This window comes from Nevskia sp. (assembly GCF_051860985.1).
Lineage (GTDB): Bacteria > Pseudomonadota > Gammaproteobacteria > Nevskiales > Nevskiaceae > Nevskia.
Genome location: NZ_JBIMKV010000005.1, coordinates 165504 through 219503 on the forward strand (window position 1 = coordinate 165504; position 54000 = coordinate 219503).

Annotated in this window: 56 protein-coding genes (2 of these 56 running past the window's edge); 29 read left to right on the top strand and 27 right to left on the bottom strand. The window is 68.1% G+C overall.

Annotated elements, in window-relative coordinates; translation table 11 throughout:
* Positions 1-1074 carry the 3' portion of a biosynthetic arginine decarboxylase gene (gene speA, locus ACTIGJ_RS07060; protein WP_439639584.1) on the top strand. It extends 816 nt beyond the left edge of the window, so only the last 1074 of its 1890 coding nucleotides appear in the window; its start codon lies off the left edge, out of view; it ends in the stop codon at positions 1072-1074.
* Positions 1075-1091: 17 nt separating this feature from the next.
* The gene (locus tag ACTIGJ_RS07065) at positions 1092-1592 is read left to right on the top strand and encodes a DinB family protein (RefSeq protein WP_439639585.1); all 501 of its coding nucleotides are present in this window, start codon (positions 1092-1094) and stop codon (positions 1590-1592) included.
* A 17-nt stretch (positions 1593-1609) separates the two neighbouring features.
* Here ACTIGJ_RS07065 and ACTIGJ_RS07070 read toward each other — a convergent pair whose 3' ends face one another.
* From ACTIGJ_RS07070 to argH, 3 genes are all read right to left on the bottom strand, one after another.
* Positions 1610-2512 (bottom strand): alpha/beta fold hydrolase, encoded by a 903-nt coding sequence (locus ACTIGJ_RS07070; RefSeq protein WP_439639586.1) that lies wholly within the window; start codon positions 2510-2512, stop codon positions 1610-1612.
* Between the two features lie 7 nt (positions 2513-2519).
* Positions 2520-4469, bottom strand: coding sequence for a CocE/NonD family hydrolase (locus ACTIGJ_RS07075; protein ID WP_439639587.1), 1950 nt, complete (start codon positions 4467-4469; stop codon positions 2520-2522).
* A 137-nt stretch (positions 4470-4606) separates the two neighbouring features.
* Positions 4607-6043: an argininosuccinate lyase gene (argH, locus tag ACTIGJ_RS07080; RefSeq protein ID WP_439639588.1), complete on the bottom strand. Its 1437-nt coding sequence runs from the start codon at positions 6041-6043 to the stop codon at positions 4607-4609.
* Positions 6044-6164: 121 nt separating this feature from the next.
* Here argH and ACTIGJ_RS07085 point away from each other — a divergent pair, with 121 nt between their 5' ends.
* From ACTIGJ_RS07085 to mscL, 9 genes are all read left to right on the top strand, one after another.
* Entirely contained in the window at positions 6165-7268 is a 1104-nt protein-coding gene (locus tag ACTIGJ_RS07085) for a sensor histidine kinase (protein WP_439639589.1), read from the top strand.
* 4 nt (positions 7269-7272) lie between these two features.
* Positions 7273-8031 carry a LytR/AlgR family response regulator transcription factor gene (locus ACTIGJ_RS07090; protein WP_439639590.1) on the top strand — a complete coding sequence of 253 codons (759 nt, stop codon included), beginning with the start codon at positions 7273-7275 and terminating at the stop codon, positions 8029-8031.
* 25 nt (positions 8032-8056) lie between these two features.
* The gene (gene hemC, locus ACTIGJ_RS07095) at positions 8057-8980 is read left to right on the top strand and encodes a hydroxymethylbilane synthase (RefSeq protein ID WP_439639591.1); all 924 of its coding nucleotides are present in this window, start codon (positions 8057-8059) and stop codon (positions 8978-8980) included.
* On the top strand, positions 8973-9758 hold the full coding sequence (locus ACTIGJ_RS07100) for a uroporphyrinogen-III synthase (protein WP_439639592.1): 786 nt from the start codon (positions 8973-8975) through the stop codon (positions 9756-9758). The genes hemC and ACTIGJ_RS07100 overlap by 8 nt, the downstream gene beginning before the upstream one ends.
* Entirely contained in the window at positions 9755-10819 is a 1065-nt protein-coding gene (locus ACTIGJ_RS07105; protein WP_439639593.1) for a uroporphyrinogen-III C-methyltransferase, read from the top strand. Before ACTIGJ_RS07100 ends, ACTIGJ_RS07105 begins: the two co-directional genes overlap by 4 nt.
* A gap of 27 nt (positions 10820-10846) precedes the next feature.
* Entirely contained in the window at positions 10847-12034 is a 1188-nt protein-coding gene (locus ACTIGJ_RS07110; RefSeq protein ID WP_439639594.1) for a heme biosynthesis HemY N-terminal domain-containing protein, read from the top strand.
* A 100-nt stretch (positions 12035-12134) separates the two neighbouring features.
* A complete protein-coding gene (locus tag ACTIGJ_RS07115) occupies positions 12135-12791 on the top strand; it encodes a pyridoxamine 5'-phosphate oxidase family protein (RefSeq protein WP_439639595.1) in 657 nt (218 codons plus the stop codon).
* Positions 12791-13681, top strand: a complete 891-nt coding sequence (locus ACTIGJ_RS07120; RefSeq protein ID WP_439639596.1) for an SDR family oxidoreductase — start codon at positions 12791-12793, stop codon at positions 13679-13681. The genes ACTIGJ_RS07115 and ACTIGJ_RS07120 overlap by 1 nt, the downstream gene beginning before the upstream one ends.
* A 52-nt stretch (positions 13682-13733) precedes the next feature.
* The gene (gene mscL, locus ACTIGJ_RS07125) at positions 13734-14144 is read left to right on the top strand and encodes a large-conductance mechanosensitive channel protein MscL (protein WP_439639597.1); all 411 of its coding nucleotides are present in this window, start codon (positions 13734-13736) and stop codon (positions 14142-14144) included.
* Positions 14145-14219: 75 nt separating this feature from the next.
* Here mscL and ACTIGJ_RS07130 read toward each other — a convergent pair whose 3' ends face one another.
* Both ACTIGJ_RS07130 and ACTIGJ_RS07135 read right to left on the bottom strand, forming a co-directional pair.
* Positions 14220-15353 carry a fatty acid desaturase family protein gene (locus tag ACTIGJ_RS07130; protein WP_439639598.1) on the bottom strand — a complete coding sequence of 378 codons (1134 nt, stop codon included), beginning with the start codon at positions 15351-15353 and terminating at the stop codon, positions 14220-14222.
* Positions 15354-15406: 53 nt separating this feature from the next.
* Positions 15407-16528 carry a ferredoxin reductase gene (locus ACTIGJ_RS07135; RefSeq protein WP_439639599.1) on the bottom strand — a complete coding sequence of 374 codons (1122 nt, stop codon included), beginning with the start codon at positions 16526-16528 and terminating at the stop codon, positions 15407-15409.
* A gap of 158 nt (positions 16529-16686) precedes the next feature.
* On the opposite strand from ACTIGJ_RS07135, the gene fabR reads away from it, so the two are divergent.
* Positions 16687-17376 (top strand): HTH-type transcriptional repressor FabR, encoded by a 690-nt coding sequence (gene fabR, locus ACTIGJ_RS07140; protein WP_439639600.1) that lies wholly within the window; start codon positions 16687-16689, stop codon positions 17374-17376.
* A 14-nt stretch (positions 17377-17390) separates the two neighbouring features.
* Here the strand turns inward: fabR and ACTIGJ_RS07145 are convergent, their stop codons facing one another.
* Both ACTIGJ_RS07145 and ACTIGJ_RS07150 read right to left on the bottom strand, forming a co-directional pair.
* Positions 17391-18911 (bottom strand): Ppx/GppA phosphatase family protein, encoded by a 1521-nt coding sequence (locus ACTIGJ_RS07145; protein WP_439639601.1) that lies wholly within the window; start codon positions 18909-18911, stop codon positions 17391-17393.
* A gap of 5 nt (positions 18912-18916) precedes the next feature.
* Positions 18917-19309: an MAPEG family protein gene (locus tag ACTIGJ_RS07150; RefSeq protein WP_439639602.1), complete on the bottom strand. Its 393-nt coding sequence runs from the start codon at positions 19307-19309 to the stop codon at positions 18917-18919.
* 205 nt (positions 19310-19514) lie between these two features.
* Here ACTIGJ_RS07150 and ACTIGJ_RS07155 point away from each other — a divergent pair, with 205 nt between their 5' ends.
* The gene (locus ACTIGJ_RS07155) at positions 19515-19841 is read left to right on the top strand and encodes a c-type cytochrome (protein WP_439639603.1); all 327 of its coding nucleotides are present in this window, start codon (positions 19515-19517) and stop codon (positions 19839-19841) included.
* Positions 19842-19849: 8 nt separating this feature from the next.
* Positions 19850-20221, top strand: coding sequence for a c-type cytochrome (locus ACTIGJ_RS07160; RefSeq protein WP_439639604.1), 372 nt, complete (start codon positions 19850-19852; stop codon positions 20219-20221).
* A 31-nt stretch (positions 20222-20252) separates the two neighbouring features.
* On the opposite strand, the gene rpoD is transcribed toward ACTIGJ_RS07160, so the two are convergent.
* The 4 genes from rpoD to rpsU form a co-directional block, all read right to left on the bottom strand.
* The gene (gene rpoD / locus ACTIGJ_RS07165) at positions 20253-22208 is read right to left on the bottom strand and encodes an RNA polymerase sigma factor RpoD (protein ID WP_439639605.1); all 1956 of its coding nucleotides are present in this window, start codon (positions 22206-22208) and stop codon (positions 20253-20255) included.
* Between the two features lie 152 nt (positions 22209-22360).
* Positions 22361-24115, bottom strand: coding sequence for a DNA primase (gene dnaG / locus ACTIGJ_RS07170; protein ID WP_439639606.1), 1755 nt, complete (start codon positions 24113-24115; stop codon positions 22361-22363).
* A 26-nt stretch (positions 24116-24141) separates the two neighbouring features.
* On the bottom strand, positions 24142-24588 hold the full coding sequence (locus ACTIGJ_RS07175) for a GatB/YqeY domain-containing protein (RefSeq protein ID WP_439639607.1): 447 nt from the start codon (positions 24586-24588) through the stop codon (positions 24142-24144).
* Between the two features lie 131 nt (positions 24589-24719).
* On the bottom strand, positions 24720-24935 hold the full coding sequence (gene rpsU, locus ACTIGJ_RS07180) for a 30S ribosomal protein S21 (protein ID WP_022976229.1): 216 nt from the start codon (positions 24933-24935) through the stop codon (positions 24720-24722).
* Positions 24936-25073: 138 nt separating this feature from the next.
* Here rpsU and tsaD point away from each other — a divergent pair, with 138 nt between their 5' ends.
* From tsaD to ACTIGJ_RS07195, 3 genes are all read left to right on the top strand, one after another.
* Complete coding sequence (gene tsaD, locus ACTIGJ_RS07185; protein ID WP_439639608.1) at positions 25074-26096, top strand: tRNA (adenosine(37)-N6)-threonylcarbamoyltransferase complex transferase subunit TsaD; 1023 nt, start codon at positions 25074-25076, stop codon at positions 26094-26096.
* A 4-nt stretch (positions 26097-26100) separates the two neighbouring features.
* Positions 26101-26484 (top strand): dihydroneopterin aldolase, encoded by a 384-nt coding sequence (gene folB / locus ACTIGJ_RS07190; RefSeq protein ID WP_439639609.1) that lies wholly within the window; start codon positions 26101-26103, stop codon positions 26482-26484.
* A 67-nt stretch (positions 26485-26551) separates the two neighbouring features.
* Entirely contained in the window at positions 26552-26980 is a 429-nt protein-coding gene (locus ACTIGJ_RS07195; RefSeq protein ID WP_439639610.1) for a hypothetical protein, read from the top strand.
* Positions 26981-26999: 19 nt separating this feature from the next.
* On the opposite strand, the gene ACTIGJ_RS07200 is transcribed toward ACTIGJ_RS07195, so the two are convergent.
* Both ACTIGJ_RS07200 and pmbA read right to left on the bottom strand, forming a co-directional pair.
* Positions 27000-27344, bottom strand: a complete 345-nt coding sequence (locus ACTIGJ_RS07200; protein ID WP_439639611.1) for a hypothetical protein — start codon at positions 27342-27344, stop codon at positions 27000-27002.
* 41 nt (positions 27345-27385) lie between these two features.
* Positions 27386-28753, bottom strand: coding sequence for a metalloprotease PmbA (pmbA, locus tag ACTIGJ_RS07205; protein ID WP_439639612.1), 1368 nt, complete (start codon positions 28751-28753; stop codon positions 27386-27388).
* 77 nt (positions 28754-28830) lie between these two features.
* On the opposite strand from pmbA, the gene ACTIGJ_RS07210 reads away from it, so the two are divergent.
* A complete protein-coding gene (locus tag ACTIGJ_RS07210; RefSeq protein WP_439639613.1) occupies positions 28831-29646 on the top strand; it encodes a crotonase/enoyl-CoA hydratase family protein in 816 nt (271 codons plus the stop codon).
* A gap of 62 nt (positions 29647-29708) precedes the next feature.
* Positions 29709-30647, top strand: coding sequence for a DUF2167 domain-containing protein (locus ACTIGJ_RS07215; protein WP_439639614.1), 939 nt, complete (start codon positions 29709-29711; stop codon positions 30645-30647).
* A 90-nt stretch (positions 30648-30737) separates the two neighbouring features.
* Here the strand turns inward: ACTIGJ_RS07215 and ACTIGJ_RS07220 are convergent, their stop codons facing one another.
* From ACTIGJ_RS07220 to ACTIGJ_RS07230, 3 genes are all read right to left on the bottom strand, one after another.
* Positions 30738-33206 (bottom strand): DUF4394 domain-containing protein, encoded by a 2469-nt coding sequence (locus tag ACTIGJ_RS07220; protein ID WP_439639615.1) that lies wholly within the window; start codon positions 33204-33206, stop codon positions 30738-30740.
* 206 nt (positions 33207-33412) lie between these two features.
* Entirely contained in the window at positions 33413-34771 is a 1359-nt protein-coding gene (gene mpl / locus ACTIGJ_RS07225) for a UDP-N-acetylmuramate:L-alanyl-gamma-D-glutamyl-meso-diaminopimelate ligase (protein ID WP_439639616.1), read from the bottom strand.
* 7 nt (positions 34772-34778) lie between these two features.
* Positions 34779-35393, bottom strand: a complete 615-nt coding sequence (locus ACTIGJ_RS07230) for a hypothetical protein (RefSeq protein ID WP_439639617.1) — start codon at positions 35391-35393, stop codon at positions 34779-34781.
* A 109-nt stretch (positions 35394-35502) separates the two neighbouring features.
* Between ACTIGJ_RS07230 and rnd the strand changes: the two genes are divergently transcribed.
* Positions 35503-36603 carry a ribonuclease D gene (gene rnd, locus ACTIGJ_RS07235; protein ID WP_439639618.1) on the top strand — a complete coding sequence of 367 codons (1101 nt, stop codon included), beginning with the start codon at positions 35503-35505 and terminating at the stop codon, positions 36601-36603.
* 62 nt (positions 36604-36665) lie between these two features.
* Here rnd and ACTIGJ_RS07240 read toward each other — a convergent pair whose 3' ends face one another.
* Positions 36666-37226, bottom strand: a complete 561-nt coding sequence (locus ACTIGJ_RS07240; protein ID WP_439639619.1) for an adenylate kinase — start codon at positions 37224-37226, stop codon at positions 36666-36668.
* Between the two features lie 393 nt (positions 37227-37619).
* Between ACTIGJ_RS07240 and ppa the strand changes: the two genes are divergently transcribed.
* The 3 genes from ppa to ACTIGJ_RS07255 all read left to right on the top strand — a co-directional run bounded on the left by ppa (position 37620) and on the right by ACTIGJ_RS07255 (position 40247).
* Positions 37620-38150, top strand: a complete 531-nt coding sequence (ppa, locus tag ACTIGJ_RS07245) for an inorganic diphosphatase (protein WP_439639620.1) — start codon at positions 37620-37622, stop codon at positions 38148-38150.
* 100 nt (positions 38151-38250) lie between these two features.
* Positions 38251-39549: a phosphoribosylamine--glycine ligase gene (purD, locus tag ACTIGJ_RS07250; RefSeq protein ID WP_439639621.1), complete on the top strand. Its 1299-nt coding sequence runs from the start codon at positions 38251-38253 to the stop codon at positions 39547-39549.
* A complete protein-coding gene (locus tag ACTIGJ_RS07255) occupies positions 39546-40247 on the top strand; it encodes a retropepsin-like aspartic endopeptidase (protein ID WP_439639622.1) in 702 nt (233 codons plus the stop codon). The genes purD and ACTIGJ_RS07255 overlap by 4 nt, the downstream gene beginning before the upstream one ends.
* A gap of 65 nt (positions 40248-40312) precedes the next feature.
* Here the strand turns inward: ACTIGJ_RS07255 and rho are convergent, their stop codons facing one another.
* Positions 40313-42253, bottom strand: coding sequence for a transcription termination factor Rho (rho, locus tag ACTIGJ_RS07260; RefSeq protein ID WP_439639623.1), 1941 nt, complete (start codon positions 42251-42253; stop codon positions 40313-40315).
* Between the two features lie 16 nt (positions 42254-42269).
* Entirely contained in the window at positions 42270-42605 is a 336-nt protein-coding gene (gene trxA / locus ACTIGJ_RS07265) for a thioredoxin TrxA (RefSeq protein WP_439639624.1), read from the bottom strand.
* Between the two features lie 254 nt (positions 42606-42859).
* Here trxA and ACTIGJ_RS07270 point away from each other — a divergent pair, with 254 nt between their 5' ends.
* Positions 42860-44185: a DEAD/DEAH box helicase gene (locus ACTIGJ_RS07270; RefSeq protein ID WP_439639625.1), complete on the top strand. Its 1326-nt coding sequence runs from the start codon at positions 42860-42862 to the stop codon at positions 44183-44185.
* Between the two features lie 10 nt (positions 44186-44195).
* Here ACTIGJ_RS07270 and yrfG read toward each other — a convergent pair whose 3' ends face one another.
* The gene (yrfG, locus tag ACTIGJ_RS07275) at positions 44196-44876 is read right to left on the bottom strand and encodes a GMP/IMP nucleotidase (RefSeq protein WP_439639626.1); all 681 of its coding nucleotides are present in this window, start codon (positions 44874-44876) and stop codon (positions 44196-44198) included.
* Between the two features lie 37 nt (positions 44877-44913).
* On the opposite strand from yrfG, the gene cysQ reads away from it, so the two are divergent.
* Both cysQ and ACTIGJ_RS07285 read left to right on the top strand, forming a co-directional pair.
* On the top strand, positions 44914-45720 hold the full coding sequence (cysQ, locus tag ACTIGJ_RS07280; protein ID WP_439639627.1) for a 3'(2'),5'-bisphosphate nucleotidase CysQ: 807 nt from the start codon (positions 44914-44916) through the stop codon (positions 45718-45720).
* Positions 45720-46349: a M15 family metallopeptidase gene (locus tag ACTIGJ_RS07285; RefSeq protein ID WP_439639628.1), complete on the top strand. Its 630-nt coding sequence runs from the start codon at positions 45720-45722 to the stop codon at positions 46347-46349. Before cysQ ends, ACTIGJ_RS07285 begins: the two co-directional genes overlap by 1 nt.
* Here the strand turns inward: ACTIGJ_RS07285 and mtnC are convergent.
* The 7 genes from mtnC to radC all read right to left on the bottom strand — a co-directional run bounded on the left by mtnC (position 46313) and on the right by radC (position 51275).
* Positions 46313-46996: an acireductone synthase gene (gene mtnC / locus ACTIGJ_RS07290; RefSeq protein WP_439639629.1), complete on the bottom strand. Its 684-nt coding sequence runs from the start codon at positions 46994-46996 to the stop codon at positions 46313-46315. The genes ACTIGJ_RS07285 and mtnC overlap by 37 nt on opposite strands.
* A 165-nt stretch (positions 46997-47161) precedes the next feature.
* Positions 47162-47722 (bottom strand): 1,2-dihydroxy-3-keto-5-methylthiopentene dioxygenase, encoded by a 561-nt coding sequence (locus ACTIGJ_RS07295; protein WP_439639630.1) that lies wholly within the window; start codon positions 47720-47722, stop codon positions 47162-47164.
* Entirely contained in the window at positions 47719-48381 is a 663-nt protein-coding gene (locus ACTIGJ_RS07300; RefSeq protein WP_439639631.1) for a methylthioribulose 1-phosphate dehydratase, read from the bottom strand. Before ACTIGJ_RS07300 ends, ACTIGJ_RS07295 begins: the two co-directional genes overlap by 4 nt.
* Positions 48382-48437: 56 nt before the next feature.
* Positions 48438-49904, bottom strand: a complete 1467-nt coding sequence (mgtE, locus tag ACTIGJ_RS07305; protein ID WP_439639632.1) for a magnesium transporter — start codon at positions 49902-49904, stop codon at positions 48438-48440.
* Between the two features lie 173 nt (positions 49905-50077).
* Complete coding sequence (gene rpmG / locus ACTIGJ_RS07310) at positions 50078-50251, bottom strand: 50S ribosomal protein L33 (protein ID WP_439639633.1); 174 nt, start codon at positions 50249-50251, stop codon at positions 50078-50080.
* Between the two features lie 3 nt (positions 50252-50254).
* Entirely contained in the window at positions 50255-50491 is a 237-nt protein-coding gene (gene rpmB / locus ACTIGJ_RS07315; protein ID WP_293001153.1) for a 50S ribosomal protein L28, read from the bottom strand.
* Between the two features lie 109 nt (positions 50492-50600).
* Positions 50601-51275, bottom strand: coding sequence for a RadC family protein (radC, locus tag ACTIGJ_RS07320; protein ID WP_439639634.1), 675 nt, complete (start codon positions 51273-51275; stop codon positions 50601-50603).
* 109 nt (positions 51276-51384) lie between these two features.
* On the opposite strand from radC, the gene coaBC reads away from it, so the two are divergent.
* The 3 genes in view from coaBC to argB are tightly spaced (at most 23 nt apart) and all read left to right on the top strand, a layout consistent with a single transcriptional unit that may run on beyond the window.
* A complete protein-coding gene (gene coaBC, locus ACTIGJ_RS07325; RefSeq protein ID WP_439639635.1) occupies positions 51385-52656 on the top strand; it encodes a bifunctional phosphopantothenoylcysteine decarboxylase/phosphopantothenate--cysteine ligase CoaBC in 1272 nt (423 codons plus the stop codon).
* Positions 52653-53120 (top strand): dUTP diphosphatase, encoded by a 468-nt coding sequence (gene dut, locus ACTIGJ_RS07330; RefSeq protein ID WP_439639636.1) that lies wholly within the window; start codon positions 52653-52655, stop codon positions 53118-53120. Before coaBC ends, dut begins: the two co-directional genes overlap by 4 nt.
* 23 nt (positions 53121-53143) lie before the next feature.
* Positions 53144-54000, top strand: partial view of an acetylglutamate kinase gene (argB, locus tag ACTIGJ_RS07335; RefSeq protein WP_439639637.1) — the 5' portion only. It continues 7 nt past the right edge of the window; 857 of the gene's 864 nt are visible here — the first part of the coding sequence; its start codon is at positions 53144-53146; its stop codon lies beyond the right edge, outside the window.

Below are 54000 nucleotides of genomic sequence, written 5' to 3' on the forward strand. Positions count from 1 at the left end.
CTGCGCAAGCTCGGCGCGCCGGTCGACACCGTCGATGTCGGCGGCGGTCTGGGTGTCGACTACGAGGGCACCCGTTCGCGCTCCTACTGCTCGATGAACTACTCGGTGCGCGAGTACGCCCGCAACATCATCCGCACGCTGGCGGAAGTCTGCGAAGCGGCCGGCGAGCCGCAGCCGAACCTGATCTCGGAATCCGGCCGCGCGCTGACCGCCCACCATGCGGTGCTGATCACCTCGGTGGTCGATTCCGAAGTCGCGCCCAGCGGCAGCCTCGAAGCGCCGCATGCCGATGCGCCGGCCGCGCTGCGCGCGCTGCACGAATTGCCCGGCCATATCGACGCCGACGGCCCGATCGAATGCCTGCACGATGCCGCCAACTACCTCGCTGACGCCCAGACCCAGTACACGCTGGGCCTGATTCCACTGCGTGACCGCGCCTATGCCGAGCGCGCTTACTACGCCGTGGCCCGCGCGGTGCTGCCGAAGCTGGACCCGACCATCCGCGCCGAGCGCGATGCGCTCGAGGAGCTGCGCGAAAAGCTGTCGGCCAAGTACTTCTGCAACTTCTCGGTATTCCAGTCGGTGCCCGATGCCTGGGCGATCGAGCAGGTGTTTCCGATCATGCCGATTCACCGGCTCGCCGAACGCCCGGACATCCGGGGCCGGCTCTGCGATCTGACCTGCGACTCCGACGGCCGCCTCGATCTGTACGTCGATCGCGAAGGCGTGATGTCGACGATGGCGCTGCACGAACTGCGTCATGACGAGCCCTACCTGCTGGCGATCTTCATGGTCGGCGCCTACCAGGAAATCCTCGGCGACATGCACAACCTGTTCGGCGACACCAACGCCGTGAACGTCGTCGTCAATGCTGATGGCAAGGGCTGGTCGCTGGAAGGCGCCGAACACGGCGACCGCACCGATGAACTGCTGCGCTACGTGCATCTGGCGCCGGAAGAACTGGCCCAGAGCTATCGCCGCAAGTTCGCCGCCACGGCGCTGCCGCCGGCGGTCAGGAGCGCGCTGCTGGCCGAACTGGAAGCCGGCCTGAGCGGCTACACCTATCTGAGCTGAAGCCGGGAGGCTACGCGATGATCAGCCGCGAATACGCATCGACGATGGCGCGCTACAACCGCTGGATGAACGGCAAGGTCTACGCGGCCTGTGCCGGGCTGGCGGACGATGCGCGCAAGGCCGATCGCGGCGCCTTCTTCGGCTCGATCCACCGCACGCTGAACCATCTGCTGGTCGGTGACCTGATCTGGCTGTCGCGCTTCACTGGCGGCTCGCGCGAAGGCCTGCACATCGGCCAGCCGCTGCACGACAGCTTCGACGCGCTGCGCGCGCACCGGGAGCAGACCGATACCGCGCTGCAGGCCTTTGCCGATGGGCTGACGCCGGAAACACTGCGCGCCGATCTGGAGATCACCAGCACCGCCCATGGCGTGTTCAGCCGGCCGACCTGGGTGTTCGTCAGCCATCTGTTCAACCACCAGACCCACCATCGCGGCCAGGTGACGACCCTGCTGTCGCAACTGGGCATCGACATCGGCGCCACCGATCTGCCGGTGCTGCCCGACCTCGCCGGCTGAGCCGGCGCCGCTGCGAATCAGGCGGCCTTGAGGAAGCGGTTCAGCTCGACGACGAAGCGGCGCGGCGACTCGAACGGCACCGTGTGGCCGGCGTCGGCGAACTCGACGAGTCTGGCTCCCGGAATCAGCCGGCCCAGTTCGCGCTGACCGGCCGCCGGATACATCCGCGAGCGGGCGCCGATGAAGACCGTCGTCGGCCGGTCGATCTGGCGCACCGACGCACGCCAGTCCAGCCCGCCTTCGGTGTAGGCGCGCATGGTGTCCAGATAGACGCCCCAGTTGGCGGTCGGGATCACCCGCCGGGCCAGCGCGTCGACGCGCGTGAAATGCGCGGTCTGCTGCCACAGTTTCGAGGCGAACGCGTAGCCGAGGAATTCGCGCAGTACCTGCCAGTAGCGGCGGCGCAGCGCCAGCGGCAGTGCCGTGAACGGCCGGTCGCGCTGGGTTTCGATGGCGTCGATCACCGTCGACCACTGCGGCAGCCGCGTCGCCTGATCGTCGCCGAGCAGGCCGTGCTGCCAGTCCGCGCCGTTGAGGATGCACGGCGCCTGGTCGATGTGCAGCCAGCGCGCCACGCCGCGAAAGCCGTGCCGGGCATGGTGTTCCATGCCGGTACAGGCGCCCATCGACAGGCCGGCCAGGCGCACGTCGGACAGCTTCAGGCCGTCGATCAGATCGGCGACATCATCGGCGTGCTGGGCGATCGCGCCCTGCGCGCCGAGCGACAGCCGGTGCGAGCCGCCGAAGCCGCGCAGGTCCGGCAGGATGAAGCGCTGCCGGGCCAGCAGCGGCGCCACCACCGGCAGCCACATCGCGCCCTGCATGCCGAAGCCGTGCAGCAGCACGCAGGCCGGGCCGCGCCGGGCGCCGACGTCGAGGTAATGCAGGCGGGCGCCGTCGCGGGTGGTCAGGTAGGGCATGAGCGTTCTAGTTCAGGGCGGAAGCCGGCACCACCGGCAGCACCACGCTCGACGGCCGCGCCGCGTCGTGGTGGATGGTCAGGATTCCGGCCAGCGACTGCAGCAGGGTGCCCAGCGGCGGCACGCCCTGCGGCAGGTTGCTGGCGCTGACCGACACCCGCAGCCGGTGGCCGGCGGCGATGACGGCGCTGGTCTGGAACACCTCGACCGGCACCAGCACCGGTTCATTCCGCGGCAGCGGCAGCACCGACGCCAGCGTGAACGGATGCCAGGGCTGGATCGACTGGCCGTCCAGCGTTCGGCTGCGGCTGGCATCGACGCTGCGCAGGCTGGCGGTCTGCAGGCCGTTGGTCAGCGAACGGGCAACGCCGCGTTCATCGACATCCGACACCCGCACCGACAGCCCGGCGTCGCCGGCCGTGGTTTCCATCCAGATGTCGGCCTGGATCGGGCCGTTCAGGTACAGCGGTGCGGTCAGGGCCGGCGTTTCGAAGACGACGGCCAGCCGGTCCGAAGCATTGGAATTCTCGAAGCAGGGCAGCGGAATGAAGCCGGCGGCGCCGGCCGTCCACTGCGCGGTGGACACTGAGCACAGGCCGCCGATCGGCACCTGCAGCGCCCGGCTGACCGCCGTGTTGCTGCCCGGCGGCTCGGTGCCGAGCCCGCCGTTGCCGTACAGGTAGTAGCGCTGCGCCCGGGCCTGCGGATGCGGCCAGTCGCTGGCGGTCACATAGCGTTCGGCGCCGTAGACCCACTGGGTGACGTTGGGCATCTGCTCAGCGCCGACCGCCATGCCTTTCACGTACTGGTCGAACCAGCGCAGCTGGATCTGGTTCAGCAGCGGCACGCCGTCGCGTGGCAGGCCGGCACCGAAGGCTGCCTCCAGATGCGTCCACGGCCCCATCAGCAGCTTGGCCGGCACGCGATTCTTCAGCGCTTCGTAGCTGGTGGGCTCGCTGCGCTGGAACAGGTCGCGCAGGCCGCCGACCACGAAGGTCGGCACGCTGACCTGGTCCAGCACTTCGAGCGGCGAGCGGGTGCGCCAGAACGCGCCGTCGTAGGCGGTATCCGGATCGCCGGTCAGCGCCTGCAGCACCAGCGGCGCCTGGAAGCGCAGCGCGGCGTTGAGCAGATGCTCGATGACCAGCGGCGCGCCGTTGGCGGGGTCGGTCAGGGCGGTCGGATTGGTCACGCCGAGCGCGGTGATCAGGCCGAGCCACAGCGGGATGAACGTCGGGTTGACCTGGCCGCCGGTGAACACGATGTCCCGGTAGCCGTCGCCGATCGGCACGATCGGAAACGCCGCCTTGACCGCTGGATGATGCTGGGCGGCGGTCAGCAGCGCGGTAATGCCGAGATAGCTGACGCCGTACAGGCCGATGCGGCCATCGCTGAACGGCTGGGTCGCGGCCCAGTCGGTGACCTCGGCGTAGTCGGCCTGCTCGGTCTCGCCGAACGCTTCCCAGACGCCTTCCGACTGGCCGGTGCCGCGCACGTCGACCACCACCGTCGCGTAGCCGTGGCGGACGATATACGGATCGGCGCCGCCGAGGCCGTCGACATAGCCGCCGACCACGCCGTTGTACGGCGTCTGCACCAGCACCACCGGGAAGCGGCCGGGCGCGGCATTGCCGTCGGCATCGGCCGGCAGGGTCACGTAGGCCGCCAGGCGGGTGCCGTCGCGCAGCGTGATGTACTGCACCGGCTGCCGGGCGATGCCGGCGAATTCCGCCGGTGGGTCGTAGCTGGTCCAGGCGCCGTTCGGGTTGGACGTGACGGCCGTGCCGGCGGTGGCCGCCGTGGTGCTGGTGCCGAGCGTCGTCCAGCTGCTGCGGGCAGATGGCGCCGGCCCATCGCCGCCCTGCGGCGCGTTGCTGCTGCCGCAGCCGGCCAGCGCCGTGACACCGGCCACCAACAGGGCCCGGATCATGTCCGGGCCGGATTTCGCCTTGCGCATCTGCCGTCTCCCTGTCGCACCGTGGATCGCCGTGTCAGCGCCGGCGTTGCGGCGGCTGCATCGGAGAACGATTGTTCACGCGACGGATGATAACCGCAGCCTGTGCGGCTGCGGCGGACGGCATCGCCCGGATGCCGTCAGCGGCGGGCGCGGGCCCGGGCGATCGCGGCGCGCACCTGCGCCGGCGCGGTGCCGCCCCAGTGGTTGCGGGCGTTGACCGAGCCGTCGAGGGTCAGCACCTCGAAGACGTCGGCCGTGATCAGCGGCGAAAAGCCGCGCAGTTCCTCAAGGCTCAGCTCCGACAGGTCGCAGCCCTTGGCCACCGCATGGCCGACTGCGCTGCCGACCGCATGGTGGGCATCGCGGAACGGCAGGCCTTTCTTGACCAGGTAATCGGCCAGGTCGGTGGCGGTGGAATAGCCCTTGAACGCGGCGGCGCGGCAGGTGGCGCGCTGTACCTCGACACTCGGCAGCATCGCCGCGAACAGCCGCAAGGACGCCGACACGGTGTCGTGGGCGTCGAAGATCGGCGGCTTGTCTTCCTGGTTGTCGCGGTTGTAGGCCAGCGGCTGGCCCTTCATCAGCACCAGCAGCGTGTTGAGGTCGCCGACCACGCGGCCGGTCTTGCCGCGCACCAGTTCGGGCACGTCCGGGTTCTTCTTCTGCGGCATGATCGAGCTGCCCGTGCAGTAGCGATCCGGCAGCTTCACGAAGCCGAACATCGGCGTGCACCAGAGGATCAGCTCCTCGCTCCAGCGCGACAGGTGCAGCATGGTCATCGCGCAGGCCGCCACGAATTCGATCGCGAAGTCGCGGTCGCTGACCGCATCGAGCGAGTTCTCCGAGACGCTGTCGAAACCGAGCTGCTCGGCAACGAACGGGCGGTCGATCGGGTAGACGGTGCCGGCCAGCGCGGCCGAGCCCAGCGGCAGCACGTTGGTGCGCCGGCGGGCATCGAGCAGGCGCGCACGGTCGCGCAGCACCTGTTCGCGCCAGGCCAGCATGTGGTGGCCGAAGGTCACCGGCTGGGCGACCTGCATGTGGGTGAAGCCCGGCATGATCGAATCGGCCTCGCGCTCGGCCAGATCCAGCAGCGCCTCGGCCAGCTCTTCGATCACCGCCACCAGCTCGTCGATCGCATCGCGCACGTACAGGCGGATGTCGGTCGCCACCTGGTCGTTGCGGCTGCGCGCGGTATGCAGGCGCTTGCCGGCGTCGCCGATCAGCGCGGTCAGCCGCGATTCGATGTTCATGTGCACGTCTTCCAGCGCCAGCTGCCACTCGAAGCGGCCGGCCTCGATCTCGGCACGGATGCTGGCCAGGCCGGCGACGATCGCCTCGACATCGTCGGCCTTCAGCACGCCGACCTTGCCGAGCATCCGCGCATGGGCGGTGCTGCCGGCGATGTCCTGGCGCCACAGGCGCTGGTCGAAGCTGACCGATTCGGAAAACGCTTCGACCAGGGCGTCGGTGCCCTCGCTGAAACGGCCGCCCCAGAGCTTGGCGGTGGAGGCTGGCGCGGACGGGGCAGCCGCAGGCTGGGCAGCCGGCGCGGAAGGATGGGCAGCGGTCATGGGGGTGTGCAGCGGCAGGGGAAACGGGATCGGAAGGCGGCCGGCGCGAATTTCCGGGCCGATGCTGAAACTATTGTAAGGCCGCTCGCCACGGCCCGGAGACTTCCGCTAGGCTCGCTGGATGAAGCGTTTCGAGGTCTCCGCCACATCCCAGTCCAGCCTAATCCCGGAATTCTGCCGGGCGCCCGCGCTGTTGACGCTGGCCTACGTGATGGAACTGATCGCCGTGCTGCTGACCCTGGCCAGCTACGCCAGCGGCGAAGCGGCGCTGAAGCAGCTGCTGGTGCTGTCGCTGTACCTGCACGCCATCGGCCTGTGCTGCGCCGGCGCGCTGTGCGGCGTGCGCCGCGGGCTGCCGCCGGCGCGCGACGGCGTGCTGTTCTTCGTCTGCTGGATGGTGATCGCCTTGGTCACCTTCGCGGTCAGCTTCACGGCCTGGCTGATCGACCGCCGTTTCGCGCTCGGCTTCGTTCCCGGCGACGGCCCGTGGCCGTTCGTGCTCCGCAACCTGGTGATGGCCGGCATCGTCGCGCTGCTGCTGCTGCGCTACCTCTGGGAGCGCCACCAGTGGCAGGAGGAATCGCGCGCCGAGGCTGACGGCCGCTACCTCGCGCTGCAGGCGCGCATCCGTCCGCACTTCCTGTTCAACGCGCTGAACTCGCTGGCCGAGCTGATCCCCAGCAAGCCGGAAGTGGCCGAGGAAATGGTCATCGACCTGTCCGACCTGTTCCGGGTCAGCCTCGATTCCCGGCAGCGGCTGATTCCGCTGCGCGAGGAGATCGAGATCGTCAAGATCTACATGCGCATCGAGGAAATCCGCCTCGGCGACAAACTGCTGGTCAACTGGGAAATCCCCGATGCCGTGCTCGACGCCCAGGTGCCGCGCCTGACGGTGCAGCCGCTGGTCGAGAACGGCGTGCTGCACGGGGTGTCTCGGCTGCGCGCACGCGGCATGCTGCACGTCATCGCCCGCCGCGAGGGTGCCTTCCTGGTGGTCGACGTCGAGAACCCGGTTCCGCCGGAGGACGCGCCGAAGCGCGCCGGTACCGGCACGGCGATCGGCAACATCGCGCAGCGGATCAAGCTGATCTATGGCGAGCGGGCGAAGCTGATTCTCGGCGAGGATCGCGACGAATTCGGGCCGCTGTTCCGGGCCCGCCTGCGCCTGCCTTTCGTGGTTCATAGTGGTGGCGAAATCAACGCGCCCACCTTTACGGAGGATTGAAGCAATGAGAGTCGTGATCGTCGATGACGAGCCGCTGGCGCGGGAACGTCTGCGCCGCCTGGTCGCGGAATTCCCGGGGTACGAGATCGTCGGTGAAGCCGGCGACGGCGAGGCGGCCATCGAGCTGATCCGCGACGAGGAGCCCGACGTGGTGCTGCTCGACGTGCGCATGGGCATGGTCGACGGCCTGCAGGTGGCGCGCGCCATCAAGGAAGAGGACATGGCGCCGGCGATCATCTTCATCACCGCGTATCCGGAGCACGCGCTGAGCGCCTTCGATGCCCAGGGTGACGCCTACCTGCTCAAGCCGGTGCGCAAGGAAAAGCTGAAAGAGGCGCTGCAGCGGGTGCGCAAGCTGTCGCGTGCCCAGAAGCCGACCATCGCGCTGCCCGGCACCAAGCCGGCGCGCGATTTCGTGCTGGCGACCACCCGCGAAGGCCTGGCCCGGGTGCCGGCCGAGGACATCGTCTATTTCCTTGCCGACCAGAAGTACACCACCGTCTGCCATCTGCACGGCGAGGTGCTGATCGAGGAATCGCTGAAGACGCTGGAAGACGATTTCTCGCCGTGGTTCCTGCGCGTGCACCGCAAGGCGCTGGTCGCCACCCGCTTCATCGCCGGCCTCGAACGCGGCAAGGGCGATGAATCCCAGCACTGGCTGAAGGTGCGCCACGCCGCGACCCTTCTGCCGGTCAGCCGCCGCCGTCTGGCCGAGGTGCGCCGCTTCCTGACCGATGACGGCAGCGACAAGACGCTGGACTGATCACCACTTCACGGACACCGCCGTCTTGTCGATCCGAATCGCAACCCGAGAAAGCCCGCTGGCCCTGTGGCAGGCGGAGCATGTCAAGGCGCTGATTGAGCGCACCCATCCTGGCGTCGCCGTCAGCCTGGTGCCGATGACCACCATCGGCGACCAGCTGCTCGACCGCAGCCTCGCGACCGTCGGCGGCAAGGGCCTGTTCGTCAAGGAGCTGGAAGCGGCGATGCTGGAAGGCCGCGCCGACATCGCCGTGCACTCGATGAAGGACGTGCCGGCGGTATTGCCCGATGGTCTTGTGCTGACTGCCTTCCTGGCCGGCGAAGACCCGCGCGATGCCTTCGTCTCCAACCGCTACGCCACGCTGGATGCGCTGCCGCAGGGCGCGGTGGTCGGCACCGCCTCGCTGCGCCGGCAGGCGCAGCTGCGCGGCTTGCGGCCGGACCTGGTGATCAAGGAGCTCAGAGGCAATGTCGGCACCCGGCTGCGCAAGCTCGACGAAGGCCAGTACGACGCCATCCTGCTGGCCGCTGCCGGTCTGATCCGGCTGGGTCTCGAAGCGCGGATCCGCGAAAAGTTCGACATGGGCCGCTTCGTGCCGGCCTGCGCCCAGGGCGTGGTCGGTATCGAGTGCCGCGCCGATGACGCCGCCACCCGGGCGCTGATCGCGCCGCTGCACGATCCGCAGTCGGCGATCCGGCTGGCCGCCGAACGCGGCCTCAACGCCCGGCTCGGGGGCGCCTGCACGGTGCCGGTGGCCGGCCATGCGGTGATCGCCGCCGACCGGATCCGGCTGACCGGCCTGGTCGCCGCGCCGGACGCCAGCGCCTGCGTCCGCGACGAGATCGAAGGCCCGGCCGCGGAGGCCGCAGCACTCGGCTTGCAGCTGGCCGAGCGCCTGCTCGAACGCGGCGCGCGCGCCATCCTGGCCCAGCTCGGCATCCATGCCTGAGTCCGCCGCCGCGCGGCTGGACGGGCTGACCGTCCTGGTCGCGCGGCCCGCCGGCCAGGCCGAGGCGCTGTGCGCGCTGATCGAGGCCGACGGCGGCCGGGCGCTGCCGCTGCCGCTGTTCGCGATCGCCGCGCTGGATGCCGGGGCGATGGCAGCGGCCGGCGCCGTGCTCGATGACGCCCGGTCGGCTCAACTCTGGCTGTTCACCAGCCGCAATGCCGTCGACCACGCGGCGCGGCTGTGCCCGCTGCCCTGGCCGACGCTGGCGGCGGTTGGCGACGCGACGGCGGCGGCGCTGCGCCAGCACAGCGGCCAGCCGGTGCTGACGCCGCCGGCCGGCGACGGCGCGGCCGCCTTGCTGGCGCATCCGGCGCTGCAGCAGGGGGGCGGCCGACGGGCGCTGATCGTCACCGGCGAGCAGACGCTGCCGGTGCTGGAAGACGGTCTGCGCGCGCGCGGCATGACCGTGACCGTGCTCCCGGTCTACCGGCGCGTGGCCGTCGATCATCCGCCGGCGGCGGTCGCCGCCTGGCTGCAGGCGGCCGATGTCGCGGTGATCCCGAGCGGCGAGGCGCTGCGCCGGCTGCTGGCGCTGACGCCGCCAGAGGCCCGTTCACAGCTGGCGGGGCTGCAATTGGCCGTGCCGTCGCCGCGTGTGATAGAAACTGCGCGCTTGCTGGGCTTCACCGCCGAGCCGCTGCTGCCGGAGCGGGTCAGCGACCTGGCCTACCTCGAAGTCCTACGGCGTCACGCGCGCCACCGCCACTCGAAAGCATGACCGAATACGACGTCCCCGAACGCCCGCGCCCGGCGCGCAGCCTCTGGCGTGCGCTGTGGCTGTGGACCCTGCTGCTGGCGCTGGCGGCGCTGCTGGGCGGCGGCGGCTACGCCGGCTGGCAGTTCTGGCAGGAGCGGCAGGCGACCGAGGACATCGTCGCCGCCCAGGACACCTTGCTGCGCCGGCTCAGCCGCCAGCTCGGCGACGCCGGCGCCGAAATCCAGCAGCTGCGGCAGCGGCAGGGCGATCTCGCCGAAAGCGCGCGCCGCAGCACCGATCTGGTCGCCGCGCTGCAGGGCCGGGCCGATGACGCCGACGCCACGCTGGCGCGCATCAACGCCACCATCCAGGGCGGTCGCGGCCGCGCCCAGCTGCTGGCGGTCGAGCAGCTGCTGCTGATCGCCAACGAGCGCGCCCGTCTGGCCCGCGATGTGCCGGGCGCCATCGAGGCGCTGAGCCTGGCGCAGGACCGTCTCGGCAGCCTGGCCGAACCGAAGCTGTTCCCGATCCGCGAGGCGCTGGCCGAGGAGCGCAGCCGGCTCGAAGCGCTGCCGCGCATCGATCTCGAAGCGGCCGCGCTGACGCTGTCGAGCCTGATCCGTCGGGCGCCCGAGCTGCCGCAGCGTTCGCGGGCGCCGACCCATGCCGCCGTCGTCGACGGCGAACCGTCGCGCGACATCACGCCGGAAGCCAGCGGCTTCTGGGCGCGCGGTATCGGCAGCCTGCGGCAGATGTTCGGCGCCGTGTTCACCGTGCGGCGCACCGACAAGCCGGTCGATCGCCTGCTGCCGCCGGAGCAGGAACGGCTGGTCGGCCAGCTGCTGCTGCTGAAGCTGGAGACCGCCCGTGCGGCGCTGCTGACCCGCAACACGGCGACGCTGCGCGCGACGATCGAGGACGCCGCCGCGTTCCTGAACGACTACTACCGCAGCGACGATCCGACGGTGCTGGGCGCCCGCGCCGAGCTGGATCGCCTGATGACGCTGGACCTGAATCCGCAGCTGCCGGAGCTGGGCCGCAGCCTGGGCCTGCTGCGGGCCTACCTCGACGCGACGCGCTGACGCCGGTCGGCCACCAGACTCCCATCCGTGATCATCGTTTTCCTTTCGCTGCTGCTGGTCTTCGTCGGCGGCCTGGTCGCGATCCTGCTGCTGCGGCCGGATACCGGCTACGTGCTGATCAACTACGGGCCGTGGGTGGTCGAGACCTCGCTGGCGGTGCTGGTGTTCGGCATCGGCCTGTTCTTCCTGCTGGTCTGGCTGCTGCTGCGGCTGTCGGGCTTCGCGGTGCGGCTGCCGGGTTCGCTGCGCGAAGCGGTCGACCGGCGGCGCAGCGACCGCGCCCGTGAAGCCTTCGAGAACGGCCTGCTGGCGCTGTTCGAGGGCAACTGGGCGCGCGCCGAGAGCGAGCTGATCAAGCGCGCCAGCGACCACCATGCGCCACACCTGAACTACCTGGCGGCGGCCCGCGCGGCCCAGCGTCAGGCGGCCACCGACCGTCGCGACCACTACCTGCGGCTGGCGATGCTGAACCGGCCCGAGCACGAGTTCGCCACGCTGCTGTCGCAGGCGGACCTGCAGCGCAAGCGCGGCGAGTTCGAGGCCACCCGGCAGACTGCACTGAAACTGCGCGAGAAGGACCCGATGCACCCGTTCGCCATCGAGCTGCTGGCCGAAAGCCACGCCGCGCTTGGCGAATGGGCGGCGCTGCGCGCGCTGCTGCTGGAGCCGGCCAGCGCCCAGGCGATCGTCGCCGCGCGCCGCGACCAGCTGATGGGCCGGGCGATTCTGGAACTGATGCAGACGGCCATCGACGATGCCCGGCTGCCGATTCTGAAAGCGCTCTGGGAAGGCGCAGGCAACCTGCGCGACGATCCCGAGCTGAAGCGCGCCTACGCCCGCGGCCTGGCCCGCCTGAACGCCGATGCCGAGGCGCTGGCGCTGATCGCCCAGGCGCTGTCGGTGGACTGGGACGGCGAACTGGCGCTGCTGTATGGCGACCTGCACGCCGGCGATCCGATCACCCAGCTGGCGACCGTCGAGTCCTGGCTGGCGCTGTACGGCGAGAAGACCGAACTGCTGCAGGTGGCCGGCCATGTCTGTCTCGCCAACCGCCTGTGGGGCAAGGCGCGCAGCTATCTCGAAGCGGTGATCGCCATCGCGCCGACGCCGAAGGCCTATCTCGATCTGGCGCGGCTGTGCGCCGATACCCAGCAGCCCGAGGAGGCCGCGCGCCACTACCGGCTGGGGCTGGAACTGGCCGCCGGCCAGCACTGAGCGGCCTGCGGCGTCGTTGCCGTTGCCGGCAAGGCTCCGCCACACTCCGAAGACGCGGCCGTGCACCCGAGCCGCGATCCATCGAGGAGGAGCAAGCGAGATGAGCACCATGTTCAGCAGCAGCCAGCGCGCGTTGCAGGAACGGTTCGGCACGGCGGCCCTGGCCGATCGCGTGTCGATGATCACCATGCACGCCGAGGTCACCGACGCCGAGAAGGCCTTCATCGAAAGTCGCGATCTGTTCTTCCTGTCGACCGTCGACGACGAGGGCCAGCCGACCTGCTCGTACAAGGGCGGTGCCGTCGGCTTCGTGCGGGTGGTCGATGCCGGCACCATCGCCTTCCCGAGCTACGACGGCAACGGCATGTACCTGTCGATGGGCAACATCGGCACGCATGCCAAGGTCGGCCTGCTGTTCATCGATTTCGAGACGCCGAATCGCCTGCGTCTGCACGGCGAGGCCCGCATCGATCCGAATGACCCGTTACTTGCCGACTATCCGGGGGCAGACCTGATCGTCCGCGTGGCGATCACCAAGCTGTTCGTCAACTGCCCGCGCTACATCCACCGCTACCAGAAGCTCGGCGATTCGGTCTACGTGCCGAAGGCCGGCTGCGCCACGCCGCCGGCGAAATGGAAGCGCATCGACGCCTTTGGCGACGTGCTGCCGGCCCGTGATGCCGCCGCCGTGGCCGCTGCCGGTGCCGCGATCAGCTTCGACGACTACATGGCCGACGTCGCGGCCGGACAGGGCTGATGCAGGCACTGATCGTCGGCTGCGGGGACGTCGGCTGCCGGCTGGCGCTGCGGCTGCAGGCGCGCGGCATCGCGGTGACCGGCGTCGTGCGCTCGCCGTCGAGCGCCGCCGCGCTGCGCCGGCTGGGCATCACGCCGCTGCTCGCCGATCTCGATGCCGACGTGATCGCCGACTGGCCACCGGCCGACTGGCTGTTCCACTTCGCGCCGCCGCCGGAGACCGGCGATGCCGATCCCCGGCTGGTCGGCACACTGGCGGCCCTGCAGGTGGCGCCGGCGCGGCTGGTCTACCTGTCGACCTCGGCGGTCTACGGCGATTGCGAGGGCCGCTGGATCGACGAGACCGAATCGCTGAAGCCCAAGGTCGCGCGTGGCCAGCGCCGGCTCGATGCCGAACGCTGCGCGCTGGCCTATGCCCGCGCGCACGGCAGCGCCGCGATGATCCTGCGGGTGCCGGGCATCTACGGGCCGGGACGGCTGCCGTTGCAGCGGCTCAACGCGGGTGCGCCGCTGGTGCAGCGCGACCAGTCGCCGTACACCAACCGCATCCACGCCGATGACCTGGCCGCAGCCGCGCTGAGGGTCGCCGAACTCGGTGCCGATGGTGCTGCCTACAACGTCAGCGATGGCCAGCCGACCACGATGACCGACTACTTCCAGCGCTGCGCGCGGCTGCTGGGCGTGCCGCCGCTGCCGGAGCAGCCGCTGGAGGCTGCATTGCGGACGATGTCGCCGATGCTGCGTTCGTTCCTGGAGGAATCGAAGCGGCTGTCGAACCGGCGGCTGGTCGAGGAACTGGGCTGGCAGCCGCAGTATCCGAACCTCGATGCCGGCCTGCCGGCCAGCCTCGATGCCGATCCGGTGGTCCGGGCATTCACCGGCGCAGCCTAGAATCGGCGGGCGGCACCCATTACAACCCCTGCCAGTGGCTACGGAGAACAGCATGAGCATCGCCAGTGAATTCAAGGCATTCGCAATGCGCGGCAACGTCATCGACCTCGCCGTCGGCGTGGTCATCGGCGGTGCCTTCGGCACCATCGTCACCTCGCTGGTCGGCGACGTGATCATGCCGGTGCTCGGCCAGCTGACGGCCGGCGTCGATTTCTCCAAGGCCGCGCTGGTGCTCAAGGAGGCGTCCGAGGACGGCAAGACGCCAGCCGTGCTGCTCGGCTACGGCAAGTTCATCCAGTCGATCATCAATTTCATCATCGTCGCCTTCGCGATCTTCCTGATGGTCAAGGCGATCAACACGATGAAGAAGGCGGAGGCCGCCGCGCCGCCGCCTCCGCCGCCGGGCCCGAGCAACGAGGAAAAGCTGCTTGCCGAGATCCGTGACCTGCTGAAGAAGCCTTAAGCGTCGTCAACGGGCAAGCCGGCCCGGCCGTTCGGACCGGCTTCCAGCGCGGCGGCTGAGACTCGGCCTGCCTGATCAGGCCGCCATCGCGAGCGGTGCCGGCGCCTCGTCGCTGCTGTTGCGCGGCGAGGCCTTCGGCCGCTTCGGCGTCGGCAGCGACAGCCGGGCGATGCGCTTCCAGGTGCTCAAGGTCTGGCGCAGGAACGAGCCGGTATTATACGGCAGGCCGTACTTCTCGCAGATCGCCCGCACCTCCGGCGCGATCTCGGCGTAGCGGTGCGCCGGCAGATCAGGGAACAGGTGGTGCTCGATCTGGAAGCTCAGGTTGCCGCTCATGATGTGCATCAGCCGGCCGCCCTCGAAGTTCGCCGAACCGAGCAGCTGGCGCACGTACCACTGGCCCCGGGTTTCGTTCTCGATCACCGATTCCGGGAACTGCTCGACGTCTTCCGGGAAGTGGCCGTTGAAGATGACCGCGCAGGCCCAGACGTTGCGCATCAGGTTCGCACCGATGTTGCCGACCAGCACCAGCGGCGCCAGCGGCCCGGCCAGCAGCGGAAAGAAGACGTAATCCTTCTTCAGCTGCTTCTTCATCTTCGCCCACATCGGCTTGAACTCTTCCTTGACCTGTGCGGCGGTCTTGGTCTTGTAGACCAGCGCTTCTTCAAGGTGCAGGTTCTGCACCGCCACGAAATGCTGGAAGAAGGTGTGCAGGATCACCGTCAGCGGCAGATTGGCGAGGAAGCGCGGCTCCCACTTCTGGTCTTCCGACATCCGCAGCAGGCCGTAGCCGATGTCGTGATCGCGGCCGAGCACGTTGGTGTAGGTGTGGTGCTCGTGGTTGTGGGTGATCTTCCAGTTCTTCGAGGTGTCGGCGCTGTCCCACTCGAAGTGCTTGGAATTCAGCGCCGGATCGTTCATCCAGTCGTACTGGCCATGCATGACGTTGTGGCCGATCTCCATGTTGTCGAGGATCTTCGACACCCCGAGCGAGGCCACACCGAGCGGCCAGGCCGGCGGGATCATCATCATCACGCGGCCGGCCACTTCGAAGCGCCGCTGCCGCTTGATGAGCGTGCGGATGTAGTCGGCGTCGCGCTGGCCGAGGTCGGCGCGCACGCGGTTGCGGATGGCATCGAGTTCTGCGCCGATCGCCGCGAACTGGGCCGGCGTCAGCGAGCTGAAGGTGTTCTTCTGGATGGCGGTCATGGTCTGGATTTCCTGGGGGTTCGGGTCAGCAGGACGACGTATTCGGAGGGGGCTTACAGGTCCAGCGTCACGGTGCCGACCGGCACGCTGACGCAGATCTGGATATCGGCCTCGCCGGCATCGCTGATTTCGCCGGTGCGGGTGTCGCGGACGCGGCCCGAGGCCTTGCGGCAGGTGCAGGCGTGGCAGATGCCCATGCGGCAGCCGGATTCCGGCTTCAGGCCGGCGGCTTCGGCCTGGTCGAGCAGGGTGGCGCCGCTGTTCTTCGCCAGGCGTTCGCTGCGGATGAAGCGCACGTCGCCGTCGGCGTTGACGCTGTCGGCCAGCACTGCCGGCGCGGCCGCGAAATGCTCGACATGCAGGCGCTCGGCGAGTCCCTCGTCAGCCCACAGCTTCTGCACGGCTTTCATCATGCCCGGCGGGCCGCAGAGGAAAGCCTCGGCGTCGGCGAAGTCCGGCACTGCATTCAGGTGCGCGCGGCAGAACAGACCTTCCAGCTCGCCGTCCTGGTTCGGCTCGGCGTAACCGCGCAGCAGCTGCACGTTCGGGAAGCGTGCGGCGATCGCGGCCAGCTCTGCGCCGTACAGCTGGTCCTGCGCGGTATTGGCGTAGTGCAGGAAGGTGATCGGGCCGGCGTGCCCTTCGTCGGTCAGCGTGCGCAGCATCGACATCACCGGCGTGATGCCGCTGCCGCCGCTGATCAGCAGCACGCGGGCAGGGCGCTGATCCGGCAGCGCGAAGCTGCCTTCGGCCTGCGACAGGCCGACGACGGTGCCGACCGTCAGGCCCTGCTTCAGATGCTTCGACACGAAGCCGGCGGCGTGCGTCTTGGCAGTCAGCTCGATCAGGCCGTCGGTGGCGTGCACCGACTGCGCCGGGGAATAGCAGCGGCTGCGGCGACGGCCGTCGATCTCCACCGTCAGACGAACGTACTGGCCGGCGCGGAAGCCTTTCCAGTTGCGGTTCGGGCGCAGGCTCAGCGTGACGCTGTCCGCGGTCTGATGGCGAACCGCGACGACGTCGGCGCGCACCTCGGTCAGCGATTCGGTCGGCGCGAACTGTTCGAGGTAGCGGTCGACACCATGCGGGTAGGCCAGCGTGGCGGCGAGTCGCGAGCCCAGGGCGCGGCGCAGGCCGTTGGCAAGGAAGTGAGAGCGCGGAGCGGTGACGGACATGACGAAGATCCCTCAGTGAGTGGACGTATGTTCACTGATGAGAATTCATATGTCAACAATCGTTCACTAAAAACAATCAAATGTTCACGGGTTACGCTAGTGCTCGGTTTTTCCTGAGGTTTCGAGCTAACATCACGGCCGGATCACCAGGAATCGTCATGACTGTACGCAGCCGCCCCGCATCTGAACCGTCGGTCGTCGAAGACGACGAGGCGACGCTGCCGCGCGGTCAGCGCAAGCAGCGCACGCGGGACGCGCTGATCGATGCCGCGCTGCAGCTGATGAACGAAGGGCGCAGCTTCAACTCCCTGGGCCTGCGCGAGATCACCCGTGTGGCCGGCGTGGTGCCGACCTCGTTCTATCGCCACTTCAAGGACACCAACGAACTGGGGCTGGTGCTGGTCGAGGAAAGCGGCCTGACCTTGCGCCGCATGCTGCGCGAGGCGCGCCGTGCCGGGGCGCCGATGAAGGACATGATTCGCCGCTCGGTGCAGGTCTACAAAGCGTTCGTGCTGTCTAACCGCCTGCATTTCCTGTTCGTCGCCGGCGAGCGCAGCGGCGGTTCGCCGGTGATCCGCAGCGCGATCCGCAACGAGGTGGACCAGTTCATCGACGAGATGACCTCGGACCTGCGGCATCTGGCGATCTTCCCGAACCTGTCGCCGGAATCGCTGCGCATGGTCTGCGAGCTGGTGGTCAACACCATGCTGCACGCCGCGACCGACATCCTGGACCTGCCGCCGGGCGACGAGGCGCAGGCCAGGGCGCAGGAAGACAACCACGTGCATCAGGTGCGGCTGATCTTCCTCGGCGCTCAGCTGTGGCGCGACGAGAACGAGAAGGGCTGACAGCCCGGCCGGCGCTAGCTGAAGCGCAGCTTGAAGCCGGCGGCGGCGACAAAGCCGGCTTCCAGTTCGAGGTCTTCCCGGGTTAGTGGGTGCTTGTCGAGCCAGCCGGTCCGGAAGCTCAGCTTCAGCTGTTTGCCGATCACGCTGAGCGCGAACGGAATCCGCATGTTCGGCGCCCGCGAGCGGTGCAGCACGATCGCCAGCCGGAACAGCAGTGCGAGGCGGCGGATGGTCAGCTGCCAGGTCGCCGGCAGATCCTCGAGCGCGCTCAACGCGAACTTGCCGCGCTGCAGGCGCACCAGTGCGGCAACCAGCCGCTGGTCGGTCTGCGAAAAACCGAACATCTCGGCGTGCCGCAGCATGTACTCGCCATGGCGATGGCTGCCCTCGTGGGCAATCACCAGGCCGATCTCGTGCAGCAGCGCGGCCCAGCGCAGCAGGCGGCCGGCGACTTCGCGATCGAGCTGCCAGTCGCTGCGCACCTGTTCGAACAGCTTCAGCGCCGTGCGCTCGACTTCCCGCGCATGCTCGCGGTCGACGCCGTAGCGGGCCGCCATCGCCTCGACCGAGCGGCTGCGGACATCGTTGTCGGAAAGCCGGCCGAGCAGGTCGTAGATCAGGCCCTCGCGCAGCGCATGCTCGGAGGTGTCCATCGCGTCGATGCCGAGGCTGTCGAAGACGCCGGCCAGCACGGCCAGCCCGCCGGCGAACACCGGCCGTCGATCCTCGCGCAGGCCCGGGAAGTCGATCCTGGCCACGTTGCCGGTGCGGATCGTCAGTTCGACGCAGCGGTCGACGGCATCGCGGGTGATGCGTTCGGTAGCCCAGCCCTGCGCCCGCGCCACGCGCCAGACGCCGCGCACCGTGCCGCTGGCGCCGATGGCGACGTCCCAGCCGGCGTCGCGGTACTGGCGTTCGACGAATTCCAGCTCTACGCGCGCCGCCAGCCGCGCTTCCTGCATGCGCTCGCGGGTGATCACCCCGTCGGCGAAAAAGCGCTGGGTGTGGGTGACGCAGCCGAGCGCCGTGCTTTCCATCAGCTTCGGGTCCGGGCCACGGCCGATGATCAGCTCGGTCGAGCCGCCGCCGATATCGACCACCAGCCGACGCGGGGCCGCCTTGCCGAGGCCGTGGGTGACGCCGTTGTAGACCAGACGCGCTTCCTCGACGCCGGAGATCACTTCGATCTCGTGGCCGAGCGCCTTTTCCGCTGCGCGCATGAACACGCCGCCGTCGGCAAGCCGGCGCATGGTGTTGGTGCCGACCACGCGGACCCGGGCCGCCGGGATGCCACGCAGCCGCTGGCCGAAACGGGTCAGGCAGGCGAGGGCGCGGCGTTCGGCTTCGACCGTGAGCTTGCGTTCGGCATCGAGCCCGGCGGCCAGGCGCACGGCATCGCGCAGGCGATCGACGATCTGCAGCTGGCCGTCGCTTTCGCGGGCCACCAGCATGTGGAAGGAATTCGAGCCGAGATCGACGGCGGCGACTTCGCCGGCATTCGCCTTCGAGGCCGGCACCTTGGCCGAGCGTGGCATCGCGTTCAGATCGTGGTGACGACGGCCGCCAGCAGCAGCCCGGAGGCCAGCAGCAAGCTCAGATACGACAGGCCTGCGCCCAGGCGGCGCAGCGGGTGCACCGGCGCCAGGCTGTAGCCGACTGCGAAAGCGATGCGGGCGGCGACGAAGACGCCGTCCAGACCGATCAGCACGGCATTGGCGCCGGCGTACAGCTCGTAGCACAGCGACAGCAGCACGAAGATCGGCACGAATTCGATGGTGTTGGCGTGCACGCGGATCGCCCGCACCAGCTCGTCGTGACCGCCGTCGCCGATCGCCACCCGGTAGCGCATCCGCAGCAGCGACACCCGGAACGCCAGCACCAGGATCAGCAGGCCGCACAGGGCGGCGCAGGCGGCGGTCACGGGGATTTGCATGGCGGGCCAGTGGGCGGGAGGGGCTCGGTCGGCTGCACTATAGCGTGAAGCTCTGCTATCGACAGCCGATGACAAAGCGGCGGCATCGGTGCCGAAAAGGATGCGAAAAGCACGCATTCGATTGACGCAAACTGCGGATTCGCCGACCATATTGGACGCTGCACACGCATTTTCCCGCAGCCTCACGTTCCGAGGAGACTCCCTGATGATTTCAGTGCGATGGGGCCTGATTGCCCTCACCGCCGCCCTGAGCTGCGGCACTGCGAGCGCCGAAGGCGACGCGGCTGCCGGAAAGGTCAAGGCCTACACCTGCTACGGCTGCCACGGCATCGTGAACTACACGAACGTCTACCCGAGCTACCACGTGCCGAAGCTCGGTGGCCAGCATCCGGACTACATCGTGGCCGCGCTGAAGGCGTACAAGTCCGGCCAGCGCCGGCACCCGACGATGACCGCCCAGGCGGCCAACCTCAGCGATCAGGACATGGCCGATATCGCGGCCTACCTCTCCAAGGCTCCGGAAAAGAAGTGAGCGCCCCGATGAAACTCCTGAACGCGAAGCTTGTTTCGTCTGCCGTACTCGCCTTCGGCGTGCTGTCGACGGCATCCGCCAACGACGCTGCTGCCACACCGGCTGCCGGCGGCAAGCCGGCCCAGGTCGCCGTTTGCGCGGCCTGCCACGGCGAAAATGGCGTCAGCGCCTCCCCGGCGTTCCCGAACCTAGCGGGCCAGCACCGCAGTTACATCGAAGTGGCGCTGAAGGGCTACAAGAGCGGCAGCCGCAAGAACGCCGTGATGGCCGGTCAAGCCGCCGGCCTGAGCGATGCCGACATCAAGGCACTGGCGCTGTGGTATTCGAGCCAGCAGTCGGTGCTGTACACGGTGGCCCCGGAAGGCGAAGCGAAGAAGTAAGTCGCCGCTGACGCCCCGACCGGCCCCTCGCCTATAGGCGCGACGGGCCGGTTTTTTTGCGCCTGTGTTTCCCGCGCAGAGCAGGCCGGACATGAAAAACCCCGCCGAAGCGGGGTTTTAAATTCCCGCCACCCCGCAAGCCATAAACGTCGTGGAACCCGCGCAGGTAGTTGGCGCGCGACGGATGGCGCAGCTTGCGCAGCGCCTTGGCTTCGATCTGGCGAATGCGCTCGCGGGTGACGTCGAACTGCTTGCCGACTTCTTCCAGCGTGTGATCGGTGTTCATGTCGATGCCGAAGCGCATGCGCAGCACCTTCGCTTCGCGGGGCGTCAGCGAGGCCAGTATCTGGTGCGTCGCTTCGGCCAGGCTCTGCGAGGTCGCCGATTCCAGCGGCGACACGGCCGCCGTGTCCTCGATGAAATCGCCGAGGTGCGAATCCTCGTCGTCGCCGATCGGCGTCTCCATCGAGATCGGTTCCTTGGCGATCTTGAGCACCTTGCGGACCTTGTCCTCAGGCATCTCCATCTTCACCGCCAGCTCTTCCGGCGTCGGCTCGCGGCCCATCTCCTGCAGCATCGTGCGGCTGATGCGGTTGAGCTTGTTGATGGTCTCGATCATGTGCACCGGAATGCGGATGGTGCGCGCCTGATCGGCGATCGAACGAGTGATGGCCTGGCGGATCCACCAGGTGGCGTAGGTCGAGAACTTGTAGCCGCGGCGGTATTCGAACTTGTCCACCGCCTTCATCAGGCCGATGTTGCCTTCCTGGATCAGGTCGAGGAACTGCAGGCCGCGGTTGGTGTACTTCTTGGCGATCGAGATCACCAGGCGAAGGTTGGCCTCGACCATTTCCTTCTTCGCGCGGCGGGCCTTGGCCTCGCCGACGGTCATGCGCCGGTAGATGTCCTTGATCTCGTCGATCGACAGCAGGTTGTCGCCTTCGATCTGGGTCAGCTGGTCCTGCAGCAGCTTGATGTCGTCCTTCTTCAGCGCGAGTGCGGCCGAATACTTGCGCTTGGCGCGGATCGCCTTGTCGAGCCAGCTCAGGTCGGACACGCCGCCTTCGCGGTACTTCGCCAGGAATTCCTCGCGGGTCATGCCGCATTCGGCCACGCAGATGCGCAGCACCGAGCGCTCGATCGAGCGGATCAGCTCGACCTTGTTGCGCAGGTTGTTGGTGACCTCGACGACGATCTTCGGCGACAGCCGGAAGGTCATGATCAGGTCGGCCACTGCCGCGCGGCGGGCCTGGGTCTTCTTGCTGGCGGTGCCGAGGCGGAGCAGGGAATCCCAGGCCTCGTCGTACAGTGCCTGCAGCTTGGCGAAGTTCTCCGCGCACAGCACCGGATCGGGGCCGGTATCGACCGCTTCCTCTTCCTCGTCTTCCGCGCCTTCGACCACTTCCGGCTCGACATCCGCCACTTCCGGCGGCAGCGCCTCTTCGGCGGCGACCGGCTCCGGCGCGTTCGGGTCGAAGAAGCCGACCACGACTTCAGCCAGACGCTTCTTGCCGTTGATCGCGTTGTCGTACTGTTCGAGCAGGATGGCGACCGTTTCCGGGTAGCTGGCCATCGCATACAGCGCTTCGCCGAGGCCTTCCTCGATGCGCTTGGCGATGCGGATTTCGCCTTCGCGGTCGAGCAGTTCCACCGAGCCCATCTCGCGCATGTACATGCGCACCGGGTCGGTGGTGCGGCCGAATTCGGAGTCGCTGGCGGCGAGTGCGGCAGCGGCTTCCTCGGCGGCTTCCTCGTCGTCCTCGGTGGCGGCGACGGCGGGCTCGCTGAACAGCTGGGCCTCGGTGTCCGGGGCTTCGTCATGGACCGGAATGCCCATGCCCTGGATCATCGTGATGACGTCGTCGATCTGCTCCGAATCGACGATTTCCGGCAGGCTGTCGGAAACTTCGGCGAAGGTCAGGAAGCCCTTCTCCTTGCCGAGCGCGATCAGGTTCTTGATCTGGGATTGCTGGTCAGCTGCTGCCATCTGAATACTCTTGTGTGAAACCGGGGCGCGTGACGCCGGTCAAGAACTGCGCAGTTTACCGGAACCGGCCTGATCACGGCCAGACCGTGCAACGGACGTGGGGGCTGGAAGGCCCGCTTAAAGAGCGCTTCGTCGGATCGGCGGCCGGCGGTTCAGCCGGTCCGTTCCGCCATCAGCGCCATCAGTTCGGCCTGTTCCGCCGGCGCAAGTTCCCTGTCGCGGGCGAGATCGAGCAGCGCCTGCTGTCGTTCGCGGACCGCCCGCTTGCGCAGCAGGCTCAGACAATCGGTGAATTCGGCGCCGAGATCGCCGGTGATCGGCAGTGGCATCGCGCTGATCCGGGTCAGCGCGGCGCCACGGGCGCTGCCGCGATTCATTTCCAGCCACTGCGCGGCATGGGCCTCCGGGTTCTCGCTGAAGAACTCGATGGTGTCGAGCAGAATGTCGAGACCGGGCTGATTCAGCATTGCGATCTGGCCGAGATGCTCGGCCCGCGCAGCCAGCGCCGGCGCTTCGAGCAGCAGCTGCAGCGCGATCCGCACCGGCTTGGAACCCGGGGTTTCGACGCGCCGGCCACGCTCGCCGCCGCTGTCGGTCGTGGTCGGCGCAGCCTTGCCGGCGGCGGCCAGCGCGGCTTCCAGATCGTCGCGCTGCATCCGCGTCAGGGTCAGCAGGCGATCGACGATCAGGGTTCGCAGCGCGCCGTCGCGCAGCTTGTCCAGGTGCGGGCGCGCCAGGCCGGGCAGCCGGGCGCGGCCTTCGCGGTTCGCCAGATTGACCTGCTTCAGCAGTTCGTCGAGCAGGAAATCGGACAGCGGCTGGGCCTTGTCGATCAGTGCGCGGAAGGCATCGGCACCGATCTCCTGCACCAGCGAATCGGGGTCGTGGCCATCCGGCAGGAACATGAAGCGGCATTCGCGATCATCGAACACCTCCGGCAGCGCCTGCTCCAGCGCCCGCCAGGCCGCCGAGCGGCCGGCGCGGTCGCCGTCGAAGCAGAACACCGCGCGGCGCGTTGACTTGAACAGCAGGGTCAGATGCTCGCGGGTGGTCGCGGTGCCCAGCGTGGCCACGGCATTGCGGATGCCGTGCTGGGCCAGCATCACCACGTCCATGTAGCCCTCGACGACCAGCAGGTACGGCAGTTCCGCCTTGGTCGACTGCTTGGCCTCGAACAGGCCGAACAGGTTGCGGCCCTTGTGGAACAGCGGCGTTTCCGGGGAGTTGAGGTATTTGGCCGGATCGTTCGCGAGCGTGCGGCCGCCGAAGCCGATGGTGCGGCCGCGGGTATCGCGGATCGGGAACATCACCCGATTGCGGAAGCGGTCGTAGGCGCCGCCGCCATCGCGCTCGATCAGCAGGCCAGCATCGAGCGCGTGCTGGCGCTGGCCATCGGTCTCGGGAAACAGGCGGGTCAGCGCGTCCCAGGATTCCGGTGCGAAGCCGATGTTGAACAGCTTGGCGGTATCGCCGTCGAGGCCGCGCTGCTTCAGGTAGTCGATCGCCGGCGGATGCGTTTTCAGCTGGCTGCGATAGAACTTCTCGGCCACCGCCAGCGCATCGAGCGGGCCGTCGAGCACCAGGCGCGGGCCTTCGTTGCCGCCTTCGCGCGGCACTTCCACGCCGGCGCGCTTGGCCAGTTCCTCGACCGCCTCGACGAAGCTGAGGCGATCGTTCTCCATCAGGAAGGTGATCGCCGTGCCGTTCTTGCCGGAGGAGAAGTCGAAGAACATCTGCTTCGCCGGATTGACGAAGAACGAGGGCGACTTCTCGTTGGTGAACGGCGAGAGGCCCTTGAATTCGCGGCCGGCGCGCTTGAGCTCGACCCGGCTGCCGACGACCTCGACGATGTCGGTGCGCGACAGCAGATCGTGAATGAAGGAATCGGGGATGCGTCCGCCAGCCATGGGCGGAGTCTAGCCCGCAGGCCGAGTCAGCCGAGCCGTGCCTTGATCAGCCCGGACAGCTTGCCCATGTCGGTGCGGCCAGCGACCTGTGGCTTCAGCCAGTTCATGACCTTGCCCATGTCCTTCATGCCGGCGGCGCCGGTTTCGCTGATGCCCTGCTGGATCAGCGCAGCGAGCTCGTCCTCGCTCAGTGCCGTGGGCAGGTACTGGCTCAGCACGACGATTTCCGCTGCTTCGATCTCGGCCAGATCAAGGCGATTGCCGGCGCGGAACTGCGATTCCGAATCGCGCCGCTGCTTGAGCATCTTTTCCAGCGCCTCGATGACGACGGCATCGGTGATCTGCTGCGACAGCACGACTTCGCGGTTCTTCAGCTCCGCCGTCAGCATCCGCAGCACGCCGAGGCGCGCCTTGTCGCCGGCCTTCATCGCCAGCTTCACGTCTTCGGTGATGCGGGTCTTGAGATCGGTCATAGGGGCACCTGGAATTTGAAAGCGGAACAAACACAAATCGCGCCGGTAGGCGCGATTTGAACGACGGGGTGAGATCTTCCTTGAGCAGTCCGCGCCATGGATGGCGCGGTCTTGTCAGGACGACAAACTCGTCAGTACAGGCGAATCTGCTTCGAGGTCTCGCGGGAGACCTTCTTGGCCTGACGCTTCACGGCGGCGGCACGCTTGCGCTTGCGCTCCTGGCTCGGCTTCTCGAAGAATTCCTTCTTGCGGAGGTCGGTCAGCACGCCTGCCTTTTCGCAGGTGCGCTTGAAACGGCGGAGAGCAACTTCAAACGGCTCGTTATCGCGAACGCGGACATTCGGCATCAGATCAATCTCGACAGCGGATTTGGCACGGTCCGGACGCAGGCGGCCCGGAAGGGGCGCAAAGTCTAGTCAATCAGTCGCGGCAACGCAACGCGCGACGCTGCAATCCGGCGCGCACTGGCGCAGAATCCGCAGCCGATGAAAATCCTGGGCCTCGAATCCTCCTGCGACGAGACCGCCGCCGCGATCTACGACGGCGAGCGCGGCCTGCTGGCGCACGTGCTGCACAGTCAGGCCGCCATGCATGCCGAGTACGGTGGCGTGGTGCCGGAACTGGCGGCCCGTGACCATGTCGGTCGCATCCAGTCGTTGGTCGCTGCGGTGCTTGCCGAAGCTGGGCTGGCCGCCGACGCTCTGGACGGTATCGCCTACACGGCCGGCCCCGGCCTGATCGGCGCCTTGCTGGTCGGCGGCAGCTTCGCTGCCGGGCTGGCTGCCGCCATCGGCAAGCCGCTGCTGCCGGTGCATCACCTGGAAGGCCACCTGCTGGCGCCGATGCTCGAAGACGAGCGCCCGGCCTTTCCGTTCGTGGCGCTGCTGGTTTCCGGTGGCCACACGATGCTGGCGCGGGTCGATGGCGTAGGGCGCTACGAGATCCTCGGCGAAACGCTTGACGATGCCGCCGGCGAAGCCTTCGACAAGACTGCCAAGGCGCTCGGCCTGCCGTATCCGGGCGGGCCGGAACTGGCCCGGCTCGCCGAGCGTGGCCAGCCCGGCGTGTTCCGCTTCGCGCGGCCGATGATCGACCGTCCGGGCCTGGAATTCAGCTTCAGCGGCCTGAAGACCGCCGTGCTGAACCAGCTGAAAGCCGATTTCGACGACCAGGCCAAGGCCGATCTGGCGCGGGCGTTCGAAGAAGCAGTGACCGACACCCTGGCGATCAAGTGCGAACGCGCGCTCGACGCCACCGGCCTGCGCAGCCTGATCGTCGCTGGCGGCGTCGGCGCCAATCGCCGCCTGCGGGCCCGGCTCAAGGCGGCGACCGAAGCGCGCGGCGCCAGCCTGCATTTTCCGCGTCCGGCGTTCTGCACCGACAATGCCGCGATGATTGCCTACGCCGGCTGGGCCCGGCTGTCGGCCGGTGAGCGCAGCGATGGCCTGCCGGCCAGGGCTCGCTGGCCGCTGCACGAGCTGCGCCCTCCTTCCTTCCTCTCGCTCTGAGTCCATGTCGCTCGACACCGTCTTCATCCAGGCGCTGCACATCGAAACCATCATCGGCGTCCATGCCTACGAGCAGCAGGCGCCGCGGCCGCTGATCCTCGATCTGGAACTGGGTGTCGATATCCGCGAAGCCGCTGCCAGCGACCGCATCCGCGACGCGGTCGACTACAGCGCGGTAGCCGAAGCGATCATCAAGCTGGCTGCGGCGCGTCGCTTCCAGCTGATCGAGACGCTGGCCGAGACGCTGGCGCGGATGATCTTCGAACGCTTTCCGATCGCCCGGCTGCAACTGTCGATCGGCAAGCCGGGCGCCATCGACACCGCGAAGACGGTTGGCGTGCGCATCGAGCGCCGCCGCGAGGACTACGCGGCCTGCGGCCTGCGATAAGCCACCGGATGCCGCAGCCTGCGGTTATCCTCGCCACACCCGCGACCACTGCCACGGAAGTCCTGCGATGAAGAAACTGCAACGTCTGGAATTGCTCAAGGACTTCATCCAGGAAGCCGTCGATCGCGGCGCCACGTCCGTGCAGGCCGTGCATCAGTACATCGCGGACCTGCCGTTCGAAGCGCTGGAGCAGACCGGCCTGATCGATGCCGAAAAATCGGCACTGCGGCAGAAGCACCGGCAGACCATCGGCGTGGTCTACGACGCGATCCGCCGCATCAATCGCGATATCGGCCAGCTGATTTCCGACCAGTTCGAAAACCTCGAGGAATCGAAGATCGCGGCTTCCCGGATCGCGCCGGCCCCCGCTGCGCCGCGCCCGGCGCCGACGCCGGCTGCGGCCGACAGGAAACCGGTCGCGAAGAAGCCGGTGGCGAAGAAGGCTGCGGCGAAAAAGCGCGCGGTCAGGAAGCCGGCTGCCCCGCCGGCCGACTAGCCGCGCCCTGCGAACCCCGTTACGGCGGTAGCGTGCCGTCGTCGCACAGCGGCAGCAGCATGCCCCTCGAGGTCCAGACCCCGCCGCTGCGCTCGAACTGGTAGGCCACCGAACCGCCGCAGCCGGGGTTGACGAGGCTGTTCGACGGATCGCAGACCATCACCCGATCGCTGCCCTGGCCGTACCACTGCACGTCCGCCTCGTTCGGCAGGTTGGCGCGGGTGAGCAGTTCGGCCCGGTCGGCCGGCGCGGCCGACAGGTGCTGCCAGCCCTTGCCGGCGATCGAATTGCAGTCTTGCACGCCGCGCGAGGCGCAGCCGGTCAGCACGAGCAGGGTGGTCAGGATGAGGCTCGATCGGATCACGGCGGCGTCCACGTCGAAGGTTGGCAGGGAAGGGTGAGGCGTCAGGCGCCGCCGGCAATGGTCATCGCGTCGATCAGGACCGAGCCGCAGCGCACGCCGCCACGGGTATCGACATCGGAACCGATCGCGGAGATCCCGCGATACATCGTGGCCAGATTGCCGGCGATGGTGATCTCGTCGACCGGGTAGGCGATCACCCCGTTCTCGACCCAGAAGCCGCTGGCGGCGCGTGAATAGTCGCCGGTCACGGTGTTGACGCCCTGGCCCATCAGGTCGGTGGCGATCAGGCCTTCGCCCATCTCGCGCGCCAGCGCTTCCAGGCCGCCGTCGAAGGTCGAATCGATCAGCAGGTTGTAGACGCCGCCGGCATTGCCGGTCGATTCCAGCCCCAGCTTGCGGGCGCTGTAGCTGCCGAGCAGATAGCCGCCGAGCACGCCCTTGTCGATCAGCTGGCGCTCGGTGGTCGCCACGCCTTCCTGGTCGTAGGCGCTGCTGCCGGCCGCGCCTTTCAGGAACGGCATCTGGCGGGCGCTGACCCGTTCGGCGAATACGGTTTCGCCAAGCTTGCCGTGCAGGAAGCTGGCGCGGCGATACAGCGCGGCCCCGGAAATCGCGCCGATGAAATGGCCGAACAGGCCGCGTGCGATCTCGGCCGGAAAGATCACCGGCGCGCTGCGCGTGGCCAGCGTGCGGCCGCCGAGCCGCGCGGCGGCGCGCTCGCCGGCCTTGCGGCCGATCGCTTCCGGCGCGTCGAGCGCCTCGAAGCGGCGCGCGCTGCTGTACCAGTGACCGAGCTGCATCGCCTCGCCTTCGACAGCGATCGCCGCGCAGCCGAGGCTGTAGTCGGTGGCGCGGCGGCGGCCGATGAAGCCATGACTGTTGGCGTACAGGCTCAAGGATTCGCGGGTATCGATGCTGGCCCCTTCCGACTGGCTGATCCGGGGATCGACGGCGAAGGCAGCGGCCTCGCAGGCGCGGGCGCGCTCGATCGCCGCTTCCGGCGCCAGCGCGTGCGGATGGTAGAGCTCGAGATCCGGAAACGCCCGGGCCATCCGCGCCGGATCGGCAAGGCCGACACAGGGATCTTCGCCGCCGACCCGGGCGATCGCGCAGGCCGCGTCGACGGTGCGCTTTAGTGCTGCGTCGGACAGGTCCGTGGTGCTGGCCGAGCCGGTGCGATGGCCGAAGAACACGGTCAGCGACAGATCGCGATCGCGCTGGAACTGCACCGATTCGACCTCGCCCTGACGCACCGCGACCGACAGGCCGCGACTGACGCCGAGATAGCCTTCGGCCGCCGTCGCGCCGCGCGATTTCGCAAGGTCCAGCGCGGCCAGCAGGCGCGGTTCGAGGTCGCGGACATCGGGCAGCGCGGCGGCCGGCGAGGCGGCGGTCGGAATCGCAGTCATGGTCAGGTATTCACGAAAGAGGGCGCGAGCTTACCATCCGGGTCCTGACTCTCAGACCCTCAAGGAACCCCGCTGGCATGGACTTCACGACGCTCAAGATTGAACTCGACGGCCCTGTCGCACGGCTGCTGCTGAATCGCCCCGACAAGGCCAATGCGATGTCGGAAGCGATGTGGCAGGAACTGCCGAAGGCGGCCGCGTGGATCAATACCCAGCGGCAGATCCGGGTGGTGATTCTGGCGGGCGCCGGCAAGCACTTCACCGCCGGCATCGACCTGCAGGTGCTGGCCGGCCTCAGCAAGCGGGTCACCGGACCGGGCTGCCCGGCGCGGGCGCGTGAATACCTGCGCGAGTGGATTCTGGCGGCGCAGGCCAGCATCACCGCGATCGAGAACATCCGGGTGCCGGTGATCGCCGCCGTGCAGGGTGCCTGCGTCGGCGCCGGTGTCGATCTGATCGCCGCCTGCGACCTGCGCTACTCCACGGTGGACGCGAAGTTCTGCATCAAGGAAGTCGATCTCGCCGTGGTTGCCGACGTTGGCACCGTGCAGCGGCTGCGCCACGTCGTCGGCTACGCCAAGGTGGCGGAGTTGACCTACACCGGTGAAACCTTCGATGGCACCAAGGCCGAGGCAATCGGCCTGGTCAGCGCCACCCATGCGAATGGTGAAGCGCTGATGCAGGCGGTCGACGGCATTGCGCGCAGCCTGGCCGCCAAATCGCCGCTGACCGTGCGCGGCGTCAAGCAGAGCCTGCTGTACGCGCGCGACCACAGCGTTGCCGAAGGGCTGGAGTACGTCGCCGGCTGGAATGCCGCGATGCTGATCTCCGCCGATCTCAACGAAGCGGTCAGCGCCTACCTCGGCAAGCGGCCGGCGGTTTTCGAGGACTGATCCCAGGCGCGCCGCCCGCCGAACCCGGCGGGTGTCACGGCACCACCGAGGAACCGCCGCCCATGAATGCAAGGATCGCTGCCCGCCTTCTCGGCTTGCTGCTGCTGACGCTGGCCGTGACGCTGCAGGCGCAGGAAACAGCGCCTGCAGCGACAGCAGAAGCGCAGGACCCGACCGCAGCCGGCCGCACTGCCGACGCCGTCAACGCCGCGTTCGCGGCAGCCGGCACGGCGCTGCTGCGCGGCCCCCAGACGCTGCTGCTGCGCGATCAGGGGCTGCTGAAGCTGCCGGAGGGCTACGGCTTCGTGCCGCTGGCCGAGGCGCGCCGGCTGATGGAGGCACTCGGCAATTCGGTCAACGAGCAGTTCATCGGCCTGATCGTCCCGGTTGGCCAGGGCGACGCGAACTGGATGATGCGCCTCGATTTCGATCCGGCCGGCTACATCAAGGACGACGACGCCCGCGAGTGGAACGCCGACGACATGCTGGAGAGCCTGCGCAAGGGCACGGCGGCCGGCAATGCACGTCGTCAGGCGCTCGGCTATCCGGGGCTCGAAGTCAGCCAGTGGATCGAGCCGCCAACCTGGGATGCCGCCCATCAGCGGCTGGTCTGGTCGCTGGAAGCGCGCGAGATCGGCGCTGCGCCGGGTAGCGAGGGCACGGTCAACTACAACACCTACGTGCTGGGCCGCGAAGGCTTTTTCGAGATGAACCTGGTTACCTCGAGCGCGGAGATCAATCGCTACAAGCCCGACGCCCGGACCTTGCTGGCGGCGGTCAGCTTCAACGAAGGCAAGCGCTACGCCGACTTCCGACCCGACACCGACAAGGTGGCGACCTACGGGCTGGCGGCGCTGGTCGGCGGCGTTGCCGCCAAGAAGCTCGGCCTGCTGGCGGTGATCGGCGTGTTCCTCGCCAAGTTCGCCAAGATCATCCTGTTCGCCGTGCTCGGCCTCGGTGCGCTGATCGGCAAGTTCTTCGGTCGCGGCAAGAAAGCCTGAGCAGGTCGCGCTGCGTCCGAGGCGGACAGCAAGAAGGCCGGCTCCTGCGAGCCGGCCTTCCTGTTTCAGCGGGGGTTCACGATCAGGCGATCAGCGCACGTCGATCGCCAGGCTGCGCACCGATGACGCCGTCGCCGCGCCGATCCGGGCGCTGCCGTCGACCACGCCAACCGGCGTCGCCGCGCCGGTGGCGAGGTTGATGCGGTACAGGTTCGACGGGCCTTCGCCGGCGCTGGTCCGGATCGCCGCCAGCACCAGGCCATTGGCGCCGCCGGCAATGTCGAAGCCTGCATCGCCGACCGCCGTCACGCCGGTCGCCCCGACAGCCACCAGCGTGCCGTCGTTCGGCGGCACCTGGGTGAACAGCGTGGTGGCGTCGAGGTTGTACAGCGTGGTCGCCGCCGCGCCTGCGAAGCTGTTGAGGTAGGCCGAGCCGATCACGCCGCTGGTCGCTGCGCCGTTGATCGCGCCGTCGGTGATGGTCGCCCCGGTGCCGACGTTGATCCGCAGGTTGTTGCCGGCCGTGTCGACCACGCGCAGGCGATCCGGCACCGGGTTGAAGTCGACCCCGAAGCGGGCGCCGGCGGCCAACGACGAGAACGGCGCCGAGGCGTCGGTCGGGTCGGCAGCCAGCGTCGCTGCCAGCGTCGCCAGGCCGGTCGTGGTGTTGATCACGTAGACGCGGTTCAGCGAGCTGATGCCGTACAGCAGGCCGTTGGCCGGGCGGACATCGATGCCGAGCAGCGATTCGCCTGCGGTCAGGCCGGTGATCGTCAGATCGATGGCGTCATTCGGCGCGAAGGCGTTATCGACCTGGGTGAAGCTCAGCAGGTGGTTGTCGTCGGTCAGCGCGTGGACGCGCAGATTGCTGCCGGTGGTCAGCGTCAGGCCGATCAGCGGCGCCAGCGTGGCCGTGCCGTTGCCCCCGCCGATCGCGCCGACCGCCGTGGCGGCACCGGTGGCGAGGTTCACCGTGTACAGCGTCGAGGCGCTGGCGCCGGTCGCGGCAGCCGCCAGCAGCGCGGCGTTGTTGCGGCCATCGACCACGAAGGCGGTGTTGTCGTCGATGTCGCCGATGCCCAGCGAGCCGATGGTGGTTGCCACGCCGCTGTTCGGATTGCCCGGATCGCCGGCAATGCCGTTGGCCGGGTTGCCGCCGATGCGGACAAAGGTATCGGCGCCGCTGTCGATTGCGTACAGCGTGGTGCTGACGGTGCCCGGAATGGCGTTGGTGTAGCCGACGCCGGTCACCGAGGTGGCGCCGGTCAGCGCGGTGTCAGTGGTCACCAGACACTTGCCCTCGTCATTCGGGCTGGTGTTGATGCGCAGGTTCAAGCCGGTGCTGGTGGTCACCCGCAGGCGGTCCGGCACCGGATTGAAACCGACGCCGAAGCTGGCGTCGGCCGGCAGGGCCGTGAACGGCAGCGTGGCGTCGGCCGGGTCGGCGATCAGCGGGCACAGCTCGCTGGCGGCGCCGGTGGGCGAGATCGCATAGAGCTTGCTGTCGCTGCCGAGGCCGATCAGCTGGCCGGTGGCCGGGCGGGTATCGATACCGAGCAGCGTGGTCGCTTCCGGCAGGCCGCTGACCGTGCCGGTGGTGCACAGCTTGGTCGGCGCCGTGCGCGTGAAGGTGCCGAAGCTGCCGTCGGCGGCCAGGCCAAACAGGTCGCCGGCTGCCTGCGCGGTGGAACGGTTCTGCGCGCGGATCGCGAAGCCGGCAGCGGTTTCCGCGTCGGCCAGCGAAAGCGTCGCAGTCTGGGTGGCGGCGCCGGTGGCGGTGTCGATCGCGTAGACGGCGGTGCCGTCGGCGGTGTTGAGCACGGCGAACGCCGAGTTGACGCCGGTCTGCGAGGTGGCGACGTCGAAGCCGCCAATGCTGTCGGCGTCGACCCCGAGGTTGCCGATCGCGGTCAGCACGCCATCGTTCGGCGGGTTCTGCTGGAACAGACGGTCGCTGGCCGGGTCGATCGCGAACTGCATCGTCCGGCAGGCCGCGTTGAAGGCGTTGGTGTAGGCGGTGGCGGTGGCCCCGGTGCCGGCACCGTTCAGCGCGGTGTCGGTGATGGTGGCGCCGGTGGCGACATTGATGCGCAGGTTCTGGCCGGCGTCGGAGATCACCCGCAGGCGATCCGGCACCGGATTGAAGTCGATGCCGAAACGGGTGCCGGACAGGCCGGTGAACGGCGCGCTGGTGTCGGCCGGGTCGGCGCTGAGGGTGCTGACGGCGGTAGTGGCGCCAGTGCTCGGGTCGATCGTCACGATGCGGCCGCTGCTGCCGCTGACCACCAGGCCGTACAGCAGGCCGTCATTGGGCCGGAACGCGATGTCGACCATCGACTCGCCGTCGGCCAGGCCGGTGATCGCGTTGCTGACCTGGATGGCGCCGGTGCCGGCGATGTTGAAGCCGACCAGCCGGTTGGCGCTGGTCAGCAGGTAGCTGTCGGTGACGGCCGGCGGCGTCGGCGGTGCCACCGGCGGCGTGAAAGTGTCCTGGTTGTTGCAACCGGCGATGAAAATGGCCGCGACGGCGGCCGTCCAGCGGGGGTGATGCAAGGCCATGGTGGGGTCTCTCCTCGTTCTTGAGTGTGCGCAGCCGGGATGCCGGCTGCGGGGTTCCTGCGGCTCGCACGATAACTCCGCTGCGGGCTGCGTGGCAGTCGGTGGGCGCAACGACATCGGGGTTTACCACGAGAATGCGGATTTGGATGCAGGCCGGGCGCATCCGGCGATCAGCGGCAGCGGCGCTGCCGCGCGCCGTGGCGGATTCAGCCTGCCGCGAGGCGCTCGATCACGCGCCGGTGCAGGCCGCCGAAATCGCCGTTGGACATCACCAGCACGCGGTCGCCCGGGCGCGCTTCGGTGACGATGGCAGCGGCCAGCACATCGAGATCCTGGTGCAGCCGCAGGCGCTCGCCGACCGCCGCCAGCGCGGCGCCGGCGTCCCATTTCAGATCGGCGCGGGCCATCACGAAGGCGAGGTCGGCGTCGCCGAGACTCGCTGCCAGGTCGCCGCCGGCATGGCCGCCGAGGCGCATGGTGTTGGAGCGCGGCTCCAGCACCGCGAGGATGCGGCCGGGTCCGCGTTCGCGCAGGCCGGCGATGGTGACTTCGATGGCCGTCGGGTGATGGGCGAAGTCGTCGTAGACCTCCACACCAGCAACGGTGTCGAGCAGTTCGAGCCGCCGCTTGATGCCGCGAAAGCGTTCCAGCGCCCGCAGTGCCTGATCCGGCGCGACGCCGACGTGGCTGGCGGCGGCGATCGCCGCCACCGCGTTGGCGCGGTTGTGCGGGCCGGCCAGCGGCGTGGCGACAGCGCCGACCGGCAGGCCGTGCTGCAGCAAGGTGAAGCCGTGGTCGTTGCGCTGCGCCGACCAGCCCCGGGCGTCGTGGCCGCTGCCGTCGAACCAGTCGATCTCGCTCCAGGCGCCCATCGCCAGTACCCGCGGCAGATTGGCGTCCTGGGCGTTGACGATCAGCCGGCCCTGGCCGGGCACGGTGCGCACCAGGTGATGGAACTGGCGCTCGATGCTGGCCAGGTCCGGAAAGATGTCGGCGTGGTCGTACTCGAGGTTGTTGAGGATCGCCGTACGCGGCCGGTAGTGGACGAACTTCGAACGCTTGTCGAAGAACGCGGTGTCGTACTCATCGGCCTCGATGACGAAGCACTTTCCCTTGCCGAGCCGCGCCGAGACGCCGAAGTTCACTGGCACGCCACCGACCAGAAAGCCGGGCTCCAGACCGGCCTGGTCGAGCAGCCAGGCCAGCAGCGAGGTCGTGGTGGTCTTGCCGTGGGTGCCGGCCACCGCCAGCACGTGGCGGCCGGCGAGCACGTTTTCGGCCAGCCACTGCGGGCCGGACACGTACGGCAGGCCGGCATTCAGCACGTGCTCCATCGCCGGATTGCCGCGGCTGACGACATTGCCGACCACCACCACGTCCGGCGCCGGATCGAGATGCTCGGGCCGATACCCCGGCAGCACCGCGATGCCGAGCTTTTCCAGCTGCGTCGACATCGGCGGCCAGCCGTTGGCGTCGGAGCCGGTGACCGTGTGGCCGGCTTCGCGGGCCAGCGCTGCGATGCCGGCCATGAAGGTGCCGCAGATGCCGAGAATGTGCAGGTGCATGGCGGACTCAGCCGAGGATCAGGGACAGCAGATTGCCGGCGATCACCATCGACACCATGACGTTGCTGATCAGCAGCAGCGCCATCATGGCGGCGGCGAAGCGGGCGATGCCGGTGGCCCGGCGCAGCACGTGGGTGGCGCTGGCGGCAAACCACAGGCCGAGCAGGTCGAGCAGCAGGCCCGGCAGCACCGGTACCTGCGGCAACTGGTCGGCGCTGATCACCGGCGGCGGCGCGTCGGGACCCGCCGCCTGCTGGGCGGCGGCGACCGAGGTCAGGAATTCGGTCATCACCGGCATCACCATCGACATCGGCAGCCACATCGCCAGCAGCAGCAGCGAACCGGTGGCGAGCAGCGCGTTGCGGGTCTGCTGCTGGCGCGCCTCAAGGCTGCGCAGGCGCAGCACCAGGCGCGTGTAGAGCGTCACCACCAGCGTCGCCACCGCACCGTCGACGATCGCCAGCGGCAGCGGCTGGACGATGCCGAACAGCAGCGCCGTGGCGACGATGCCGAGCGCCGTGCAGGCCTTGTCCAGGCGGCCGTCGGCGACGTACGGGAAATCCTCGGGCCCCTGGCGGAACAGCAGGATCTGCAGCGTGGCGTGGAACGCCTGGTTGAACATCGCGTGAGGGCTCGTCGGGGAGGCCGTCATTCTAGTGGCCGGCCGGCGCGACGCGGATGGCCGGCGGCCATGTGGGACACTGCGCACCACGCACGCCATCCCTTTTCCCGTGAATCCCGGCTATCTCCTGATCACCACGCCCGACGCCCTTGCCGCCTGCATCGATGTCTGGAAGCAGCGCCCCTGGCTGGCGCTCGATACCGAGTTCCTGCGCGAGGACACCTATCACCCGATCCTCTGCCTGATCCAGGTCGGCGACGGCGAAACCGACGTCTGCATCGACACGCTGGCCTTCACCGCCGACGCGCTGGCGCCGCTGTGGGCGCTGTTCGCAGACCCGGCCATCACCAAGGTCTTCCATGCGCCGTCGCAGGATCTGGAGATCTTCCTGCGCCAGGGCCAGACCACGGCGACGCCGTTCTTCGACACCCAGATCGCTGCCGCGATGCTCGGCATGGGCGACCAGCTGGGCTATGCCGCGCTGGTCGAGAAGATGACCGGCGTGAAGCTCGACAAGAGCCTGACCCGCACCAACTGGTCGCGGCGTCCGCTGACCGGCCCGGAACTGGCGTACGCGGCCGCCGATGTCCGCCACCTGTCCGACATCCACCCGGCCTTGCGCGAGGCGCTGCTCGCCCGCGGCCGGCTGCCGTGGCTGCAGGAAGACTGCGCCCGGCTCGCCGATCCGGCGCGCTACCGCAATCCGCCGGACGACGCCTGGAAGCGGCTCAAGGGCCTGGCCCGGCTGGCGCCGACGGCCCAGCCGATCGCCGCCGCGCTGGCCGGCTGGCGCGAGACCATTGCCCAGGAACGGGACCGGCCACGCAAGTGGATTCTCGACGACGAGGCGCTGTACCGGATCGCCGAGCGCGCGCCGTCGGGTCTCGATGAGCTGGCGGCCTTGAAGGTGCTGCCGGCCAAGACGCTGGAGCGTCACGGCGAGGCACTGGTGGCGATCGTCGCGGCGGCGCCAGCGACGGCGCTGCCGGTGCTGCTCGACGAGCCGCTGAGCGATCCGCAGAAGGCGCTGCTGAAGCGCCTGCAGGATCGTCTGCGCGGCATCGCCGATGCGCTCGACGTGCCGGCATCGCTGCTGGCCCCGAGAGCCGATCTGGAGCTGCTGGTGCGGGTCGGCGCGCAGGCCGATGCAGCGGTGCTGAGCGGCTGGCGCCGCGAAGTGGCCGGCACCGCGCTGCTGGCCCTGCTGTAGGGCGAAACCGTTGCGGGGTCGCCCTGTAGGGCGGGCCCGGCAGCCGCCGGACCCGGTGTGACTCAGGCGACGGCGATGATCCGCGCGAAAATTTCGTCCATCGTGCCGATGCCGTCGACCGTCGCGACCTTGCCCTGCTTGCCGTAGTAGTCGAGCAGCGGGTGGGTCTCGGCGTTGTAGACGCTGATGCGGTGACGGATCACATCTTCCTTGTCGTCGTCGCGGCCTTCCTTCTGCGCGCGGTCGAGCAGGCGGCCGATGATTTCCTCGTCCGCCACCGCCAGATGCACGGCGCGCGAGATCGGCGGCTGGCCGAGGCGTACCAGCATCTGGTCGAGCACTTCAGCCTGGGCGACGTTGCGCGGGAAGCCGTCGAGGATGAAGCCCTTCTTGGCGTCGTCCTGCCCGAGGCGTTCCTCGACGATGCCGATGACGATCTCGTTGGCCACCAGCTGGCCGGCGTCCATCACCGCCTTCGCCTTCTTGCCCAGTTCAGTGCCGGCCTTGACGGCCGCGCGCAGCGCGTCGCCAGTGGAGATCTTCGGGATGCCGTAGTGCGCAACCAGCTTTTCGCCTTGCGTGCCTTTGCCGGAGCCGGGTGCGCCCAGCAGGATGATTCTCATGATGCAGACAGCCCCAGTTGTGAGCCGGTGTGGGCCGGCTTCGTTCGATGAAACGGCGGAAACGACGGTGCTGGTCGGATGTCGCGATGACATCGGCCGCAGGATGGATGACGCACGATGAGTGGCAAGGTACTAGCTGCACGCGCATGGCGTCAACGCGACGAAAGTCGGGGGATGACGATGTCGCGGTTATACTTCGCCGCATTGCATCATTCGCGCATCGCGCCGGCTCCAGCGCTGCAATCCGCCGAATGCGGCCCCGGCCGCTGCGCGATGACCGCCTTTCCGGCCGCCGGACCCGCATCAGGCGCCGAGGTGTGAGGCGCGCGAGGCCCCGAATTCGAGTTACAGACGCAGCACCGCTCTCCACCACTCCACAGCAGGTACGCACACATGGGTTTTGAAGCACTGGGTCCGGGCGAGAAGGCCCCGAACGAGTTCTACGTCGTCATCGAGATCCCGGCCTACGGCCCGCCGGTGAAGTACGAAGTCGACAAGGACACCGGCCTGCTGATGGTCGACCGCTTCATGAACGTGGCGATGAGCTATCCGGCGAACTACGGCTACGTGCCGAAGACGCTGGCCGGCGACGGTGACCCGGTCGACGTGCTGGTGATCACGCCGCATCCGATCGTCGCCGGTTCGGTGGTCAAGTGCCGTGCGGTCTGCGTGCTCGACACCGAGGACGAGAAGGGCACCGACGCCAAGCTGCTGGCCGTGCCGGTCGACAAGGTGTCGAACGGCGCCTACGACCATCTCCGTGATCTGGCCGATGTGCCGGAGCGGACCAAGAACGAGATCCACCACTTCTACTCGTCGTACAAGGCGCTGGAGAAGGGCAAGTGGGTGAAGATCTCCGGCTGGCGCGATGCCGCTGCCGCGCGCGCCGAGATCGAGAACGGCATCAAGGCCTACCAAGGCTGATTGCCGGTTACACCGCTGATCGGGAAAGGCAGGCCGCGCGCCTGCCTTTTTCGTCTCCGGCGTCGTGTCGGCGCTGCGTTTCCGCTAGAACTGAAAGCACATGAAACAGAAAGTCCTCGTCATTGGCGGCGGTGGCCGCGAACACGCCATCGCCTGGAAGCTGGCCGCCTCGCCTCGGGTGGCCGAAGTGCTGGTCGCGCCCGGCAACGCCGGCACCGCCACCGAGTTCGGCTGCCGGAATGTTGCCGTGGCGGTCGAGGACATTGCCGGGCTGCTCAAGCTGGCAGCGGATGAGGCGGTCGATTTCACCGTCGTCGGGCCGGAAGTGCCGCTGTCGCGCGGCGTCGTCGATGCCTTCCGGGCCGCTGGCCGGCGCATCTTCGGGCCGACCCAGGCCGCTGCGCAGCTGGAGTCGAGCAAGGCCTTCACCAAGGCCTTCCTGGCCCGGCACCGGATTCCGACGGCCGGCTACGAGGTGTTCACCGAGGTCGAGCCGGCGCTGGCCTACGTGGCCGCGCGCGGCGCGCCGATCGTGGTCAAGGCCGATGGCCTGGCGGCCGGCAAGGGTGTCGTGGTCGCCGAAACGGTGGCACAGGCGCAGGAGGCGATCCGCGACATGCTCGGTGGCGCTTTCGGCGGGGCCGGCGCCCGCGTCGTCATCGAGGATTTCCTGCACGGCGAGGAGGCCAGCTACATCGTCGTCGCCGCCGGCACCCATTACGTGCCGCTGGCCTCGGCCCAGGATCACAAGCGGGTGTTCGATGCCGACCAGGGCCCGAATACCGGCGGCATGGGCGCCTACTCGCCGGCGCCGGTGGTGACCGCCGAGGTCGATGCGCGGGTGCGCGAATTGGTGATCGAGCCGACGCTGGCCGGCATGGCGGCCGAAGGCACGCCGTTTACCGGTTTCCTGTACGCCGGGCTGATGATCGATGCCGCCGGCCAGCCCAGCGTCGTCGAGTTCAACGCTCGTCTCGGCGACCCGGAAACCCAGCCGATCCTGATGCGGCTCGATTCCGACCTGCTGAGCCTGCTCGAAGCCGCCGTCGATGGCGATCCGAACACGGCGCCGCCGGTCTGGAATCCGCAGGTGGCGCTCGGCGTGGTGCTGGCCGCCGGCGGCTATCCGGGCGAGATCCGCAAGGCCGACGTCATCTCCGGCCTCGACGGCGCCAATGCAGACGACGCCAAGGTGTTCCACGCCGGCACTGCGGTCGATGCGCGCGGCCAGGTGATCACCAGCGGCGGCCGCGTGCTCTGCGTCACCGGGCTCGGCGACACCACCGAAGCCGCGCAGGCAGCGGCCTACCGCGCCGCCTCGGGCATCGACTGGACCGGCGTGCACTACCGGCGCGACATCGGCTATCGCGCCATCGCGCGGGAACGGCAAGGCCAATGAACCGGATCGTGGCGGCGCTGGTGCTGGCCGGGGCGGCGATTGCCGCTGCCCGCGCCGACACCTACGGCCGCCACGAACGGGTCCGTGTGCAGGCGACGCCCGGTATCGAGATCGTCGGCCGGCTCGATCCGGCTGCGCCGGCATCCCTGCTCGCGGCGCGCGACGTGAAGTACTTCAACCGCCAAGGCGGCATGTGGGTGCGTTTCACGATCGACAACGGCGGCGTGCTGGCCGGCAGCCGGCTGACGCTGGAACGGCCGCTGATCCGCGACCAGAAGCGGCGCCAGCGCGATGGCAGCATCGAGCACCGCCCGCTGGTCGCGCTGGCGCTGTGCATCGGCCGCGCGCCGATCGAAGCGGCGCTCAGCCTGTCGGAGCGCAGCGGCTACACCGCGCCACTGGTTCTGGGCGCGCCGGAAATCGCCAGACTCGGTGCCGTCGATGCGGCGCGCGAGTACACGATCGAGCCGTCGTGCGGGGGCTCGGCCGAACTGCCGCTGGCACCCGCCGCAGCCGAGCGGACGCCGTCCGCAGTGCCGGCCCCTCGCGGCAGCCGCCGCTTTTCCTGCGATGGCCGGCAGTACTGCTCACAGATGAATTCGCGTGCCGAAGCCGAGTTCTTCGTTGCCCATTGCGGTCCGACCCAGATGGATGGCGACAATGACGGCATCCCGTGCGAGAACGATTCTCGCTGGTAGGGCGGAGCAAGCAGGCAACAAAAAAGCCGCAGCAAGCTGCGGCTTTTTTGTTTGCGGCGCGTCGATCAGTTGCGCTTCATCGAATCGAAGAAGTCGGAATTGGTCTTGGTGCCGCGCAGGCGATCGAACAGCAGTTCCATTGCCGCCAGCTCGTCCATCTGGTGCAGCAGCTTGCGCAGGATCCAGACCTTCTGCAGCTCGGCCGGATCGACCATCAGCTCTTCCTTGCGGGTGCCGGAGCGGTTGATGTTGATCGCCGGGAACACGCGCTTCTCGGCGATGCGGCGCTCCAGGTGGAGTTCCATGTTGCCGGTGCCCTTGAATTCCTCGTAGATCACTTCGTCCATCTTCGAGCCGGTGTCGATCAGCGCCGTGGCGATGATCGTCAGCGAACCGCCTTCCTCGATGTTGCGTGCGGCACCGAAGAAGCGCTTCGGCTTCTGCAAGGCGTTCGCGTCGACACCACCGGACAGCACCTTGCCGGACGACGGCGCGACGGTGTTGTAGGCGCGCGCAAGGCGGGTGATCGAGTCGAGCAGGATCACCACGTCGCGCTTGTGTTCGACCAGACGCTTGGCCTTCTCGATCACCATGTCGGCGACCTGCACATGGCGCTGTGCCGGTTCGTCGAAGGTCGAGGAAATCACTTCGCCTCTGACCGTGCGCTGCATGTCGGTGACTTCTTCCGGACGCTCGTCGATCAGCAGCACGATGAGATACACGTCCGGATAGTTCGCGGCGATCGACTGCGCGACGTTCTGCATCAGGATCGTCTTGCCGGCTTTCGGCGGGCTGACGATCAGGCCGCGCTGGCCCTTGCCGAACGGCGCCACGATGTCGATCACGCGGGCCGTGATGTCCTCGGTGGTGCCATTGCCGCGCTCCATCACGAAACGCTCGTCGGCGAACAGCGGCGTCAGGTTCTCGAAATTGACCTTCTTCTTCGAGACTTCCGGCGCCTCGTAGTTGATGGTGTCGACCTTCAGCAGCGCGAAATAGCGCTCGTTGTCCTTCGGCGAACGCACGCGTCCGGCCACGGTGTCGCCGGTGCGCAGGCCGAAGCGGCGGATCTGGCTCGGGCTGATGTAGACGTCGTCGGGGCCGGCGAGGTAGCTGGCGTCCGGGCCACGGAGGAAGCCGTAACCGTCCTGCATGATTTCCAGCACGCCATCGGCCTGGATGAAATCGCCACGACGGGCGGCCGCGCGCAGCAGGTTGAAGACGATGTCGGTCTTCTTGGCGCGCGAGATGTTTTCCAGGCCCAGCGCTTCGGCCATCTCGTACAGCTCGGCCGCCGTCTTCTTCTTCAGGTCCGAGATGTGGATGACTTTCGGCGGATCGCGCGGCACCGACGGGTCGCCGAGCGCGGCCAGCGCGTCCTCGCGATTCTCGGCGGCGTTGCCGCCGGAGTTGCCGTTGGCCTCGTAATCCTCGTCGCGCGGGTTGTAACGGCCACCGAAGTTGCCGTTCCCGTAATTGCCGTTGTTGCCGCCGCCGTGGTTCTGGCCGCGCTGCTGGTTGTTGCCGCGGTTCTGCTGGTTGTTGTTCTGGTGCCGGCGGCGCTGGTTGTTGTTCTGGTTGTTGTTGCCGCCGTTGTTGTGGTTCTGGCCATTCTGGCCGTTGCCGCGATTGCCGCGATGCCCGCCGCCACCGCCACCCCCACCGCCGCCGCTATTGCCATTGCCGTTCGGGTTGCCGCCGTCGCTACCCGAATTGCCGCCTCCATTGCCGTTGCCGCCGTTGCCGCCGTTGCTGCCGCCCTCCGGCTGCGCCGCCGGGGCGATTACGGCCTGAGCGGGGCTTGCATCGCCGCCGGTAGCTTCGCTACCACCGCCGCCCGATGACTCGCTGGCGACTGCGACATCGCCGCCCGAGCCGCCATCGTGTTCATCGAAGTCGGCCGGGAAGCCGTCGTTGCGGTTGCCCGGGTTCTGGTTGCCGTTGCCTCCGTTGCTGCCGTTGTTCTGGCCGTTGGCGTAATGCGGGCGGCGGCGATGCTTGATCATGTGGGACGAAAGATTTTCAGGCGGTGGCGAGATGCGGCTGCACGAACGCCGTCAGCGCGGCCTTGTGCACGGCGCCGACCTGGGTGGCGGCCGGCTTGCCGTTCTTGAACAGGATCAGCGTCGGGATGCCGCGGATCGCGAACTTCGGCGGCGTGCCCGGGTTCTCGTCGACATTGAGCTTGACGATCTTCAGCTTGCCCTGCGTTTCCGTGGCGAGCTGCTCGAGCACCGGCGCAATCATCTTGCACGGCCCGCACCATTCGGCCCAGAAATCGACCAGCACCGGGAGATCGCTCTGCAGCACGTCGGCATCGAAGCTTGCGTCGCTGACGGCCGAAATGTTTTCGCTCATGTACAAACTCCGATGATGTCCACGGCAGGCCGGTGGACGTTGGGAAATGACGGAATCCGGGGATGCCGATGCGGGGTACAGCCACCCGCACGTCATGGGTATCAGGCGGTACGCATTCAATGCGCCTGCCCGAACGATCTGCTTTAATAGCCGGAAGATTTTCGCGATTTCGACTGTGATGGCGCGACGCTTTGGTGCGCTTCAGTCGTTGTGATTAGCGGTATTTCAATCCAAGTTCCGACCAAATGCAAGCCTTGTCCGAAGCCGAGAGCCGCGATTCCGCACGCCAGAAGCACCTGAGCAGCACTGCGTTCGACAGCCTGCCGCTGCACGAGACACTGAAGTCGAGCCTGGCCGCGATGGGCTACACGCACTGCACGCCGATCCAGGCGGAAACCTTGCCGCTGGCGCTGGCCGGCAAGGATCTGGCCGGACAGGCGCAGACCGGCACCGGCAAGACTGCCGCCTTCCTGCTGGCGACGATGCATCACCTGCTGACCCAGCCCCGCGTCGGCGAACCGGGACAGCCGCGCGCCTACATCCTGGCGCCGACCCGCGAACTGGCGTTGCAGATCTACAACGACGCCGTGCAGCTCGGTGCCCACACCGGCCTGAAGATGACGGCGGTCTACGGCGGCACCGGCTACGACGCGCAGAAGACCGCGATCACCGAGGGCGTCGATATCCTGATCGGCACGCCGGGACGGATGATCGACTTCTTCAAGCAGGGCATCTACAAGCTCAACGGCATCGAGGTGCTGGTGCTCGACGAAGCCGATCGCATGTTCGACCTCGGCTTCATTGCCGACATCCGCTTCCTGATGCGGCGCATGCCGCGCCCGGGCTCCCGGATCAACTACCTGTTCTCGGCCACGTTGTCACACCGCGTGCTGGAACTGGCCTACGAGCACATGAACAGCCCGACGCGCATCGAGATCCAGCCCGAGCAGGTGACTGCCGAGCGGGTCCGGCAGTCGCTGATCCATGTTGCCAACGAAGACAAGCTGCCGATGTTGGTCGGCCTGATGCGCCATCACGCGCCGATCCGCACGCTGGTGTTCGTCAACACCAAGCGCGGTGCCGAAGATGTCGAAGCCGCGCTGAAGGCCAACGGCTTCAACGCCGGCGTGCTGTCCGGCGACGTGCCGCAGAACAAGCGCGAGCGGCTTCTGGCGGAGTTCAAGCTCGGCGAACTGCCGGTGCTGGTGGCTACCGATGTCGCGGCGCGCGGCCTGCACATTCCCGAGGTCTCGCACGTCATCAACTTCGACCTGCCGCAGGACAGCGAGGACTACGTGCATCGCATCGGCCGCACCGCGCGCGCCGGCGCTTCGGGCGACGCGATTTCGCTGTGCTGCGAGACCTGGGTGTATTCGCTGCCGGACATCGAAAAGGCGATCGGCATGCGCATCCCGCAGTCGCTGAACCCGGATGACCTGATGCCGCAGGACTACATCAAGCCGAAGCACGTGCACCGCGATCGCAGCGGTGCGCCGCCGCGTCGCAATGGCGGCGGCGGGCGTCCGGGTGGGGGGCGCCCTGGCGGCGGTCGTCCGCGGTCGACCCGCCCGACGCGCTGAACTCCCGGCGCTAGATCGGCAGAAGCTGCGGCAGCCGATCGACGGCCGTGAAGCCGTCGATCACGCGCGGCGCAGCGGTCGAATCCGGGTGGCGGATCGCCACCACCTCGCGGATGCCATGGGCCTTCGCGGTCTTGAGCACCGACAGGCTGTCATCGGCGAACAGCGCCCGCGTCGGATCGAAAGGATGCTGTGCGCGCAGCGCTGGCCAGAAGCGCGGATCTTCCTTCGGCATGCCGAAGTCGTGCGATGAGATCACCCGGTCGAAGTGCCGACCGATGCCGGTGCGCTCCAGCTTCACCCGCCAGCTGCCGGGATGGGCATTGGTCACCAGCCACAGCGGTCGTCCGCTGGTGCGGACCGCGGTCAGGAAATCCTCGCTGCCGGGCAACACGGCGATGCGGTGCTGAAGCTCGATCTTCATCGCCGCGATGTCGAGTCCGGTGAACCGGCTCCAGTAATCGAGGCAATACCAGTCGAGTGTTCCCTGCGTGGCCTGGAACTCGCTTGACAGCGCCGCCCAGGCCTCGTCGTAGGCCAGCTGCCGGCGTTCGGCGAAGCGCTGCGGCAGCAGCGTCAGCCAGAAGTGGTTGTCGAACGCCAGATCAAGGACCGTTCCGTCCATGTCGAGCAGCACGTGGTCGATCTGCGACCAGTCGATGAGCGCGGAATCCGCTGGGCCTGAAGTCATGGCCGCTATCATAGCGGCGCCCACCACCTGCTCCGACATGACCGATCACGCGCTTGCCGATCTGCTGGAACCCGTTCTCGCCATCGCCGTCGCGGCCGGCCGGGAGATCCTCGACGTCTATCACTCCGACTTCGCGGTCAGCACCAAGGACGATGCCTCGCCGCTGACCCAGGCCGATCTGCGTGCGCACCGCACGATCATCGCCGGGCTTGCTGCCTTGACGCCGGACATTCCCTGCCTCAGCGAGGAAGATGCGGACATCTCGTTCGAGGTGCGCAGCAACTGGACGCGCTACTGGCTGATCGACCCGCTCGACGGCACCAAGGAGTTCATCAAGCGCAACGGCGATTTCACCGTCAACATCGCGTTGATCGATCATCACGAAGCGGTGCTCGGCGTGGTCCATGTGCCGGTCACCGATACCTGCTACTTCGCGGCACGCGGTGTCGGTGCCTTCGTGATCCGCGACGGCCAGCGCCATGCCGTCCGCACTCGCGCGACCCCGGCGCGGCCGTCGCTGGTGGTCACCAAGTCGCATCGCGACGCTGCGCTCGACGCCTTCCTGGCCAAGGCACCGGAGCACGATCAGGTCAGCCGCGGCTCGTCGCTGAAGTTCTGCATGGTCGCGGAAGGGCTGGCGGACTTCTATCCGCGCACCGGTCCGACCAGCGAATGGGACACCGCCGCCGCGCAGTGCCTGGCCGAAGTTGCCGGTGCTACCGTGCTGCGCCTGCCGGACTGGCAGCCGCTGCGCTACAACACCAAGGACTCGCTGCTGAACCCCGGCTTCGTGGTGATCGGCGATCCAGCCTATGGCTGGCGCGAACGGCTGCAGGCCGGCTGATGGCGGCGCGGCTGCCGGCACCGTACCGAGCCCGGGTGCTCGGCTTCTGGCAGGAACTCGGCATTTCGCCGAGGCTGGTCAAGGCGCGCCGGCTGCCGGTCCATGTCGAGGCCCAGCGCCTGCAGCCGATCGGGCTCGGTACCGATGGCCGCGACAAGCTGCTGGTGCCGGGTGCGGCGGCCGCCTGGTCGGCGATGCGGATGGCGGCCGGCGATGACGGCGTCGGCCTGCTGATGGTGTCGGCGTTCCGCAGCATCGACTACCAGGCCAGCCTGATCCGCGCCAAGCTGGCCAAGGGCCGCACCATCGACGAGATCCTGACCGTCAACGCGCCGCCCGGCTGCAGCGAGCATCACACCGGTCGCGCGGTGGATATCGGCGAGGCCGGCTGCCCGCCACTGGAGGAAGCCTTCGATCAGACCGAGGCGTTCCGGTGGCTGACCGCCAATGCCGCCCGCTACGGCTTCACGATGACCTATCCGAAGGGCAACGCCGAGGGCTATCTGTACGAGCCCTGGCACTGGTGCTGGAAAAAAATGGGCGACGGCGAGCAGGGCGGGGCGCTGGCCACCGAAGCGGCGGTGCCGATCGATCAGTCGACGACCACTTCCGAGAAATCCCTGGCCTGACGGTGGGCCGGAAACGGCCGGGCCTTGGCGTCGCGAATCAGCTGGAAGGTCTGCAGGCCGGCTTCGCGGGCGGCATCGAGTTCTTCGCCGATGTCGGACAAGAACAGCACGGCGTCGCCTGGCAGGCCGATCCGTTCGAGGATCGTCCGGTAGGACTGAGCCTCGCGCTTCATGCCGATCCGGGTATCGAAATAGCCGGAAAACAGCGGCCGGAGATCGCCGGCGTCCGAATGGCCGAAGATCAGCTTCTGCGCCGCTTCCGAGCCGGACGAGTACACGTACAGCGCCTTGCCTGCGGCGTGCCACTGGCGCAGGAACACCGGTGTGTCGGCATAGACGTGGCCGGTCAGTTCGCCCGCCGCGTAGCCTTCGGCCCAGATCAGCCCCTGCAGGTCCTTCAGCGGCGTGGCCTTGCGATCCTCGGCGATCCAGCGCTCCAGGACGTCGGCGGCCTCGTCGATGCTGGCGAAGCGGCGGCCCTCGAGTTCCGCCGTGGCGTCGATCTGCGCGGCGACATGACGCTCGCCCGAGTGGGTGTGCAGATAGCGGCGCAAGTGCTGCTTTGCGTACGGGAACAGCGTCTGGTGGACGAAGTCGATCGAGGATGTGGTTCCTTCGATATCGGTGACGATGGCGCGAATGGGCATGTCGGTGTCGTTCTGAAACAGGCGGTACTGGGATGGGGTGGAACCCGGCCCGGCCATGCGGCCGGGCGTTCGATCCGACTGCGTGCAGTGGCAGTGATCGCAGTCGAATCTCACCCTGAAAACACGAAGGCCGCCAGAAGGCGGCCTCCGCTGCAGCGCTGAAGCTCAGGCCGCCTGCTGGTAATGCGGCGCTTCCAGCCGCGGGAAGCGGTCGGCGATGGCGTCGCCGGTGAAGTTGGCCACCCAGCCGTCCGGCGTGATGAACAGCCGGATTGCCTTGAAGTTCGGGTTCGGGCCCATGTCGAACCAGTGGCGGACGTTGGCCGGCACCGAGATCAGGTCGCCCTTGGAGCACAGCACGCCGTGCACGCGGTCGTGGTCGCGGATGTAGAACAGCGCTTCGCCGTCGACGAAGAAGCGCACTTCGAATTCGTCATGCCGATGTTCGCTGAGGAACTTCGTGCGCAGCACGTCCTTCTGCGGGTGCGCCGGGTGCAGGCTGATCACGTCGACCGACTTGAAGCCGTACTGGTTCATCAGCCGGTTCACCGAGCCGCGATAGGCCTCGATGATCTCGTCCTGCGTGGCTTGGGCATCAAGCGGCTTGCTGGCTTCCCAGCGCTCGAACTGCACGCCGATCTTCTCCAGCTGATCGCGGATGTCCTCGAACTTCGTGTACGTGGCCAGCGGCCGCGCGTTCTCCTCGTAAATCCGGAGTTCACTCATGGATTTCTCCTGTTGTTCCACAACTCGCACTCAAACATGAATTCCAGGGCTTCCAGGCGGTAACGTGCTTCGCGCACCGTCCTGCCCCAGGTGTAGAGACCGTGCCCGGCTATCAGATAAGCCGGCACGGCCGTTGGTTCCCGCATCCGCGCATCCACCTGTCGGGCCAGACGGGCGATGTCCTGATCGTTGCCGAACACCGGGATTTCGACCGTCACCGACGGCTCGGTGATCCCCGGCAGAATCTTCAGCAGCTCGTAGCCGGACAGGCGGATCGCCGCATGCTGCCGCGACAGCACCGTGTTCGCCACCGAATGGACGTGCAGCACGGCGCCGATGTCCGGCGCAAACCGGTACAGCTGAGTATGCAGCCCGGTTTCATACGATGACTTGCGACCCGGTTCCAGCGCCCGACCGTCGACATCGACGACCATGAAATCAGCCCGTGTCAGCTCGCCCTTGTGCACGCCGCTGGCGGTGATCAGCAGGTGCCGATCATCGAGCCGGGCGGAGAAATTGCCGCCGGTCGCCGGCACCCAGCCGCGTGCGTGGAACAGCTGGCACGACGCGATCAGGTCGTCGGCGAGCGCGTCGGCAGTGGCGAATTGGGGTTCCATCCAGGCTCCATGCGCGTCGCGGGCGCGACCGCCGGGTTTCAAGGCCGCGCACAGTAGGCCAAGGGCCGTGACAACGCAATGACGCGTTGGCGATGACCTCAGACCAGAACCAGCGCCGCCAGCCCGAGGAAGATCAGAAAGCCCATGCTGTCGGTCAGCGCGGTCAGGATCACGCTGGAGCCGAGCACCGGATCGCGGCCGAAGCGTTCCAGCGACACCGGGATGATCGCGCCGGCCGCTGCCGCGACGATCAGTTCCAGCAAGGTGGCGGTGGCGATCACCAGGCCCAGTTTCAGGTCGTGGTAGATCGCGAACGTCACCGCGCCGAGCGCCGATCCCCAGATCGCGCCGTTCATCGCGGCGATCAGCAGTTCCTTCAGCAGCATCTTGCGCAGCAGCGCGCCGCTCAGCTGGTTCAGGCTCAGCGCGCGAATCACCAGCGCCATCGTCTGGTTGCCGGTGTTGCCGCCGATCGAGGCGACGATCGGCATCAGGGTCGCCAGCGCCACCAGCTTCTCGATGGTCGGCTCGTAGAAGCCGATCACCCGCGAGGCAGCGAAGGCAGTGAACAGGTTCAGCGCCAGCCACGGCCAGCGGTTGCGGCCGGATTTCCAGACCGGCGCGAACAGGTCCTCGTCCTCGCGCAGACCGACCTGGCGCAGGTTGTCGCGTTCCTGCTGCGCCTTGATGGCGTCGACGATCTCGTCGACCGCGATGCGGCCCACGACTTCGCGGTGCAGGTTCACCACCGGCGCGGAAATCAGGTCGTAGCGTTCGAAGCTGTCGATCGCGTCGGTGACCGCATCGTCGGTGTAGAAGAAATGCGGGTTCGGCGTCATCACTTCGCCGACCGTGCGCTCCGGCTCGCTGAGCAGCAGCTGCTCGAGGGTCAGCACGCCTCGGAGCACCTTGGCGCGGTCGACGACGATCAGCTGGTTGGTATCGGCTGGCAGGCGCTTGCGCCGGCGCAGCAGGCGCAGCACCGCTTCCAGCGGCGCGTCGTCGCGGACCGTGGTGAAGTCGAGATCCATCAGTGCGCCGACCGTGCCTTCCGGGAAGCTCAGCACGGCGCGGACTTCCGCCTGATCGGTGGTATCGAGCCGCGCCAGCACTTCCGCTGCGGTATCCGGCGGCAGCGAGGCGATCAGCTCGGCAATGTCGTCGGAATCCAGATGGTGGAAGGCGGCGACGATGTCGGCCGGCGGCATGCCTTCGACCAGGCTGCGGCGGACCGCATCGGTGGTTTCCAGCAGCACTGTGCCGCGCCGCTCGGCACGGACCAGCGCCCAGGCCATTTCGCGCGCTTCCGGCGGCAGGCTTTCGAGCACGAAAGCGATGTCGGCCGGGTGGAAGCGCAGCAGCCGCTGTTCGAGCGCCGCCTGCTGTTGGCGGGCGACGAGCTGGCTGACCACGTCGACCGGTGCGCCGTGGCCGGCTTCCGAGCGGGACACCAGTTCCCGCTCGACGGCCTGGCGCGTCAGCATCTCGATCACCTGGGCGCGGGCATGCTCCAGGTTCCGGTGATGCGGATTGTCGCGACCGAGGATGTCGTTCTGGGCGTCCATGTGCACCGCATCATACGGGGCAAGTTTCGCGATTCCGAGACAAACCGCATGCCGGAGATCGGGTGAGCTGCAGAAACGAGAAAGCCCGCTTTCGCGGGCCTTCTGTTGAGCCTTAAGCTTTCGCTTTGGGGCTCTGGACCCCGGCGTTTGCCGGGATAACGCACTTTCGCGCGTTACTTGATCTTCGCTTCCTTGAACGGCACGTGCTTGCGCACGATCGGGTCGTACTTGGAGAACTCGAACTTGTCCGGCGTGTTCTTCTTGTTCTTGGTCGTCGTGTAGAAGAAACCCGTCCCGGCGGTCGAGATGAGCTTGATCTTTTCGCGGTCTTTCTTGCCCTTGGCCATGTCTTACACCTTCTCGCCGCGCGAACGAAGGTCGGCGATGATCGCTTCGACGCCCTTCTTGTCAATGATGCGCATGCCGTTGGCGGACACGCGGAGGCTCACGAACCGCTTCTCGGCTTCAAACCAGAAACGATGGGTGTGCAGGTTGGGCAGGAAGCGGCGGCGACGCTTGTTGTTGGCGTGGCTGACCGTGTTTCCCACGATCGGCTTCTTGCCGGTGACTTGGCAGACTCTGGACATGCGAACCTCGAAACTGGGGGGTGCCGCGAAAAAGGACGCGAAATGTACCAGCATGATCCGGCACCGGCAAGGCCCGACGGCCGGAAATTGCCGGGCACCGGAGGCGGCGTCACAGCCAGCCGCGCTCGGCGAACGAGACCGGCCGGCCTTCGCCGATGACGAAGTGGTCGAGCACCCGGATGTCGACCAGCGCCAGTGCGGCGCACAGCCGCTCGGTCAGCCGACGATCGGCCGTGCTCGGCTCGGCGACGCCGGACGGGTGGTTGTGCGCAAAGATCACGGCCGCCGCCTGCTGATGCAGCGCGCGTTTGACCACTTCCCGGGTGTAGACGCTGGCGGCGTTGATCGTGCCGCTGGACAGTACTTCGAAGCCGAGCACCTGGTGGGCGCTGTCGAGGAACAGCGCGCAGAACGCCTCGTGATCGAGATCGCGCAGCTTCAGCTGCAGGAACGCGCGGGTGGCAGCCGGATCGGCCAGCGCGCTGCGCTCGCGCAGCCGCTCGGCCAAGTGGCGGCGGGCGATTTCCATCACCGCCTGCAGCTGCGCGTACTTGGCATCGCCCAGACCGTGGGCGGCGCAGAAGGCATCGCGCGGCGCCTTCAGCAGCGCGCGCAGACCGCCGAAGCGACTCAGCAGGTCACGCGCCAGATCCACTGCACTGCGGCCGGCCACGCCGGTGCGCAGGAAGATCGCCAGCAGCTCGGCATCGGATAGCGCCTCGGCACCCCGGCTCAGCAGCTTCTCGCGCGGACGCTCATCTTCGGGCCAGTCGGTGATCGGCATTGCGGGCTCCATCCGTGAGCAACAGCGATGACCGGACGAGGCTAACCCGGCCAGCCGCTACAATTCCGCGCCCCAGATCACGCCACGTCCCGGCCGGTAGCTCCGAACCATGCCCACGAACCCGAATGCCGGGCCGCGCATCCTGCTGGCGCTGACCGGCGGCATCGCCGCCTACAAGTCCGCCGAGCTGGCGCGGCGCTTCATCAAGGCCGGCTGCGAGGTGCAGGTGGTGATGACCGCGTCGGCGCAACGGTTCATCGGCGCCCAGACCTTCCAGGCGCTGACCGGCAAGCCGGTGCGCAGCTCGCTGTGGGACGAAGCGGCCGAAGCGGCGATGGGCCACATCGAGCTGGCGCGCTGGCCGGATGCCATCGTCATCGCGCCGGCCACCGCCAACACGCTGGCGAAGATCACGCATGGCCTTGCCGACGACCTGCTGACGACCCTGGTGCTGGCCACCGACAAGCCGATCTTCGTCGCCCCGGCGATGAACCGGCTGATGTGGGCCCATGCGGCGACCCAGGCCAACATGGCGACCTTGCGCGCGCGCGGCGTCCGGGTGATCGGACCGGGCAGCGGCGAGCAGGCCTGTGGCGAAGTCGGCGAGGGCCGGGTGGCCGAGCCGGAGGACGTCGCCAAGGCGGTGCTGGGCGCGCTCGCACGCGGCGCGGCCAGTCCGGTCATCGACGGGCCGCTCAGCGGCCGCCGCGCGGTGGTGACGGCCGGCCCGACCCGCGAGCCGATCGATCCGGTCCGCTTCATCACCAATCGCTCGTCCGGCAAGCAGGGCTATGCCGTGGCCGCCGCGCTGCAGGCGCTCGGCGCCCAGGTGACGTTGGTCAGCGGCCCGGTGAACCTGCCGACGCCGGCCGGCGTCACCCGTGTCGACTGCGAAACCGCGCTGGACATGCTCGATGCCACGCAGGCGGCCTGCGCGACCGCCGATCTCCTGGTCGGCACTGCGGCGGTGGCCGACTACCGCTGCGTCGAGATCGCCAGCCAGAAGATCAAGAAGCAGCGCGACACGCTGGCGCTGCAGCTCATCAAGAACGCCGACATCCTGACCGAGGTCCGGGCTGCGCAGCCGCAGCTGTTCATCGTCGGTTTCGCAGCGGAAACCGAACGGCTGGCCGAGCACGCGCGCGGCAAGCTGGTCCGCAAAAAGCTCGATCTGATCGCGGCCAACTGGGTCGGCGACGGCCGTGCCTTCGACCGCGACGACAACCAGCTCACCGTCTACTGGGCCGATGGCGAACAGGCGATCGGTCCGGCCGACAAGACCGACATCGCCCGCCAGCTGGCGGCCCTGATCGCCGAACGCCTGCTGGCCGCGCCGCGCGCGCCGGCGGCGCGCCGGCCTGCCAGAAAGCGCACCCCATGACTGCCATCCAGCTGAAGATCCTCGACCCGCGCCTCGGCCGGGACCTGCCGCTGCCGGCCTATGCGACGCCGGGCTCGGCCGGGCTCGATCTGCGGGCACTGCTCGATGCACCGCTGACGCTGGCGTCGGGCGCCACCACGCTGCTGCGCACCGGGCTTGCGATGCACATCGCCGATCCGGGGCTGGCGGCGGTGATCCTTCCGCGCTCCGGCCTTGGCCACAAGCACGGCATCGTGCTTGGCAACCTGGTTGGCCTGATCGATTCCGACTACCAGGGCGAGCTGATGGTCAGCTGCTGGAACCGCGGCGCCAGCGCCTTCGTCATCGAACCCGGCGAACGCATCGCCCAGCTGGTGATCGTGCCGGTGGTCCGCGCCGAGTTCGAACTGGTCTCCGATTTTTCCGGGGAGTTCGGCAGCAGCGAACGCGGCACCGGCGGCTTCGGGCATACCGGCCGCCTCTGAATCTCACCTTTCCCACGATAGCCATGACGGTCGACAAGCCCAACGCCGCAACCATTGCCCAGGTCCTGACCGAGGCGCTGCCGTACATCCGCCGTTTCGCCGGCAAGACCTTCGTCGTCAAGTACGGCGGCAACGCGATGGGCGACGACGACATGATCGACTCCTTCGCCCGCGACATCGTGCTGATGAAAGCGGTCGGCATGAACCCGGTGGTGGTTCACGGCGGCGGTCCGCAGATCGGCAAGCACCTGGAAAAGCTCGGCAAGAAGAGCGAGTTCATCGACGGCATGCGGGTCACCGATGCCGAGACCATGGACGTCGTCGAGATGATGCTCGGCGGTCTGGTCAACAAGGCCGTGGTCAACGCGATCAACCAGCAGGGCGGCCGCGCGGTCGGCCTGACCGGCAAGGACGGCGGCCTGATCCGCGCGAAGAAGATGACCGTGCCCGGCGGCGACATCGGCCAGGTCGGCGAGGTCGAGGCCATCGATCCGCGCGTCGTCGATCACCTGGAAGCCGGTGGCTTCATTCCGGTGATCGCGCCGGTCGGCGTCGGCGCTGCGGGCGAGGCCTACAACATCAATGCCGATCTGGTCGCCGGCAAGCTGGCCTCGGTGCTGAAGGCAGAAAAGCTGATGCTGCTGACCAATGTCAGCGGGCTCATGGACAAGCAGGGCAAGGTGCTGACCGGCCTGACCGTGGCGCAGGTCAATGCGCTGATCGCCGACGGCACCATCTACGGCGGCATGCTGCCGAAGATCGCCTGCGCGCTCGATGCGGTGCAGAGCGGCGTGAAGTCCTCGGTGATCATCGACGGCCGGCTCGACCACGCGGTGCTGCTGGAGCTGTTCACCAACGAAGGCATCGGCACGCTGATCAA

What these genes read in the sequence shown, in the direction of transcription:
- ACTIGJ_RS07130 (WP_439639598.1), bottom strand. Translation starts at nt 15,353, where the DNA reads ATGACCGCCATCCAGAAGAACACCTTCAGCTCGCTGACGCCGGCCCAG.
- ACTIGJ_RS07085 (WP_439639589.1), top strand. Translation starts at nt 6,165, where the DNA reads ATGAAGCGTTTCGAGGTCTCCGCCACATCCCAGTCCAGCCTAATCCCG.
- mpl (WP_439639616.1), bottom strand. Translation starts at nt 34,771, where the DNA reads ATGCACCTGCACATTCTCGGCATCTGCGGCACCTTCATGGCCGGCATC.
- ACTIGJ_RS07230 (WP_439639617.1), bottom strand. Translation starts at nt 35,393, where the DNA reads ATGTTCAACCAGGCGTTCCACGCCACGCTGCAGATCCTGCTGTTCCGC.
- ACTIGJ_RS07155 (WP_439639603.1), top strand. Translation starts at nt 19,515, where the DNA reads ATGATTTCAGTGCGATGGGGCCTGATTGCCCTCACCGCCGCCCTGAGC.
- ACTIGJ_RS07135 (WP_439639599.1), bottom strand. Translation starts at nt 16,528, where the DNA reads ATGTCCGTCACCGCTCCGCGCTCTCACTTCCTTGCCAACGGCCTGCGC.
- ACTIGJ_RS07070 (WP_439639586.1), bottom strand. Translation starts at nt 2,512, where the DNA reads ATGCCCTACCTGACCACCCGCGACGGCGCCCGCCTGCATTACCTCGAC.
- cysQ (WP_439639627.1), top strand. Translation starts at nt 44,914, where the DNA reads ATGACCGATCACGCGCTTGCCGATCTGCTGGAACCCGTTCTCGCCATC.
- dnaG (WP_439639606.1), bottom strand. Translation starts at nt 24,115, where the DNA reads ATGGCTGGCGGACGCATCCCCGATTCCTTCATTCACGATCTGCTGTCG.
- ACTIGJ_RS07285 (WP_439639628.1), top strand. Translation starts at nt 45,720, where the DNA reads ATGGCGGCGCGGCTGCCGGCACCGTACCGAGCCCGGGTGCTCGGCTTC.
- ACTIGJ_RS07075 (WP_439639587.1), bottom strand. Translation starts at nt 4,469, where the DNA reads ATGCGCAAGGCGAAATCCGGCCCGGACATGATCCGGGCCCTGTTGGTG.
- ACTIGJ_RS07220 (WP_439639615.1), bottom strand. Translation starts at nt 33,206, where the DNA reads ATGGCCTTGCATCACCCCCGCTGGACGGCCGCCGTCGCGGCCATTTTC.
- yrfG (WP_439639626.1), bottom strand. Translation starts at nt 44,876, where the DNA reads ATGACTTCAGGCCCAGCGGATTCCGCGCTCATCGACTGGTCGCAGATC.
- ACTIGJ_RS07120 (WP_439639596.1), top strand. Translation starts at nt 12,791, where the DNA reads ATGCAGGCACTGATCGTCGGCTGCGGGGACGTCGGCTGCCGGCTGGCG.
- mscL (WP_439639597.1), top strand. Translation starts at nt 13,734, where the DNA reads ATGAGCATCGCCAGTGAATTCAAGGCATTCGCAATGCGCGGCAACGTC.
- rpmB (WP_293001153.1), bottom strand. Translation starts at nt 50,491, where the DNA reads ATGTCCAGAGTCTGCCAAGTCACCGGCAAGAAGCCGATCGTGGGAAAC.
- ACTIGJ_RS07100 (WP_439639592.1), top strand. Translation starts at nt 8,973, where the DNA reads ATGCCTGAGTCCGCCGCCGCGCGGCTGGACGGGCTGACCGTCCTGGTC.
- ACTIGJ_RS07145 (WP_439639601.1), bottom strand. Translation starts at nt 18,911, where the DNA reads ATGCCACGCTCGGCCAAGGTGCCGGCCTCGAAGGCGAATGCCGGCGAA.
- purD (WP_439639621.1), top strand. Translation starts at nt 38,251, where the DNA reads ATGAAACAGAAAGTCCTCGTCATTGGCGGCGGTGGCCGCGAACACGCC.
- dut (WP_439639636.1), top strand. Translation starts at nt 52,653, where the DNA reads ATGACTGCCATCCAGCTGAAGATCCTCGACCCGCGCCTCGGCCGGGAC.
- radC (WP_439639634.1), bottom strand. Translation starts at nt 51,275, where the DNA reads ATGCCGATCACCGACTGGCCCGAAGATGAGCGTCCGCGCGAGAAGCTG.
- pmbA (WP_439639612.1), bottom strand. Translation starts at nt 28,753, where the DNA reads ATGACTGCGATTCCGACCGCCGCCTCGCCGGCCGCCGCGCTGCCCGAT.
- coaBC (WP_439639635.1), top strand. Translation starts at nt 51,385, where the DNA reads ATGCCCACGAACCCGAATGCCGGGCCGCGCATCCTGCTGGCGCTGACC.
- ACTIGJ_RS07065 (WP_439639585.1), top strand. Translation starts at nt 1,092, where the DNA reads ATGATCAGCCGCGAATACGCATCGACGATGGCGCGCTACAACCGCTGG.
- ACTIGJ_RS07150 (WP_439639602.1), bottom strand. Translation starts at nt 19,309, where the DNA reads ATGCAAATCCCCGTGACCGCCGCCTGCGCCGCCCTGTGCGGCCTGCTG.
- trxA (WP_439639624.1), bottom strand. Translation starts at nt 42,605, where the DNA reads ATGAGCGAAAACATTTCGGCCGTCAGCGACGCAAGCTTCGATGCCGAC.
- tsaD (WP_439639608.1), top strand. Translation starts at nt 25,074, where the DNA reads ATGAAAATCCTGGGCCTCGAATCCTCCTGCGACGAGACCGCCGCCGCG.
- argH (WP_439639588.1), bottom strand. Translation starts at nt 6,043, where the DNA reads ATGACCGCTGCCCATCCTTCCGCGCCGGCTGCCCAGCCTGCGGCTGCC.
- ACTIGJ_RS07255 (WP_439639622.1), top strand. Translation starts at nt 39,546, where the DNA reads ATGAACCGGATCGTGGCGGCGCTGGTGCTGGCCGGGGCGGCGATTGCC.
- ACTIGJ_RS07175 (WP_439639607.1), bottom strand. Translation starts at nt 24,588, where the DNA reads ATGACCGATCTCAAGACCCGCATCACCGAAGACGTGAAGCTGGCGATG.
- ACTIGJ_RS07210 (WP_439639613.1), top strand. Translation starts at nt 28,831, where the DNA reads ATGGACTTCACGACGCTCAAGATTGAACTCGACGGCCCTGTCGCACGG.
- ACTIGJ_RS07240 (WP_439639619.1), bottom strand. Translation starts at nt 37,226, where the DNA reads ATGAGAATCATCCTGCTGGGCGCACCCGGCTCCGGCAAAGGCACGCAA.
- folB (WP_439639609.1), top strand. Translation starts at nt 26,101, where the DNA reads ATGTCGCTCGACACCGTCTTCATCCAGGCGCTGCACATCGAAACCATC.
- ACTIGJ_RS07160 (WP_439639604.1), top strand. Translation starts at nt 19,850, where the DNA reads ATGAAACTCCTGAACGCGAAGCTTGTTTCGTCTGCCGTACTCGCCTTC.
- ppa (WP_439639620.1), top strand. Translation starts at nt 37,620, where the DNA reads ATGGGTTTTGAAGCACTGGGTCCGGGCGAGAAGGCCCCGAACGAGTTC.
- ACTIGJ_RS07295 (WP_439639630.1), bottom strand. Translation starts at nt 47,722, where the DNA reads ATGAGTGAACTCCGGATTTACGAGGAGAACGCGCGGCCGCTGGCCACG.
- rpsU (WP_022976229.1), bottom strand. Translation starts at nt 24,935, where the DNA reads ATGCCGAATGTCCGCGTTCGCGATAACGAGCCGTTTGAAGTTGCTCTC.
- ACTIGJ_RS07215 (WP_439639614.1), top strand. Translation starts at nt 29,709, where the DNA reads ATGAATGCAAGGATCGCTGCCCGCCTTCTCGGCTTGCTGCTGCTGACG.
- ACTIGJ_RS07090 (WP_439639590.1), top strand. Translation starts at nt 7,273, where the DNA reads ATGAGAGTCGTGATCGTCGATGACGAGCCGCTGGCGCGGGAACGTCTG.
- rpmG (WP_439639633.1), bottom strand. Translation starts at nt 50,251, where the DNA reads ATGGCCAAGGGCAAGAAAGACCGCGAAAAGATCAAGCTCATCTCGACC.
- rho (WP_439639623.1), bottom strand. Translation starts at nt 42,253, where the DNA reads ATGATCAAGCATCGCCGCCGCCCGCATTACGCCAACGGCCAGAACAAC.
- rpoD (WP_439639605.1), bottom strand. Translation starts at nt 22,208, where the DNA reads ATGGCAGCAGCTGACCAGCAATCCCAGATCAAGAACCTGATCGCGCTC.
- ACTIGJ_RS07115 (WP_439639595.1), top strand. Translation starts at nt 12,135, where the DNA reads ATGAGCACCATGTTCAGCAGCAGCCAGCGCGCGTTGCAGGAACGGTTC.
- mgtE (WP_439639632.1), bottom strand. Translation starts at nt 49,904, where the DNA reads ATGGACGCCCAGAACGACATCCTCGGTCGCGACAATCCGCATCACCGG.
- fabR (WP_439639600.1), top strand. Translation starts at nt 16,687, where the DNA reads ATGACTGTACGCAGCCGCCCCGCATCTGAACCGTCGGTCGTCGAAGAC.
- mtnC (WP_439639629.1), bottom strand. Translation starts at nt 46,996, where the DNA reads ATGCCCATTCGCGCCATCGTCACCGATATCGAAGGAACCACATCCTCG.
- ACTIGJ_RS07105 (WP_439639593.1), top strand. Translation starts at nt 9,755, where the DNA reads ATGACCGAATACGACGTCCCCGAACGCCCGCGCCCGGCGCGCAGCCTC.
- ACTIGJ_RS07195 (WP_439639610.1), top strand. Translation starts at nt 26,552, where the DNA reads ATGAAGAAACTGCAACGTCTGGAATTGCTCAAGGACTTCATCCAGGAA.